Annotated in this window: 43 protein-coding genes and 1 riboswitch; of the genes, 8 read left to right on the top strand and 35 right to left on the bottom strand. The window is 64.3% G+C overall.

From position 1 onward, the window contains the following. The 5 genes from ACTHN9_RS09485 to ACTHN9_RS09465 all read right to left on the bottom strand — a co-directional run. Nucleotides 1-388, bottom strand: a 388-nt coding sequence (locus ACTHN9_RS09485; RefSeq protein ID WP_440536502.1) for an ATP-binding cassette domain-containing protein, incomplete at its 3' end; no start/stop codon positions are given. A gap of 124 nt (nt 389-512) precedes the next feature. Continuing rightward, nucleotides 513-1,613 (bottom strand): thiamine phosphate synthase, encoded by a 1,101-nt coding sequence (gene thiE, locus ACTHN9_RS09480; RefSeq protein WP_440536501.1) that lies wholly within the window; start codon nt 1,611-1,613, stop codon nt 513-515. A 67-nt stretch (nt 1,614-1,680) separates the two neighbouring features. Next, on the bottom strand, nt 1,681-2,505 hold the full coding sequence (locus tag ACTHN9_RS09475) for a thiazole synthase (RefSeq protein ID WP_440536500.1): 825 nt from the start codon (nt 2,503-2,505) through the stop codon (nt 1,681-1,683). Between the two features lie 178 nt (nt 2,506-2,683). After that, nucleotides 2,684-2,881 (bottom strand): sulfur carrier protein ThiS, encoded by a 198-nt coding sequence (gene thiS / locus ACTHN9_RS09470; RefSeq protein ID WP_440536499.1) that lies wholly within the window; start codon nt 2,879-2,881, stop codon nt 2,684-2,686. 94 nt (nt 2,882-2,975) lie between these two features. Next, nucleotides 2,976-4,148, bottom strand: coding sequence for an FAD-dependent oxidoreductase (locus tag ACTHN9_RS09465; RefSeq protein ID WP_440536498.1), 1,173 nt, complete (start codon nt 4,146-4,148; stop codon nt 2,976-2,978). 140 nt (nt 4,149-4,288) lie between these two features. Next, a riboswitch (TPP riboswitch) is annotated at nt 4,289-4,423 on the bottom strand. 333 nt (nt 4,424-4,756) lie between these two features. Here ACTHN9_RS09465 and ACTHN9_RS09460 point away from each other — a divergent pair. Continuing rightward, a complete protein-coding gene (locus tag ACTHN9_RS09460) occupies nt 4,757-6,520 on the top strand; it encodes an ABC transporter ATP-binding protein/permease (RefSeq protein ID WP_440536497.1) in 1,764 nt (587 codons plus the stop codon). Between the two features lie 35 nt (nt 6,521-6,555). Here ACTHN9_RS09460 and thpR read toward each other — a convergent pair whose 3' ends face one another. The 4 genes from thpR to ACTHN9_RS09440 all read right to left on the bottom strand — a co-directional run bounded on the left by thpR (nt 6,556) and on the right by ACTHN9_RS09440 (nt 14,627). Then, a complete protein-coding gene (gene thpR / locus ACTHN9_RS09455; protein ID WP_440536496.1) occupies nt 6,556-7,182 on the bottom strand; it encodes an RNA 2',3'-cyclic phosphodiesterase in 627 nt (208 codons plus the stop codon). A gap of 12 nt (nt 7,183-7,194) precedes the next feature. Further along, nucleotides 7,195-8,661, bottom strand: coding sequence for a glutamate synthase subunit beta (locus ACTHN9_RS09450; protein WP_440536495.1), 1,467 nt, complete (start codon nt 8,659-8,661; stop codon nt 7,195-7,197). 162 nt (nt 8,662-8,823) lie between these two features. Continuing rightward, complete coding sequence (locus tag ACTHN9_RS09445; protein WP_440536494.1) at nt 8,824-13,524, bottom strand: glutamate synthase-related protein; 4,701 nt, start codon at nt 13,522-13,524, stop codon at nt 8,824-8,826. A 377-nt stretch (nt 13,525-13,901) separates the two neighbouring features. Continuing rightward, nucleotides 13,902-14,627 carry a transposase gene (locus ACTHN9_RS09440; protein ID WP_440536493.1) on the bottom strand — a complete coding sequence of 242 codons (726 nt, stop codon included), beginning with the start codon at nt 14,625-14,627 and terminating at the stop codon, nt 13,902-13,904. Between the two features lie 187 nt (nt 14,628-14,814). Here ACTHN9_RS09440 and ACTHN9_RS09435 point away from each other — a divergent pair, with 187 nt between their 5' ends. Together ACTHN9_RS09435 and ACTHN9_RS09430 are read left to right on the top strand one after the other, a co-directional pair. Further along, the gene (locus tag ACTHN9_RS09435; protein ID WP_440536492.1) at nt 14,815-15,537 is read left to right on the top strand and encodes an OmpW/AlkL family protein; all 723 of its coding nucleotides are present in this window, start codon (nt 14,815-14,817) and stop codon (nt 15,535-15,537) included. A gap of 265 nt (nt 15,538-15,802) precedes the next feature. Beyond that, on the top strand, nt 15,803-16,180 hold the full coding sequence (locus ACTHN9_RS09430) for a DUF883 family protein (protein ID WP_440536491.1): 378 nt from the start codon (nt 15,803-15,805) through the stop codon (nt 16,178-16,180). A 113-nt stretch (nt 16,181-16,293) separates the two neighbouring features. Here the strand turns inward: ACTHN9_RS09430 and ugpQ are convergent, their stop codons facing one another. The 12 genes from ugpQ to ACTHN9_RS09370 all read right to left on the bottom strand — a co-directional run bounded on the left by ugpQ (nt 16,294) and on the right by ACTHN9_RS09370 (nt 28,544). Beyond that, nucleotides 16,294-17,076, bottom strand: coding sequence for a glycerophosphodiester phosphodiesterase (gene ugpQ / locus ACTHN9_RS09425; protein WP_440536490.1), 783 nt, complete (start codon nt 17,074-17,076; stop codon nt 16,294-16,296). Between the two features lie 67 nt (nt 17,077-17,143). Next, nucleotides 17,144-18,229, bottom strand: coding sequence for a sn-glycerol-3-phosphate import ATP-binding protein UgpC (locus ACTHN9_RS09420; protein ID WP_440536489.1), 1,086 nt, complete (start codon nt 18,227-18,229; stop codon nt 17,144-17,146). A gap of 20 nt (nt 18,230-18,249) precedes the next feature. After that, nucleotides 18,250-19,095, bottom strand: coding sequence for a sn-glycerol-3-phosphate ABC transporter permease UgpE (ugpE, locus tag ACTHN9_RS09415; RefSeq protein ID WP_440536488.1), 846 nt, complete (start codon nt 19,093-19,095; stop codon nt 18,250-18,252). Next, on the bottom strand, nt 19,092-19,976 hold the full coding sequence (gene ugpA, locus ACTHN9_RS09410) for a sn-glycerol-3-phosphate ABC transporter permease UgpA (RefSeq protein WP_440536487.1): 885 nt from the start codon (nt 19,974-19,976) through the stop codon (nt 19,092-19,094). The genes ugpE and ugpA overlap by 4 nt, the downstream gene beginning before the upstream one ends. Nucleotides 19,977-20,015: 39 nt before the next feature. Then, a complete protein-coding gene (ugpB, locus tag ACTHN9_RS09405; protein WP_440536486.1) occupies nt 20,016-21,347 on the bottom strand; it encodes a sn-glycerol-3-phosphate ABC transporter substrate-binding protein UgpB in 1,332 nt (443 codons plus the stop codon). Between the two features lie 96 nt (nt 21,348-21,443). Beyond that, the gene (locus ACTHN9_RS09400) at nt 21,444-22,661 is read right to left on the bottom strand and encodes a deoxyguanosinetriphosphate triphosphohydrolase (RefSeq protein WP_440536485.1); all 1,218 of its coding nucleotides are present in this window, start codon (nt 22,659-22,661) and stop codon (nt 21,444-21,446) included. Between the two features lie 48 nt (nt 22,662-22,709). After that, entirely contained in the window at nt 22,710-23,786 is a 1,077-nt protein-coding gene (gene aroB / locus ACTHN9_RS09395) for a 3-dehydroquinate synthase (RefSeq protein ID WP_440536484.1), read from the bottom strand. Beyond that, on the bottom strand, nt 23,783-24,289 hold the full coding sequence (locus ACTHN9_RS09390; RefSeq protein WP_440536504.1) for a shikimate kinase: 507 nt from the start codon (nt 24,287-24,289) through the stop codon (nt 23,783-23,785). Before ACTHN9_RS09390 ends, aroB begins: the two co-directional genes overlap by 4 nt. Before the next feature lie 151 nt (nt 24,290-24,440). Then, nucleotides 24,441-26,111, bottom strand: coding sequence for a type IV pilus secretin PilQ (locus ACTHN9_RS09385; protein WP_440536483.1), 1,671 nt, complete (start codon nt 26,109-26,111; stop codon nt 24,441-24,443). Then, nucleotides 26,108-27,061 (bottom strand): hypothetical protein, encoded by a 954-nt coding sequence (locus ACTHN9_RS09380; protein ID WP_440536482.1) that lies wholly within the window; start codon nt 27,059-27,061, stop codon nt 26,108-26,110. Before ACTHN9_RS09380 ends, ACTHN9_RS09385 begins: the two co-directional genes overlap by 4 nt. Continuing rightward, the gene (locus ACTHN9_RS09375; protein WP_440536481.1) at nt 27,058-27,744 is read right to left on the bottom strand and encodes a hypothetical protein; all 687 of its coding nucleotides are present in this window, start codon (nt 27,742-27,744) and stop codon (nt 27,058-27,060) included. Before ACTHN9_RS09375 ends, ACTHN9_RS09380 begins: the two co-directional genes overlap by 4 nt. Next, on the bottom strand, nt 27,741-28,544 hold the full coding sequence (locus tag ACTHN9_RS09370) for a hypothetical protein (protein WP_440536480.1): 804 nt from the start codon (nt 28,542-28,544) through the stop codon (nt 27,741-27,743). Before ACTHN9_RS09370 ends, ACTHN9_RS09375 begins: the two co-directional genes overlap by 4 nt. 215 nt (nt 28,545-28,759) lie before the next feature. Here ACTHN9_RS09370 and ACTHN9_RS09365 point away from each other — a divergent pair, with 215 nt between their 5' ends. Next, the gene (locus ACTHN9_RS09365) at nt 28,760-31,225 is read left to right on the top strand and encodes a penicillin-binding protein 1A (RefSeq protein WP_440536479.1); all 2,466 of its coding nucleotides are present in this window, start codon (nt 28,760-28,762) and stop codon (nt 31,223-31,225) included. A gap of 9 nt (nt 31,226-31,234) precedes the next feature. Here the strand turns inward: ACTHN9_RS09365 and cyaY are convergent, their stop codons facing one another. After that, nucleotides 31,235-31,552 (bottom strand): iron donor protein CyaY, encoded by a 318-nt coding sequence (cyaY, locus tag ACTHN9_RS09360; protein WP_440536478.1) that lies wholly within the window; start codon nt 31,550-31,552, stop codon nt 31,235-31,237. Nucleotides 31,553-31,595: 43 nt separating this feature from the next. Here cyaY and lptM point away from each other — a divergent pair, with 43 nt between their 5' ends. Together lptM and lysA are read left to right on the top strand one after the other, a co-directional pair. Further along, complete coding sequence (gene lptM, locus ACTHN9_RS09355; protein WP_440536477.1) at nt 31,596-31,904, top strand: LPS translocon maturation chaperone LptM; 309 nt, start codon at nt 31,596-31,598, stop codon at nt 31,902-31,904. Between the two features lie 14 nt (nt 31,905-31,918). Then, on the top strand, nt 31,919-33,181 hold the full coding sequence (gene lysA / locus ACTHN9_RS09350) for a diaminopimelate decarboxylase (RefSeq protein ID WP_440536476.1): 1,263 nt from the start codon (nt 31,919-31,921) through the stop codon (nt 33,179-33,181). 123 nt (nt 33,182-33,304) lie between these two features. On the opposite strand, the gene msrQ is transcribed toward lysA, so the two are convergent. The 5 genes from msrQ to ACTHN9_RS09325 form a co-directional block, all read right to left on the bottom strand. Further along, nucleotides 33,305-34,036, bottom strand: coding sequence for a protein-methionine-sulfoxide reductase heme-binding subunit MsrQ (gene msrQ, locus ACTHN9_RS09345; RefSeq protein ID WP_440536475.1), 732 nt, complete (start codon nt 34,034-34,036; stop codon nt 33,305-33,307). 26 nt (nt 34,037-34,062) lie between these two features. Continuing rightward, complete coding sequence (msrP, locus tag ACTHN9_RS09340) at nt 34,063-35,067, bottom strand: protein-methionine-sulfoxide reductase catalytic subunit MsrP (protein ID WP_440536474.1); 1,005 nt, start codon at nt 35,065-35,067, stop codon at nt 34,063-34,065. Nucleotides 35,068-35,280: 213 nt separating this feature from the next. Then, on the bottom strand, nt 35,281-36,450 hold the full coding sequence (ccsB, locus tag ACTHN9_RS09335) for a c-type cytochrome biogenesis protein CcsB (protein WP_440536473.1): 1,170 nt from the start codon (nt 36,448-36,450) through the stop codon (nt 35,281-35,283). A 14-nt stretch (nt 36,451-36,464) separates the two neighbouring features. Further along, nucleotides 36,465-38,699: a cytochrome c biogenesis protein ResB gene (locus ACTHN9_RS09330; RefSeq protein WP_440536472.1), complete on the bottom strand. Its 2,235-nt coding sequence runs from the start codon at nt 38,697-38,699 to the stop codon at nt 36,465-36,467. Between the two features lie 178 nt (nt 38,700-38,877). Next, a complete protein-coding gene (locus ACTHN9_RS09325) occupies nt 38,878-39,537 on the bottom strand; it encodes a c-type cytochrome (RefSeq protein ID WP_440536471.1) in 660 nt (219 codons plus the stop codon). A gap of 327 nt (nt 39,538-39,864) precedes the next feature. Here ACTHN9_RS09325 and yihA point away from each other — a divergent pair, with 327 nt between their 5' ends. After that, nucleotides 39,865-40,521, top strand: a complete 657-nt coding sequence (gene yihA, locus ACTHN9_RS09320) for a ribosome biogenesis GTP-binding protein YihA/YsxC (protein WP_440536470.1) — start codon at nt 39,865-39,867, stop codon at nt 40,519-40,521. Nucleotides 40,522-40,832: 311 nt separating this feature from the next. Next, complete coding sequence (gene hemB / locus ACTHN9_RS09315) at nt 40,833-41,831, top strand: porphobilinogen synthase (RefSeq protein ID WP_440536469.1); 999 nt, start codon at nt 40,833-40,835, stop codon at nt 41,829-41,831. A 113-nt stretch (nt 41,832-41,944) separates the two neighbouring features. Here hemB and dsbD read toward each other — a convergent pair whose 3' ends face one another. From dsbD to rpmJ, 8 genes are all read right to left on the bottom strand, one after another. After that, nucleotides 41,945-43,831, bottom strand: a complete 1,887-nt coding sequence (gene dsbD, locus ACTHN9_RS09310; RefSeq protein WP_440536468.1) for a protein-disulfide reductase DsbD — start codon at nt 43,829-43,831, stop codon at nt 41,945-41,947. Continuing rightward, complete coding sequence (gene cutA / locus ACTHN9_RS09305) at nt 43,824-44,150, bottom strand: divalent-cation tolerance protein CutA (RefSeq protein WP_440536503.1); 327 nt, start codon at nt 44,148-44,150, stop codon at nt 43,824-43,826. Before cutA ends, dsbD begins: the two co-directional genes overlap by 8 nt. Before the next feature lie 191 nt (nt 44,151-44,341). Next, nucleotides 44,342-44,737: a 50S ribosomal protein L17 gene (rplQ, locus tag ACTHN9_RS09300; protein ID WP_440536467.1), complete on the bottom strand. Its 396-nt coding sequence runs from the start codon at nt 44,735-44,737 to the stop codon at nt 44,342-44,344. A gap of 161 nt (nt 44,738-44,898) precedes the next feature. After that, nucleotides 44,899-45,876, bottom strand: a complete 978-nt coding sequence (locus ACTHN9_RS09295) for a DNA-directed RNA polymerase subunit alpha (protein ID WP_102645123.1) — start codon at nt 45,874-45,876, stop codon at nt 44,899-44,901. Nucleotides 45,877-46,000: 124 nt separating this feature from the next. Beyond that, nucleotides 46,001-46,624 carry a 30S ribosomal protein S4 gene (rpsD, locus tag ACTHN9_RS09290; protein ID WP_440536466.1) on the bottom strand — a complete coding sequence of 208 codons (624 nt, stop codon included), beginning with the start codon at nt 46,622-46,624 and terminating at the stop codon, nt 46,001-46,003. Between the two features lie 161 nt (nt 46,625-46,785). Beyond that, nucleotides 46,786-47,190 carry a 30S ribosomal protein S11 gene (gene rpsK / locus ACTHN9_RS09285; protein ID WP_017777173.1) on the bottom strand — a complete coding sequence of 135 codons (405 nt, stop codon included), beginning with the start codon at nt 47,188-47,190 and terminating at the stop codon, nt 46,786-46,788. A gap of 28 nt (nt 47,191-47,218) precedes the next feature. Continuing rightward, complete coding sequence (gene rpsM / locus ACTHN9_RS09280; RefSeq protein ID WP_115537017.1) at nt 47,219-47,584, bottom strand: 30S ribosomal protein S13; 366 nt, start codon at nt 47,582-47,584, stop codon at nt 47,219-47,221. Nucleotides 47,585-47,625: 41 nt separating this feature from the next. Further along, nucleotides 47,626-47,742 carry a 50S ribosomal protein L36 gene (rpmJ, locus tag ACTHN9_RS09275; protein WP_004199844.1) on the bottom strand — a complete coding sequence of 39 codons (117 nt, stop codon included), beginning with the start codon at nt 47,740-47,742 and terminating at the stop codon, nt 47,626-47,628. Between the last annotated feature and the right edge of the window lie 79 nt (nt 47,743-47,821).

Raw genomic sequence — 47,821 nt, 5'->3', positions numbered from 1 at the left:
TCATGAGGACGAGGTCGCGGATCAGAGGCTCGGGCAAATCGGTATGCTCGCGCAACGCGAAAGCGACGTTCTCGAACACTGACATGTCGGTGAAGAGCGCGCCGAACTGGAACAGCATGCCCATCTTGCGGCGCAACGCGTAAAGGCCCTCGCGCGTCTGGTTGCCGACGTCGCGCCCCTGAAACAGCACCTCGCCGCGGCGCGCCCGCTCGAGGCCGCCGATCAGCCGCGGCACGGTCGTCTTGCCGCCGCCGGAGCCTCCCATGACGGCCACGACCTGCCCGCGCTCGAAGCGCATGTTCAGCTTCGAGAGAACGAGACGGCTCTCGTCGTAACCGAAGTCGACGTTGCGAAGTTCGAGAATTGGCTCGGAGGATGAAGGCGGCACGAAGCGGACTTTCCTTTTACGCGGAAGCGGAATTATAGGGCCTCAGCGATTACCCTGTGTTGACACCACCGCTGCCGCGCACGCAACGATGCGTTGCCGGCCGCTCGCGCTCGCGGCGCCGCCCCTAATCGGCGAAAGCCCGTTGTAATAGTTCTACCGCCGACGCGGGGTCGGCAGCGGCGGTAATTGCGCTCACGAGCGCCGCGCTGCCTACGCCCGTCGCGAGCACGGCCGGTAGGCGAGCAAGGTCGATGCCGCCGATCGCGACGAGCGGAACGTGGCCATTCAGCAACCGCACATAGCGCTCGAGCCGCGCAAGCCCCTGTGGCGCCGTTGCGACGGTTTTCGTTCCCGTCGGGAAAATCGCGCCGAAAGCGAGGTAGCTCGGCCGGAAATGCAATGCCCGCAGCATTTCGTAATAGCCGTGCGTCGATAGGCCGAGCCGCATCCCCGACTGGGCGATCGCACCCAGATCGGCCGTTTCGAGGTCTTCCTGGCCCAGATGCACGCCGTACGCGCCGGCTTGCGCAGCCTCGCGCCAATGATCGTTGATGAAGACGCTGGCGCCATGGCGACGGCCCGCCGCCACCGCCCGTGCGATTTCGTCACGCAGCGGCGCACCCGCCAAGTCTTTTGCGCGCAATTGCGCGGTCGCCACGCCAAGCGCAAGCACGCGTTCGACCCATTGCGCACTCGGCAAGACGGGATACAACCCGAGCCGCGGCTCGCACGGCGGGAAAGGCCGCTCGGGCGCAGCCGGCAAGCCGGCGACGCGCGGAAAGCGCGACAAGTCGACGGGCCACGCGTCGTCGCCGCGGGTTTCATCGCCGTCGCGCCAAGCCAGCGCCAGCACGAGCGCATCGTGGGGCTCGAAGCCGCAGTGGAGAAATGCCGCCAGCGCGGCGAGCCAATCCTCGGCCGGCGCGCCTTCGAGGGCATAGCGCCCACCGGCCGCCGTCGTCAGCATCGCACCGTGCGCGTCGGCTTCGATCAGCGCGGCACCGGCCGCGCGCCAGGCGAGCGCCTCGGCGGGTTCGGCCTCGCGGCCGACGAGCACGACCAAATCGTCCACGCCCACGGTCTCGTGCGGCGTCAAGCAAATGCGCCAAGCGCGCGTCGCGCTCGGCCAGTCGCCGAGCTGCGCGCGAATGCGCTCGGCCGCCTCCATCAATTCGTCGGCCGGCGGCCAAAACAAATCGCGCTCGGACAGCGTCAACCTTCGCATATGCGCCTCCCCACACCGTCGAGCGCGCGCACTCGCCGACAAACCATGATCCGAACGCGGGCCGTGCTCATTGCCGATCCTGATGCCAAAACGGCATGCCGACGACGGGCGTACTTGCGTGGGCGCTCTCGCGCTCGGCCATCGGCCCGGCCACATAAGCCTCGCGGCCCGCTTCCACGGCCAGCGCGAACGCGCGCGCCATCGCCGCCGGGTGCGTCGCTTGGGAGACCGCGGTATTGAGCAACACGCCGTCGAATCCCCACTCCATGACTTGGCAGGCGTGCGACGGCACGCCCAGGCCGGCGTCGACGATCAACGGCACGTCGGGCAGCCGCTCGCGCAGCACGCGCAGGCCGTAAGGATTGACGACGCCCTTGCCGGTGCCGATCGGCGCGCCCCACGGCATCAATGCTTCGCAGCCCGCATCGAGCAGCCGACGCCCGACGACCAAATCCTCCGTGCAGTACGGCAGCACCTTGAAGCCGTCCTTGACGAGCCGCGTCGCCGCTTCGATCAACCCGATCGGATCGGGCTGCAGCGTGTAATCGTCGCCGATCAGTTCCAGCTTGATCCAATCGGTCTCGAACACCTCCCGCGCCATGTGCGCCGTCGTCACGGCTTCGGCCACGCTCTGGCATCCGGCCGTGTTCGGCAGCAGCGGCACCCGGCGCGCCTTGAGCAGATCGAAGAAACCGGCTTCGGCCGTTTGCGCGTTCATCTGCCGGCGCAGCGCGACCGTCACCATCCCGGGCCGACCGGCATCGATCGAATCGCCCAGCGATTGCAAGGAGGGGTAGCGCGACGTTCCGAGCAGCACACGGCTCGCGAAAGCGGTGCCGTACAGCGTCAGGGCGTCGGCGGGCAAGGTGGCGGGTTCTTGAGCGGAGTTCATCGAAGGTCCTGTGAAACTCGGATGCAAATAGCGTGTGGATCGGGCTATAGAGGCGCGCAAAGCGGTCGCTCCGCTTCGAACCGGTCGCGCGATCGGACGAACGATCGCTCCAACGATCGGACGAGCCAGGCGTCGGCCCGCCCCGATCATGCGCCCGGCACGCGCGGGCGGTCGGTGTTCAACCGCCCGCCACGGGGTGGACGACGTCGATCTTGTCGCCCGGCTGCAAGGTCCGCGCCGCGTGCAAAGCGCGCGAGACGAACTCGCCGTTCACCGCGACGGCGAACGGGGGACGCGCGCCGAAAAGCGACAGCGCGTCGGCGAGCGTCGCTTGCTCGGGCAGCGACAGCGGAGTTTGATTGACTTGAATGTCCATGATCGGCGATACGTTTCGCGTTTAACTAATGACTAAACGACGTCGGCTAGGCGAATGCCTCACACGTCGGGTTGCATCGACGGCTCGCCGGCGCTCACGCGCCCACGGCCGGCACCGCGCTCGCTGGCGCGCCGGCGCGATGAAGCATCGCTGGCCAAGGCGACGCGGCGCGCAGCGCGTCGAAACTTTCCGCATCCTTGAGTTGCCCCGCCAGCATCGCGCTTGCCAGATCCGCCGCCGTCTTCGATACCTCCGGCGCGATCATATATCCGTGGCGATACAGCCCGTTGACCGTCAGCGTTCGCGCGCCGTCCCAACCGATGGCGGGGCGATGATCGGGCAGCGTCGGCCGGCATTGCGTGTTCAGTTCGAGAATCCGCGCCTCGCCGAACCCGGGATGGACGGCGAATGCGGCGCTCAGCAGTTCGAGCGCCGAACGCACGCTGACAGGCGACATGTCCTCGCCTTCGATCTCGGTCGCCCCCACGACATAAACGTCGTCTTCTTTCGGTGCGAGGTAGATCGGATAGCGCGGATGGAGCATCCGCACCGGGCGCGTCAAGCCGATGCCCGGCGCCTTGATGCGCGCCACCTCGCCGCGTATTCCACGCAAGGTGGGCAACACCGGTTTCGCACCGAGCCCGCGGCAATCGATCGTCACACGGGCGGGCGGCGGGGCCGCGTCGTCGACGCACGTGTGCCAGTGCGTGCGCACGCCGCGCTCGGCCAGCCCCTGCGCAAGCGCCGACAGCACCTGGCGGTTGTCGAGCTGTCCTTCGTGCGGCAACAGCCATCCCGTCGCAAAGCGTCCTGCCAGCGCGGGCTCGGCGGCTGCGAGCGCTTGGGCGTCGACGCGCCTGAACGCGTCGTCGCCCAGCAGCGCGGCCGGCGCATTGGCGCGTACGCGACGCTCGAACAATGCCGCCTCGGCGCGGTCGGTGTGGTGCCAGACGACAAGCGTGCCGTTACGCTGGAAAAAGACCGGAGCGGGCAACTGGGCAATGAGACGCGGCCATTCGTCGAGCGACGCGGCGCCGAGTTCGACGATCAGCGGCTCGGCGACGGCGGCCTCTGCCAGCGGGGCGAGCATCGCGGCGGCGACCCAAGCGGCGGACGAAGCGCCCGACGCGTCCCCGCGTTCGTAGAGCGCCACCTGGTGGCCCGCGCCGGCGAGCCGCCAAGCGACGAGCCGGCCGCAAAGCCCGCCGCCGAGCACGGCGAAATCGGGCTGCGCGCCCGCCGAAACCACTGAAGATTGAACGGTCATCGGGTCATCCTTTTCGTACGGCGGCGAAATGCGCGCGTACACGAGGACGAAACCGGCCGGTGGGGCCGGCCGGGCAAACGGCGCCGACAAAGCGGACGCGGCCCGGCGGGGAAGGACGGCCGGCAAGCGGGCGTCCCACGCAAAGCGTTCCCGAAACTTCCCGCGCCGGTATTATCCGGATCGGGTGCGAAGGGTCTCTCTCAGCCTCGCGCTAGTACGGCAAGCCGCCGTACCCACCACCTAACAAAACGCGCAAAGCACCCCTGTTTCGTCGTGGGCCATTAGACCATAAAAGCGCGACCGCCCGCAAACGAGGCGCCGTGACGCAGGCTCGCAAACGGGCCCTTTTTTCGCGGGTTTTCGGTAGGCGAATCGGACAAAGCGGGGGCGCTCGCGCACTCTGGCACAATGTCCGATCGCGGCGCGCGGCACGCAGCCTGCGTCCGCAGCCGACACGATGGCACAGATCTGAGCGAAACGATCAGTTGCGCCGTCGATTAAGACTGTTTTAAGGGGGCTGCGCAAGAATTCGCCGGTCCTCGTCCGGCTCCCGTGCCCGGTTGCCGCGGGCTCACGCACCAGATTCGGAAACACCGTTCGGAAGACCTATGACTTCAGCGCTTATTCCCGTCCCCGAGCGTGACGACACGCCGCCCCAGCCCTATTCGACGACAGCCTGGGGCCTAATCAAGCCTTACTGGGTATCCGAAGACTGGAAAGCCGCATGGGGACTGTTGGCGACGATCGTCGTCATCAACCTGCTCATCGTCGGTTTCAACGTCTGGTTCAATTCGTGGAACGCGAAGTTTTACAACGCCCTGCAAGCGAAGGACGTTGCGCAGTATTCGCATCAGCTCTTTCTCTTTTCGGCGGCCGTGCCTTTCTTTATCGTCATGGCGGCTTACCGAACCTACTTGCGCCAGATGCTCGAGTTTCGGTGGCGCCAGTGGCTGACGACGCGATACCTTCGAGCCTGGCTGGGCGAAGCGGCGTTCTATCGGATCGAGCGCGATAGGCTCGCCGACAACCCCGATCAGCGGATCAGCGACGACCTTCAGTCATTCGCGTCGAATACGCTTCAACTGACACTCGGGCTTTTTTCGACGCTCGTTACGCTCTTTTCGTTCATTACGATCCTGTGGACGATCGGCGGCCCGCTGATCGCGCATTTCGCGGGATCGACGTGGAAGATACCCGGCTACATGGTGTGGGCAGCCGGCGTCTATGCCATCGGCGGGTCATACCTTATTCACAAGGTCGGCCGCTCGCTCATTTCGATCAATTACCAACAACAGCGCGTGGAAGCGGATTTCCGTTTCGGGCTGATTCGGGTGCGCGAAAACGCCGAACCGATCGCATTTTACGACGGCGTTCGAACGGAGCATGCCGGCGCTGAGCACATCTTCGGGCGGATCCGCGACAACTGGTGGCGCATCATGCGATACACGCGGCGCCTGAGCGTCGTAACGACCTTCTACGCACAGGCCGCGATCATCTTTCCGTTTGTCGTGGCCGCCCCCCGCTACTTTTCCGGTGCCTTCACGCTGGGCGTCTTGATGCAGATCGTCGATGCCTTCGGCACCGTCAGCGGCTCGTTCTCTTGGTTTATCGACAATTACGGCTCATTGGTTTCGTGGCGCGCCACGGTCAATCGTCTGCGTGAATTCACGCGCGTGATTCAAAGCACGCATATGCGCGAATCGGTCTCCCCCGCCACCGAGCATGGCGGCATCAATCTGCACTACGTCGACGCCGACACGCTCACGACCCGCGACCTGCGGCTCGCCCTGCCCAACGGCACACCGCTCGCCGCCATCTCGGACATCACCGTGAAACCGGGCTCGCGCTGGCTCGTGCGTGGCCCGTCCGGCGCCGGCAAGAGCACCCTGCTACGCGCCTTCGCCGGACTCTGGCCGTTCGGCGACGGCGCCATCGACGCGCCGGTCGGGGCTCGCACGATGTTCGTGCCGCAACAAACTTACCTACCGATCGGCACGCTCAAAGCCGCGCTCGCTTATCCCGCGACCGCCGAAGCCTTCTCCGACGAAGACTGCCGCGACGTCCTGCGCCTCGCGCGGCTCGACGATTACGTCGAACGTCTGAGCGAATCGGCACACTGGAGCCGCGTGCTCTCCCCGGGCGAACAACAACGCCTCGCCTGCGCGCGCATCCTGTTGCACAAGCCCGACTTCCTGTTCCTCGACGAAGCGACAAGCGCGCTCGATCCCGCCAACGAAGCGCACGTGTATCGATTGCTGACCGAACGGCTGCCGAAGACGGCCATCATGAGCGTGGCGCACCGCGAATCGCTCGTCGCGCTGCACGACCAAGTGCTCGATATCGAGCGCGCCGACGAACGCGCGGCGGCATAGGGCAGCGTTCGAACATCGATTGCTCGAGCGGCGTCTCAAGCCGCCGGCACCACCACCGACGCCAGCGCCCGGTAGCGCGCACCATGGCGTGCGAGCGTGCTCGAATACAACGTCAACGTATCGAAACGGGGAATGACCTCGAGCGTCGCCGCAGCGAGCGGCACTGCGCCGTGCGACGCCACGCGTCCGAGCCCGACGCTCGCTTCGCGCGTGGGCCGCGCCGAACGTGGCGAACGCGCAAAGCGCGCCAGCGTAATGTGAGGACGAAAGGGACGATGGTCGTCGACGGGCAGACCGAGCGAGCCGACGAGTGCGCGCACGCGCGCCTCGAGTTCGGCCAGCCCGTTGTCGGCGGCAAACGGCACGACGACGAGCCTGGGATGCGCAGCGCTCGGCCAATACTCGCTAGGCTCGGCACGCTGCGGTGCCAAGGGCCCTACCACCGATCCGAGCCGCTGCGCCAGCATCGCGCCCGTGCGAGGCTCGACGCTTCCAAGAAACGCCACCGTCATATGCAACTGATCGACGGCCACGCGCCGCGCGGCCGGGCCGACGGGCAATGCCGCCAGCGCATCGCGCGTGGCGGGGCCCGGCACCAGTGCGATGAAGCAGCGATGCCAACAACGATCCGAATCGTCTCCGATGGCCTCGCGCTCCGTCATACCGTCATACGATCAGCGGGGCAACTCCGAGCTGCCCATGAGGTACGCATCGACGGCGCGTGCGCATTGGCGGCCTTCGCGAATCGCCCACACCACCAGCGATTGCCCACGCCGCATGTCGCCCGCCGCGAACACCTTGTCGACAGACGTGTAGTAAGCACGCTCGCCCTCGGTCGACGCCCGCACGTTCCCGCGCGCATCCTTGTCGACGCGCAAGGCGTCGAGCACCGGCGCGGCCGGTTGCGTGAAGCCCATCGCGAGCAGAACGAGATCGGCCTTCATCTCGAACTCCGAGCCCGGCACTTCCTGCATCTTGCCGTCCTTCCATTCCACGCGCGCGGCGATGAGCTTTTCGACCTTGCCGTTCTTGCCTTCGAAGCGCTTGGTCGCGATCGACCAATCGCGGCTGCACCCTTCCTCATGCGACGAAGAGGTGCGCAGCTTGATCGGCCAGTACGGCCAGACGAGCGGCTTGTTTTCCGCTTCGGGCGGCTGCGGCAGCAGCTCGAATTGCGTCACGCTCTTCGCGCCATGCCGATTCGACGTGCCCACGCAGTCCGAGCCCGTATCGCCGCCGCCGATCACGATCACATGCTTGCCCTTCGCGAGCAGCTGATCGGCGAGCTTATCGCCAGCATTGACCTTGTTTTGCTGCGGCAAGAACTCCATCGCGTAATGGACGCCGGCGAGCTCGCGCCCCGGCACCGGCAAATCGCGCGGCGTCTCGGCGCCGCCCGCGATCACGACGGCATCGAACTGCTCCTTGAGCGCCGCGGGCGCGATCGTTTCCTTGGCCGTGTTGCCGATGTGCGCGGCGAGCGGCTCCTGGCCGATGAACACGTTCGTGCGGAACGTGACGCCTTCGGCCTCCATCTGGCGCATGCGCCGATCGATGAGCCACTTCTCGAGCTTGAAATCGGGGATGCCGTAGCGCAGCAGCCCGCCGATCCGATCGTTCTTCTCGAACACCGTCACTTCATGGCCAGCGCGCGCGAGTTGTTGCGCGGCCGCCAAACCGGCGGGGCCCGAACCGACGACGGCTACCTTCTTGCCCGTCTTCTTCTTGGGCGGCTGCGGCACGACCCAGCCTTGGCTCCAGGCCTTGTCGATGATCGCGTGTTCGATCGACTTGATGCCGACGGGATCGGCGTTGATGCCGAGCGTGCACGCCGCCTCGCACGGTGCCGGACAGATACGGCCCGTGAATTCGGGGAAGTTGTTCGTCGAATGGAGCACGTCGATCGCGCGCTGCCAATCTTGGTGATAAACGAGATCGTTGAAATCCGGAATGATGTTGTTGACGGGACAGCCGTTGTTGCAAAACGGAATGCCGCAATCCATGCAACGCGCGCCTTGCACCTTCGCGTCGTCGTCGGTGAGCGCCTGCACGAATTCCTTGTAGTGCTTCACGCGCGCGAGCGGGGCTTCATACGCCTCATGGCGGCGCTCAAATTCGAGAAAACCGGTTGCCTTGCCCATAGGGTGCTCTTCTTTCCAAAATCGTCGGTATCGGGGTGGGCCGGCGAAGGCTGCGCGCCGCTCGATTCGATTCAATCGGGCGCGCGACCTTCGCGGGCCGCTTGGGATTCTTGTCGAGGCGCCGCCCTATCCGGCACCGCGCCTCGTTCAAGCGTCGGTCGCTTACGCGGCCAGCGCCTCCTTGGCCGCCTTCTTCGCGGCCAATTCGCCGAGCGCGCGCTTGTACTCCGTCGGGAAGACCTTGACGAACTGCCGGCGCGACGCATCCCAGTTCTCGAGCAGCGCCTTGGCGCGCGGCGAACCGGTGAACTGGAAGTGCCGCTCCACGAGGCCCTTGAGCAGCGCTTCGTCGGTCACCCCGGCATGCCAGAGCCCGCGATCCACGGTGCGCTCTTGCTCGGCCTGTTGCAGCACCGGCTCGAGCGCGACCATGGCCTTGTTGCACTTGCTCGCGAACGTACCGTCCACGTCGTAGACGAACGCCACGCCGCCCGACATCCCCGCCGCGAAGTTGCGGCCGGTTTCGCCCAGCACGACCACCGTGCCGCCCGTCATGTACTCGCAGCCGTGATCGCCCGTGCCCTCGACCACCGCGCTCGCCCCCGAGTTACGCACGCAGAAACGTTCGCCGGCCACGCCGCGCAGATACGCTTCGCCTTCGAGCGCCCCGTACATCACCGTATTGCCGCAGATGATGTTCTCTTCCGACTTCCCGCGGAAATCGTTCGTCGGACGGATGATGATGCGGCCGCCCGAGAGCCCCTTGCCGACATAATCGTTGCCGTCGCCAACCAGGTCGAGCGTCACGCCGCGCGCGAGGAACGCGCCGAAGCTCTGGCCCGCCGTGCCCTTCAACTGAATGTGGATCGAATCGTCGGGCAGCCCATCGTGACCGTGCTTCTTCGCAATCACGCCCGACAGCATCGCGCCGACGCTGCGATTCACGTTGCGCACGGGCTGGATGAACGAGACATGCTCGCCGTGCTCGATCGCGGCGCGCGCCTTCTCGATCAGCGTGTGATCGAGCGCGCGAGCAAGACCGTGATCCTGCTCTTCGACATGCTTGCGCGCGACGTCGCTCGCCACCTTCGGCTGATAGAACACGTTCGCGAAGTCGAGCCCCTTCGCCTTCCAGTGCTCGATGCCCTTCTTCATGTCGAGCAGGTCCGAGCGGCCGATGAGGTCGTCGAACTTGCGGATGCCGAGCTGCGCCATGATCTCGCGCACTTCCTCGGCAACGAAGAAGAAGTAATTGACGACGTGCTCGGGCTGGCCTTGGAACTTGGCGCGCAGCACCGGATCTTGCGTCGCGACGCCGACAGGGCAGGTATTCAGATGGCACTTGCGCATCATGATGCAGCCTTCGACGACGAGCGGCGCCGTCGCGAAGCCGAATTCGTCCGCGCCCAGCAGCGCGCCGATCACCACGTCGCGGCCCGTCTTCATCTGGCCGTCGGCCTGCACGCGGATACGGCCGCGCAGACGGTTCAGCACCAAGGTTTGCTGGGTTTCGGCCAAGCCGAGTTCCCAAGGCGTACCCGCGTGCTTGACCGAGGAGAGCGGCGAGGCCCCCGTGCCGCCGTCGTGGCCGGCGATCACGACGTGATCGGCCTTCGCCTTGGCTACGCCCGCGGCCACCGTGCCCACGCCCACTTCGGAGACGAGCTTCACCGAAATGCTCGACACCGGATTGACGTTCTTCAGATCGTGAATGAGCTGCGCCAAATCCTCGATCGAATAGATGTCGTGGTGCGGCGGCGGGGAAATCAGGCCGACGCCGGGCACCGAGTAGCGCAGCTTGCCGATGTACTCCGACACCTTGTGGCCCGGCAGTTGACCGCCCTCGCCGGGCTTCGCGCCCTGCGCCATCTTGATCTGGATCTGATCGGCCGACGCCAGATACTCGGCCGTCACGCCGAAACGGCCCGACGCGACTTGCTTGATCTTCGAGCGCAGCGAATCGCCGTCTTTCAACGCAATGTCCCGCACGATTTCGTTGCCGATGACCGAGGCAAGCGTATCGCCGTTCTTGATCGGAATCCCGCGCAGCTCGTTGCGATAACGGTTTTCGTCTTCGCCGCCCTCGCCCGTGTTCGATTTGCCGCCGATGCGGTTCATCGCGATGGCGAGCGTGGCATGCGCCTCGGTGCTGATCGAACCGAGCGACATCGCGCCCGTGGCGAAGCGCTTGACGATATCTTTCGCCGATTCGACTTCGTCGACGGGAATCGCCTTGGTCGGCTCGACCTTGAACTCGAATAGGCCGCGGAACGTCATGTGACGGCGCGTCTGATCGTTGATCAGATGCGCGTATTCCTTGTAGGTCTGATACGAGTTGCTGCGCGTCGAGTGTTGCAGCTTCGCGATCGCGTCGGGCGTCCACATATGGTCTTCGCCGCGCACGCGATAAGCGTACTCGCCGCCCGCGTCGAGCATGTTCGCCAGCACCGGGTTGTCGCCGAAGGCTTCCTTATGCAGGCGAATCGCTTCCTCGGCCACTTCAAAGAGGCCAATGCCGCCCACCTTCGACGCCGTGCCCTTGAAATACTTCTCCACCAGATCGCCGGCCAGGCCGACCGCTTCGAAGATTTGGGCGCCCGTATACGACATGTACGTGGAGATGCCCATCTTCGACATGACCTTCTGCAGGCCCTTGCCGACCGCCTTCGTGAAGTTGTAGACCGCCTTCTCCGGCGAGAGATCGCCCTTGAGCCCGACGGCCAGTTGCGCCAGCGTCTCCATCGCCAGATACGGGTGAACCGCTTCCGCGCCGTAACCGGCCAGCAGCGCGAAGTGATGGACCTCGCGCGCCGAGCCCGTTTCGACCACAAGGCCCGTGCTCGTGCGCAGCCCGTGCGAGACGAGGTGCGTGTGGATCGCGGCCGTCGCGAGCAGCGCCGGGACGGCGACGTTATCGCGATCGGTGCGGCGATCGGAGACGATCAGCATGTTGTAGCCGGACTTGACCGCATCGACGGCTTCCGCGCACAGCGACGCGAGCCGCGCCTCGATCCCTTCCTTACCCCATGCCACCGGATAACAGATGTTCAGTTCGTAGGAGCTGAACTTGCCCCCCGTGTACTGATCGATCGCGCGGATCTTGGCGATGTCCTTGAAATCGAGCACCGGCTGCGACACTTCGAGCCGCATCGGCGGGTTGATGTTGTTGGTGTCGAGCAAGTTCGGCTTCGGGCCGACGAACGACACGAGCGACATCACCATATTTTCCCGGATCGGATCGATCGGCGGGTTCGTGACTTGCGCAAACAGCTGCTTGAAGTAGTGATAGAGCGTCTTGTTCTTGTTCGACATCACGGCGAGCGGCGAATCGTTGCCCATCGAGCCGATCGCTTCCTCGCCTTGCTGCGCCATCGGCGCCATCAAGAACTTCAGGTCTTCCTGCGTATAGCCGAACGCCTGCTGGCGGTCGAGCAGCGCCGCGGCCTCGCGGCGCTCGGTGGCGACGTCCTCGGCCTTCGGCTCGATCTCGTCGAGCTTGATACGCACGGCGTCGATCCAGCTCTTGTAGGGCTTCGCGTTAGCCAGATTGTCCTTCAGTTCCTTGTCGTCGATGATGCGGCCGTGTTCCATATCGATGAGGAACATCTTGCCCGGCTGCAGGCGCCACTTCTTCACGATCTTCGATTCGGGGATCGGCAGCACGCCCGATTCCGAGGCCATGATGACGAGATCGTCTTCCGTAATGATGTAGCGCGCGGGACGCAGCCCGTTGCGGTCGAGCGTTGCGCCGATTTGACGGCCGTCGGTGAAGGCGATTGCAGCGGGACCGTCCCACGGCTCCATCATCGCGGCGTGGTATTCGTAAAACGCGCGGCGGTTCTCGTCCATCAACGTGTGCTGCTCCCATGCTTCGGGAATCATCATCATCATCGCGTGGACGAGCGGGTAGCCGGCCATGACGAGCAGTTCGAGACAGTTATCGAACGATGCCGTATCGGACTGGCCCGGGTAGATCAGCGGCCATAGCTTGGGCAGATCGTCGCCCAGCACGGCGCTCGCGATCGCGCCGGTACGCGCGTTGAGCCAGTTGACGTTGCCCTTCACCGTGTTGATCTCCCCGTTGTGGGCGATCATCCGGTACGGGTGCGCGAGTTCCCACGCGGGGAACGTGTTCGTCGAGAAACGCTGGTGCACGAGCGCGAGCGCCGACACCACCCGTTCGTCTTGCAGGTCGCGATAGTAGACACCCACTTGCCCCGCGAGCAAAAGACCCTTGTAGACGACGGTGCGCGCGGACATCGACGGCACGAAGTATTCCTTGCCGTGCTTGAGCTTGAGCGCCTGAATGCGATGGCTCGCCGTCTTGCGGATGACGTACAGCTTCCGTTCGAGCGCATCGGTGACCATGATGTCGCGCCCGCGGCCGATGAAGATCTGGCGGATGACCGGCTCGGTCGCCTTCACGGCCGGCGAGATCGGCATTGCGTGGTCGACCGGGACGTCGCGCCAGCCAAGCACCACTTGCCCTTCCGCCTTCACGGTGCGTTCGAGTTCCTGCTCGCAAGCGAGGCGCGACGCGTGCTCCTTCGGCAAAAAGATCATGCCGACGCCATATTCCCCGGCCGGCGGCAGCGTCACGCCTTGGCGCGCCATCTCCTCGCGGTAGAACGCATCGGGAATCTGAATCAGGATGCCCGCGCCGTCCCCCATCAGCGGATCGGCGCCCACGGCGCCCCGATGGTCCAGGTTCTCCAGAATCTTCAGGCCCTGGGCAATGATGTCGTGACTCTTGTGGCCCTTGATATGAGCGACAAAACCGACGCCGCAGGCGTCGTGCTCGTTGCTTGGGTCGTACAGACCTTGGGCGGCGGGTACCGATTGGATCGGTTGATGGTCGTTCATGGGGACACCGTGTATCAGAGGCCGTAACGGCCGTTCGCATGAGGGTTCGCGCATCGATTCGCTGCCAGCGTGCGCTGGTGGCGCGAAACATCGCACTTGTCGCGGATGACCGGGGGTGGGGAGGCGCCGCGCCAGCGGGGCGCACTTATGGCGCGGGCACCCGCTGGAAATCGGAATATACGCGACGAATCAATAAAATAGCAAACAAAACCGCATGATCGGACCCCATTAAAATCGATGCATCGAATTGGTGCTGTTTTATTGGGGCCGTATCGAAATAGGGCAAACAAAAACGGCACACCTCGGTGCCGTTGCGTGCGCCGTATTCCTACGCGCCGGACGAGTCTCCCCGCCCGGCCGATTGCCTGCCGGCCGCTTTACTGATGGTGCGGCGGCTGAGGCGTTTGCGGCACTTCCCGCACTTTCTTGGGCCGGCCGCGCGGCAGCGGCGACACGCGGCGGTTCGCCGCCCGCGCCGCCCACTCCCGGAACGAATCGCCGCCGAGCACCCAGCCTTTCAGGGTGGCCTGCTGCAGTTCGTTGGCTTCGCGCTCGTCGAGCGGCTGCTCGCACAAATCCTTGTACGCGCGCTGGCGCTCGAACGGCGTATTGCCGAGCGACCAATACAGCGGGTGATCGGTGACGAGGCTGTCGACGGTCAGCCCGATGTGATGCCGATAGCTCGACCATCGGTAGTCTTCCGCCGCGCTGACGAGCTGCGCGCGCACGGGACACAACTCGATGACCCGGCTGGCGAGCAGAAAGTAGCGCTCGCCCTCGATGACCGTCGCGCGGTAGCGCCCCTCCCAGAGCGTGCCGCGCCGGGCATACCGGCGGTTGAAGTGCGCGACGTAGCGCCGGCCCACGGCCTGCATGGCCTTGGGCAAACTGGTTTCGTCACTGGGGGTGACGAGCAGTTGCACCGCGCCCGGCATGAGGACATAAGCGTGAACGTCGAGATGATGATCGCGCGAGGCGGCTTTCAAGCAATCGACGAAAAGCTCGTAATCCTGCTCGTCGACAAAGGCGGGCTGCTGATCGAGTCCGCGCAGGATGACGTGCTGCGGCTGTTTCGGGACGTAAAGACGTGCGAGCCGTGCCATGCTGGATTCCGTTTAGTACGTTGGTGATTACCCCAAGGGACGATGCGGCGTTCGCAGCGTTTGCGAAGACGCGCGCGGCTTCGAGCGACCATGCGCGCAGCTTAGGGAGAATGCTCTAGCATGCGCGCTTGGTTTGTTTCAAACCTTCTACTCATAATAGGCGGGCCTTTCATGGAGGAGCACATAGATGAAATTAAAACAGGCCATTACAGCGGCCGTGGCGGCGCTTGCTTGCGCACAAGTGGCGCATGCCCAATCGGCCGGGACCTTTTACGTGACGTCGGGGTGGTTCCACTTCGCACCTCAGAGCGGTAGCGACAACCTCGAACTGCTCAGCTTCGCTGGCCAATCGGTCAATCAGTACCAACCGAACACCGGCGCGCGTATCGACAATTCCGACACGTTCGGCCTGAGCCTCGGCTACTTCGTCACCGACCACATCTCCACCGAATTTGAACTCGGCATCCCGCCGAAGTTCGATATCAACGGTGCAGACGGATACGGACAATACGGCAAGCTCGGTAGCGCGAAGCTGTGGAGCCCAGCCCTGTTGGTCAAGTGGAACTTCATGAAACCCACGGACAAGTTCCGTCCTTACGTCGGCCTCGGCGTGACGCGCGTGTGGTTCACGAACGCCCAGATCACGAACACCGCTTTCGAAAACAACGTCTTGCACGGTCCGACCTCCGTTTCGACGGATCGTTCCTGGGCGCCGGTGTTCAATGCGGGTTTCAACTACGCGTTCAACAAACATTGGTTCGCAGGCCTATCGATTTCCTACATTCCGGTGAGCGTCACGGCCAACCTGACGACGACGAACATCGGCCCGTTCGGCTTGACAGCCCAGACTCAAGCAAAGATCAGGCTCAACCCGATCGTCACATTCGCGAAGGTCGGCTACGCCTTCTAAAGCCTAGGTCGAAATTCGCCGCATGCCTATCCGCCGCCGCCCCGATGCGGCGGCGTTGTAATTTCGACCGTCGAGAAAAACGCGTCGATCACCTTTCTACGCGTCTTTCGTCCCACATTTTCGTTTCCCGCCCGTGTCGGTTGGACACTCGCCGTGCGCTGCTCGGCGAGAAGACGCGCGGGCATCGAAGTTGCGGCGCGTGGGTTTTCCCCGCATCGGATTCGCGGGTTCGTTCATCCCGTTATTCATCTCTGACGGAGCGACCATGACCGCACTACCGAATACGCGAGACGCGCTAGAAACATCTTGGACGAATGCCGGCCGGCACGCGCGCCGAATCGCACGACATAGCCGCCACGCCGCCGAGGGTATCGGCGGCGAAATGCGCGAGCTGCTTTCGGAACTGGAGCAAACGCTGGCGGACGGCACCCAGGCCGACGCCGCCGTCTTGCGCGAGCAAATGAGAAAACGGCTCGACGCCGCGCGAGCGCGGCTGGACGGTGCCCGCGAGACGCTGCGCGACCGGGCCAGCGCAACGCTCAGCGACGCCCAAGGCTACATTCGCGAAAATCCCTGGGAAACCATGGCGGTTGTCGGCGGTATTGCTCTTCTAACGGGTTGGCTACTCGCGCGCAATCGCTAAGACGGCGGTAATACGGCGGGTAGCATGGCGCGTTGGCGGATTGGCCGGCCCGATCTCGCCGGCCATACGGCACAGCGCCTAGCCGCTCGCCGTCCGCTGCTCCGTTCGCGTCGCTACGAAAGAAAGTCCGCACCGATGAGGTCGATCCGGTCCGTGCAGACGGCATCGACGCCCCATTGGGCGAGTGTGCGCGCACGCTGCGGGTCGTTCACCGTGTAGGCGAGGATGAACAGCCCGGCCGCCTTGATCTCTTGCACGAGCCGAGCGTCGAGCGCTCGATGATCCGCATGGAGCGACACGCAAGCGAGTGCGTCCGTGCGCTTGCGCCAGTCGGACGGCACCGAGCCGAAGAGCAGCCCGCGCGGCAAGCCCGGCTGGGCGTCGCGCGCGCTCGCCAGCGCCTCGAATGAAAACGACGAGAGCAATGGCGGGACGTCGGCGCCCTGCCACAAGCGCGCCGCCTCTTGCGCGACGCGCTGCCCCGTTTCCGCCTCCCGGCCCGGGCACGGCTTGATCTCGATATTGGCGGCAAGCCCATGCGCCTCGCAGCGCTCGCGCACGTCGGCCAAAGTCGGCATCCGCTCGCCTGCGAAGCGCGGGCCGAACCAGCTTCCCGCGTCGAGTGCCGCAAGCTCGACGTAAGGCTTGCGCGCTGCCGCGCCGCGTCCGTTCGACGTCCGATCGACCGTGTCGTCGTGCAGCAAGAACACGACGCCATCGGCCGAGAGCTTCGCGTCGAACTCGATCATTTGGAGGCCTCGCCCGGCGCCGATATCGATTGCGGCCAGTGTGTTTTCCGGCGCCAAGGCGCCGCCGCCGCGATGCGCGACGATCCGCGGGTAAGGCCAGCGTGGCCGCGGGGACGTCGATGCAGCGCGATTCGTGCTTGTGGTCATAGGTTTCGTTTCCCGATTGTCGCAGCGGCCGCGGGCCCGGATCGGCGGCGAGTCGCGAACCCGGCGTTCAAAACGCACGTTTGCCCGTGGCGGGATCGAAGAAATGCAGATGCTCGCGCGGCAATGCAACCTGAACGAGTTCGCCGCTGCGCGGGCGCTCCCCATGCGCCACGCGTACCGTGACGTCATGCGCGCCCCAGCGCCCGTGGATCAGATTATCCGCGCCGAGCAGTTCGCACGTTTGCACGGCGAGCGGCGCCCGCGCGCAATCGGCCCGCGGCGTCATGTGCTCCGGGCGGATTCCGAGGATCCACTCGCGCCCGCCCGCGATCTCGCGGCCCACGCCGGCCGCGCCGGCGACGGAAAGTGCCGGCCCGCCGCCGGCCACGTCGAAGCGCGCGCCGTCCGGGCTCAGTGTGCCCGAGAACAGGTTCATTGCGGGCGAACCAATGAAGCTCGCGACGAACACCGTGGCCGGCCGTTCGTACACTTCCGTGGGCGCGCCGATCTGCTCGGCATGCCCGCGGTTCATGACAATCACGCGTTGCGCGAGCGTCATCGCCTCGATCTGGTCATGCGTCACATACAGACTGGTCGTCGCCAGCCGCGCATGCAGCCGCTGAATTTCGAGACGCATTTGCACGCGCAGCTTCGCGTCGAGATTCGAGAGCGGCTCGTCGAACAGGAATACCGACGGTTCCCGGACGATCGCCCGCCCCATCGCGACGCGTTGACGCTGCCCGCCCGATAGCTCGCGCGGCCGGCGCGTCAGCAGCGGCTCGAGTTCGAGAATCTTTGCAGCCTGTGCCACCCGCGACTCGATCGTCGCGCGTGCGATGCCCCGGATTTTGAGTCCGTACGACATGTTTTCCTTCACGCTCATATGCGGGTAGAGCGCGTAGTTTTGAAAGACCATCGCGATATCGCGGTCCTTCGGCTCGAGCCCGTTGACGACGCGCCCGCCGATCGCGATCTTCCCTTCCGACACGCTCTCGAGCCCCGCCACCATCCGCAACAGCGTCGACTTTCCGCAACCGGACGGCCCAACCAGCACGACGAACTCGCCATCGCTCACGTCGACATCGATCCCGTGCAACACGAACTGCTTGCCGTCGTACGTCTTGCGTACGCCCTTTAGAGTCAGCTCTGACATGTCCAGCGATTCCCTTTCGATTACTTTTCCGCGTCCACGAGCCCGCGCACGAACCACCGTTGCATCGCCAGCACGACGACGAGCGGCGGCAACATCGCCAAAAGCGTGGCGGCCATGACGAGGTGCCATGCGGTGGCGGTGTCGCCGCTCGCAATCATCGATTTGATGCCGACCACCGCGGTGGTCAGCGATGGCTCGCTCGTGATCAGAATCGGCCACAGATACTGATTCCAGCCGTAGATGAACGTAATGACGAACAGTGCCGCGATGTTGGTCTTGGAAAGCGGTAGGACGACATCGCGAAAGAAACGCAGCGGGCCCGCACCGTCGATGCGCGCCGCATCCATCAACTCGTCGGGCAGCGTCATGAAAAATTGCCGAAACAGGAACGTGGCCGTGGCGGAGGCAATCAACGGCAGCGTCAAGCCCGCATACGTGTTCGTGAGGTGCATCGACGACACCACTTGCACGGTCGGAAAGATCCGCACTTCCACGGGCAGCATCAGCGTGACGAAGATCAGCCAAAACGCCGTGTTGCGCAACGGGAAGCGGAAAAAGACGATGGCATAGGCCGAGACGATCGAGACCGCGATTTTGCCGATCGCGATCGCGAGCGCCATGACGAGGCTGTTGATCAGCATGCGCCCGAACGGGCTCGCCGCATCGCCACTGCCGTGCGACCAGACAGTGACCACGTTTTCGACGAGATGCGTGCTCGGGATCAGCGAGAGCGGCACGGAGAACACCTCGTGCTCGCTCATCGTCGCCGCGCAAAACGCGACATAGACGGGGAAGGCGACGAGCGCCACACCGGCGATCAGCACGGCGTGACAGAAAAGATCGAAGCCCTTGCGATTCTCGATCATGCGTATTGCACCTTGCGTTCGATGAACCGGAACTGAATGACGGTACAACCGACGACGATCGCCATCAACACGACCGACTGCGCGCCCGAACTGCCGATGTCGAGCCCTTGGAAGCCTTCGGCGAAGATCTTGTAGATGAGTGTCTTGGTGGCTTGCGCGGGGCCGCCGCCGGTTGCGGCATCGATGACCGGGAACGTATCGAAGAACGCGTAGCAGACGTTGACGACGAACAGGAAGAACGTCGTGGGCGACAGCAGCGGCAACGCAATGCCGAAAAAGCGCCGCACAGGGCCTGCGCCGTCGATGGCAGCCGCTTCGATCAGCGAGCGCGGGATGGCTTGCAAGCCCGCGTAGAAGAACAAAAAGTTGTAGCTAACCTGCTTCCAGACGGACGCGATGACGACCAGCGTCATCGCCTGCGTGCCGCTGAGCGCGTGGTTCCAGATAATGCCGTCTCGCGCGAGCGCATAGGTGACGATGCCGATACTCGGGTTGAATAGGAACGTCCAAAGCACGGCGGCGATCGCGGGCGCGACCGCATACGGCCAAATCAGCAACGTTCGGTAGACCTTCGCGCCGCGCGTCACGCGATCGGCGCACGCCGCGAGCAACAGAGACAGCACGAGACCGGAAACGGTCACGAGCGCACTGAATACGAGCGTCGTTTTGAACGAATCGAGATACAGCGGATCCTTGAACAGATGCCTAAAATTCGCGAGGCCCACGAACTCGCTCGAGGTGCCGAACGCATCTTGCGTCTGCGTCGATTGCCAGAGCGCCACGCCGGCCGGCCAAAGGAAGAACAGGCCGGTAATGACGAGTTGAGGCGCGACCAGCAGATAAGGAAGCGGGCTCGCGGCGAAACGGGAACGTTCGTGCATGGGCGATCCATCGGTCGGGGGCCTCGCGGCCGCTAGCCGTTACTGTTGCGCCGATTGCTCGAAGCGACGCAACAGCGCATCGCCGCGGTCGGCCGCGGAATCGAGCGCAGCCTTCGGCGCCTTCTTCTGCGCCCAGACCTGCTCGAGTTCTTCGTCGACGATCGTGCGAATCTGCGGCATGTTGCCCAGACGCAAACCCTTCGTGTAAGGCAGCGGCGGTTTGTTCAGCATCTGCTTGATCGCCGTGTCGGCGCCGGGATTCTTCGCATAAAAGCCCTGACTACGAGCGAGATCGTACGCGGCTGTCGTCACGGGCAGGTAGCCCGTATCCTCGTGCCACTTGGCTGCCACGGCCGGCGAAGAAAGGTAGGCGAGGAATTTGGCCACGCCCTTGTAGACGTTGGGATCCTTGCCAGCCAGCACCCACAGGCTCGCGCCGCCGATGATCGCGTTTTGCGGCGCGCCCTTTACGTTCGCGTCGTACGGCATCATGCCCGTACCGAAATCGAACTTCGCATATTTGCGAATCGTGGCCAGCGAACCCGACGAGTTCGTGAGAATGCCGCAGTCGCCGCTGTAGAACTTCGAGATCGCTTCGTCCTTGCGGCCGACGTAGGTAAACGTGCCCTCTTTCGCCATCTCCTGCAGGAACTGGATATGGGCGACCTGCTGCGGCTTGTTGAATTCGAGCTTCGCGTCGAGCCCGTCGAAGCCGTTATTCTCCGATGCGAACGGCAAGGCATGCCATGCGCTGTAGTTTTCGAGCTGAATCCACGATTGCCAGCCCGTGGTGAAGCCGCAAGACATGCCCGACGCCTTCAGCTTGCCTGCGTCGGCCCGTACTTCGTCCCAGGTCTTCGGCGGCGCGTTCGGATCGAGCCCGGCCTTCTTGAACGCTTCCTTGTTGTAGTAAAGGACCGGGGTCGAGCTGTTGAACGGCATCGCAACGAGTTCGTCCGTTTTCGCGTCGCTGTAGTAGCTCGCGATCGTCGGCACGAATGCCTTTCGGTCGAGCGGCACGCCGGCTTGCTTAAAGACGTCCGTGACGGGCACGACAGCCTTTTTCGCCGCCATCATCGTAGCGGTGCCGACTTCATAAACCTGAAGAATCGCTGGCGCATTGCCGCTGCGATAGGCCGCGATGCCGGCGGCGAGCGTTTGATCGTACGTGCCCTTGAAGACGGGGACGACCTTGTAGTCGCTCTGCGATCGGTTGAAATCGTCGACGATCACGTTCAGGCGCTCGCCGAGCGCCGCTTCCATCGCGTGCCAGAACTGGACTTCCGTCGCAGCCCATGCCGCGTGGCTTGCACCGACGAGCAACGCGCCCCCGAGCGCCAACGAGCGAACTAACGTCTTGCAACGCTTCATTATTTAGTTCTCCTAAGTTAACGCCTTGTCATGCTAGGCGCCGTACCATCCCCATTACCGAAATGGTAACGTTTTCATTGCGACTGGGCGAGGATTCTAGTTATCGTTGATGACAAATAAACGTTGGTATTCTTTCAACGCGTACCGATCGGTCATGCCGGCGATGTAGTGCGCGATGAGCCGCGGCTGCGCGGCTTCGTCTTCGGCGAGATAGGCGGGCGGCAACAGCCGCGGATCTTCGCTGAATGCCTCGAACAATCCTCTGATCACGCGCCGGGCTTTGCTCGTCATGCGCATGACGCGGTAATGCCGATAGAGGTTCTTGAACAAAAAGCGCTTCAACTCGGCCGCTTGCGCGGCGACCGTGGCGCTATGGGCAACCAGAGGGGGCGCCGAGCGCACCGCCTCGAGCGATCCGGGTGCATGCGCGGCAAGATTTCTCCCGGTCGTGTCGATCAGATCGACGATCAATGTGTTGATCATCCGGCGCACCGTCTCGTGGATCACCCGGCGGCCGTCGAGTTGGGCGTACTCGCGCTTCGCTTGCTCGTAGTGCGTCTGCCACAACTCGACTTGCGCCAGTTGCTCGATCGTGAGGAACCCCGAGCGCAAGCCGTCGTCGACATCGTGGTTGTTATAGGCGATTTCGTCGGCGATATTCGCGATCTGCGCTTCGAGCGATGGGCGCTTGCCGGACAAGAAACGTTCGCCGAGATCGCCGAGCTTGAGCGCGTTCTCGCGCGAGCAGTGCTTCAAAATGCCTTCGCGCGTTTCGAAACACAGATTGAGCCCGTTGAAGGCGCCGTAGTGCTCTTCGAGTTCGTCCACGACGGCAAGGCTTTGCAGATTGTGTTCGAAGCCGCCGTGATCGCGCATGCATTCGTTCAGCGCATCTTGCCCGGCATGGCCGAACGGCGTGTGCCCCAGATCGTGGGCGAGCGAAATCGCTTCGACGAGATCTTCGTTGACGCGCAGATTGCGCGCCACCGACCGCGCAATCTGCGCCACCTCCAAGCTATGGGTGAGGCGCGTGCGAAAAAGATCGCCTTCGTGATTGACGAAAACCTGCGTCTTGTATTCGAGGCGCCGAAACGCCGTGGAGTGAACGATGCGATCGCGGTCGCGCTGAAATTCGGTACGCGCCGAGGGTGGTGCTTCGGGAAACCGCCGGCCGCGCGATTGGGTAGAGTGCGCGGCGTACGGCGCGAGGTGCGCCTCCAGCATGTCGACCGTCGGCGGGCCGACGTGTGCGGCGCTCCGTTCGACGGCCGCCTGCGCGGCCCGCGCTGGCGATCGGTCAGCCCCTTCGCTCATCGTTTCCCTCCCGCATGGCCGCCGCACCGCGTGCCGGCGGCGGTTGACTCAAAGGCACGCGGCCAGTGTGGCACGCAATGCCGGCTCCGGCACATCGGTGATCAGCGTCTCTCCGAGTGCTTTGAGCAAGATGAACTTGATCGTCCCCGCCTCGGTTTTCTTGTCGACTTGCATGAGTTCGATATAGCGGGCGTCGCCCAGCGCCGGCGAGCGCGTCGGCAATTTCGCCGCCCCGATCAGCGCGACGAGCCGCCGACGGACCGCTTCGTCCAGATAGCCGAGCCGCACCGATAGATCGGCCGCCATGACCATGCCGCATCCGACGGCTTCGCCATGCAGCCATTGACCGTAGCCGAGCCCCGCTTCGATCGCATGTCCGAACGTATGACCGAAGTTGAGAATGGCACGCAGGCCGCCCTCGCGTTCGTCGGCCGCCACGACCGAGGCCTTCACTTCGCACGAGCGCTTCACGGCATGCACGAGGGCGGCCGGATCGCGCCGGTTCAGCGCCTCGATGTTTTGCTCCAGCCACTCGAAGAATTCGGCATCGGCGATCGCGGCCGTCTTGATGATTTCGGCGAGACCCGCCGCGAGTTCGCGCTCGGGCAGCGTCCGCAGCGTGCCGATATCGGCGATCACCGCCTGAGGCTGGTAGAAGGCGCCGATCATGTTCTTGCCGAGCGGATGATTGATGCCCGTCTTGCCCCCCACGGAGGAGTCGACCTGCGACAGCAGCGTCGTGGGCACCTGGATGAACGGCACGCCGCGCATATAACAAGCGGCGGCGAATCCGGTCATGTCGCCGACGACGCCCCCGCCGAGCGCGACGAGCGTGGTCTTGCGATCGGCGCGCGCACCCAGCAGCGCATCGAAGATACGATTGAGCGTTTCCCAGTTCTTGAATGCTTCGCCGTCGGGCAGCACGACGGTCGACACCTGCTTGCCGAGCGGCGCGAGCGCGGCGCGCATCGCGTCCCCATAGAGCGGTTCGACCGTTTCGTTCGTGACGATCGTGACCGAGGTGCCCGCGATGTGCGGCGCGAACAAATCGGTGCGTCCGATCAGGTCGGCGCCGATACGGATCGGATAGGAGCGTTCGCCGAGATCGACGTTGACGGTAATCATGACTGTGTCTGTTTGGTAATGCCGGCGAGTTCGAGTTGCATGAGCACCATGTTCACGAGCCCATTGACCGATGGCCGCCCGGTTTCGACGATGAAATGCGCGCATTCGCGATAAAGCGGATCGCGCTCGTTGTACAGCGCCTCGAGCTTGGCCTTCGGATCTTCGGTTTGCAGCAGCGGACGATTCTTGTCCTTTCGCGTGCGCAGCCAAAGATCGTGCGGATTGGCTCGAAGATAAATCACCAGACCGCGATCGCGCAGCACCGCGCGATTTTCCGGACGCAATACCGCGCCACCGCCCGTCGCAAGCACGATCGCGTCGCGCATGCCAAGTTCGGCGATGACCTGCGCCTCGCGCTCGCGAAACCCGGCTTCGCCTTCGAGTTCGAAGATGACGGGGATGCGGGCGCCCGTGCGCGCCTCGATTTCGTGGTCGCTATCGAAGAATGGGCGACCGAGCCGGCGCGCCACGGCGCGGCCCACGGTGGTCTTACCCGCCCCCATGAGCCCCACGAAAAAAATGTTGGTGTTGGCGCCCCGCTCTTGCAAGGTATCCTCTGTTCAATCGGCTATGGTTCGTGGCGCAGCTTACTGGCAAAGGCGCCGCCTTGTCGAGTACGGCGGCCGGCGTGCCAGGCCCCGCCCAGCACGCCAGTCAATCGATCGGAACGATTCTAGGCGTGATGAAAACGACGAGTTCGCTGCGCTCTTGGCGTACCGCCCGGTGGCGAAAAAGCGCCCCGAGCAGCGGTATTTTGCCCAACAGCGGCACCCGCGTCACATCGTCACGATCCTGGCTTTCGTAAATGCCGCCGATCGACACCGTCCCCCCGTCCTCCACCTCCACTCTCGTGCGCACGTGTTTCGTATCGATCGCCGGCCCACCGGCCGTCTGCTTGCCGACGCTGTCTTTCGCAATATCGAGATCGAGAATGACGCGCCCGCGCGGCGTGATGCGCGGCTCGACCTCGAGCTTCAGACTTGCACGGCGAAACTGCACGCCCGAAACGCCGTTGCGGACCTTGGCTTGGTAAGGCAGTTCGGTGCCTTGTTCCACCAGCGCCTTGGCCCGATCCGCCGTCACGACGCGCGGACTCGATACGATCTGCCCGCGCCCTTGCGCCTCCAGCGCGGAAAGCTCGGCCGTCACGAGGCGCGTCGCGCCCGCCGCGAACAGCGTCAGCCCTGCCGTGGCGGCCTCGAAGCCCGCGAGCGCCTGGGCCGAGAGATCGTGGATCCGGCCTTGCGCTCCGCTCGTGAGTCCTCTCGCCGCCGTGCCGGCGTCGGGGGCGTCCCCGCCGGCCGAGCGCATCGACAATCGCGCCCCCAGTTCGCGCGAAAAACCGCGCTCCCCCTCGACGATACGCGCCTCGATCAGCACCTGGCGATTCGGCTTGTCGATCGTCTCGACGAGTTCGGCGACTTGTTCGAGACGCGCCTTCAGGTCCGTCACGAACAGCAGATTCGTGCGCGCGTCCGCCACGGCCGCGCCACGCTTGGATAGGACCCGCTGCGTGCCCGGCGCCGTCAGCAGCCGCGCAAGCTCGTCGGAGCGTGCATAGCTGAGTGCGAAGGTTCGGCTGACCAACGGCTCGAGATCCGCCGCGCGCGCATGCATTTCGAACCGTTGCCGCTCTCGCGCCGAGAGTTCCGCCTGCGGCGCGACCCAAATGACGTTGCCCCGCCTCGACATCGCTAGGCCTTGCGCATCGAGCAGCGTGTCGAACGCCGTGCGCCAAGGCACGTCGGTCAGACTCAGGGAAACGCGCCCTCGTACGCGTTCGCTCGCGACGACGTTCAAGCCCGTGAAGCGCGAGAAGGCGTCGAGGACGTCTGCCAGATCCGCATTCTTGAAGCGCAGCGTAAGCGGCTTATTGTCCGCCGATTCGTCAGCCCAGAATGCCTCGCGATCTGCGCTCATGCGCTGAAGCGGCGCAAGCGGCACGGGCGGCCCCTCCAGCGTCGCCGCCGAACCGGGCGCGCTGTCCGCTAGCGAGCCGCGCTCGTCGCCGGATTCGGCAGATGTGGCCGCTGCGCGCTCCGCCATCGTTCTAGTTGCACCGGGCTCGTCGCTTTCATCGCTTTCGTGGACCCAATCGTGCGATTCATGCGACTCGTCCGGCGCCCAAGCGGGGTCCAGCGGCGGCTCGCCCACGCTTGGCCAGGGCGAGGGCGCACCGTGCGGCGAACGATCGGCCTGCATCGTGGGCGGTAGCGGCGGCAGCGGGACGATCTCCGCCATGGCTTGAGCCGACGCGAGGATCGCGCAGGCGAGCGCGAGCCCGCCGAACGCGCCGAAAGTAGTGCGTTTCGTGCCCCCTTTCATCGCTCGCCCTCCGCCAGCACGACCCTGCGCGTGGTTCCAGCATTCGCGAGCGTCACGCCGTCTGCATCGATAGCAACGAGCCGGTCGCGCCCCAGCGCTTGCCCAGGCACGGCGGCGACCGCTTGCAGCCCGCTTGCCGGTTCGAACAGCGCGAGTGCGCGCCGGCCGTCTCGCACGACGCCGACCAGCCTGCCCGCCGATGCGTCCGCGTCCGCGCCGCGCGTGCTCGCAGAGAAAGGGTCCGCCAAAGGCCGCCTCGCTTGCGCGACGGCAGCCGCGGCCGCGATGGGCTCGACATCGTTCGCCGATGCCGCCAGCGCGATCGGCCGATCGAAGAGATCGAGTGTCGCACCGAGCGTCAGCCCCCCTTTTTCCGACTCGATTTCGAGGACTTCGGGCACGACGAGCATCGGCAGTGTCGACAGCCCCCCTAAGAACGCATAAAGCCCCGCGAAATCGGCCTGACCGTCGACACGCAGAACGTGGTGCGCGGTGCCGCGCTTGCGGCCGCGCGCAGCTGTCGCCGCCGACGCCGGCACGAGCGCATGCAACGTCACGCCCGTACGCGCTGCGAGGTCGGCGACGGCACGTAAGTCATCGCTCGCCGAACGAACGGCCACATGCGATGGGGCCGGCGGCGCAGGCATGGACTGCCTCAATTGCGGCAACTGAGCCAGCTTCGCGCGACTTTCGCGCAATCGCTGCTCCAGCGCCTCGACGGCAGCCGCCTGCGTCGCGCGGCTAGCTGCATCGAGCACCCGCCAGACGTAGGTCACAAGCGCAAACGCGCCCGATGCCACGGCCGTGCAAACCATGAGACGCTGTCTTGCCGTCCACTTTTGGGGAGAACGCGGGGTGCGCCGGGCGCGGTCCAATTGCAGGGCGACCGGCCGGCGCAACAGCGCGCGACGCAGCCGACGCACTATTCGACGAAGCCGTACGTCGCTCATCGCATCCTCCGGCCGTCGGCCGCGTGAGGCTCGACGCCTGCGCGCGTCGACACCGATTCCGTTGGCGAAAGACGCGACGGCACCCTAACATTCGCCTCGACCACTCGTGCCCCTTCCGTTTGCCCGCGCGTTGGGCCGGCGACGAGCCGCAGATCGACGATGGCCGCGCGCTCCCATCCCGGTACGCGAGCCAGACGCGTTACCCAAGCCGCGCAGGCGGCGCTGTCGGGCGCGTGGATCTGCATCTCGTATCCTGCGCGGCTTTGCCGTAGACGCCGCACCGTCACGCCCGCGTGCGCCTGCTGGCTCAACGTCTCGAGCAGCAAATGCGACTCGAGCGCCGGCCGCTCTCGTGCCGCGGCGGCGGCGCTCGCCTGCGCGGCTTGCCCCGCTCGGACGAGCCGTGCGTACTCCGCCATCGGCGCCGCTAGGCCCGTCAACTGCCGCTCCAGCCCTTCGCGGCGTGCGCTCAGGCCGGCGTCGGCCGGACTGAGCAAGGCGTAGCCCAGCGCCATGACCGCTCCTGCGACGATCGCTGCCACGCATTCGATCGACTGGCGTAGGCGCCACGCGCGCATAAGGCCAATCTGCTGCGACCACGAATCGCGATTCGATGCCACACCGACCGCGCCCGCCGCACCGTCGTATTGCCCACCCATCTCGATAGCGGCAAACGTGCTCATTCGGACACCCCGCGCAGGGCCAAGCCGAACGCCACCGCAAACGCCGCGGCCCGTTTCCACCCGATGTGCTTACCGGCGCCGAGGCCCGGCCCGGCGAACGATGCGCAGTCGAATGGGGCAACGGTACAGCCAAGGCGTTCCCCCATGTCGGCCAACCCCAGCCCGACACGCTCGAGCAGGCGGAAATCGCCGCCGACGAGCGCGCACTCGAGCCCGTCCTGTCCAGCCAAGGTCCGGAGCGCCGAATCCAAATCGGCATCGTCGCCTCCGGGAAAGCGGATACTCGCGCGCACGTTGCCCTCGGCGATGCGCCATCCATGCACGCCGTCGTAGCCCGCCCAGAGCGCCGCGTATCGCGCATTGGAGCGCACCACGCGCTCGGCCGCATGGGCGAGCGCGCGCAACGCGGCGGGCGGTTCATCGTCGAGCGCGGCAAGCGCGATACCGGCCGCGGCGGCCACCTCGACGCGCGCCTTCAGTTGGACGCTGCACTCGGCCGTTGCGCTCGCCGCCCCGCCCCCCGGGATCGCCATCGCGCAAGGCATGCTGCGCATCGCACGCCGACGCGGCCAACGCGCGCAGAGCGACGACAGAGCCGCCGCAACGGCCGCTTTATCGACGAGGTGCGCATGGCGGACCACCCCCGCCGCCAGGGGCGCGGCCGCCATCCATTCGACGCCGACCGGCCGCCACGCCCGACGCGCGCGACTGGCGATGACGAGCCGCACTTCGTGCTCGGCGATATCGATGCCGGCGGCATAGCGGCGGGTGGGCGACGGCAGTGTGCATCTCATCGGCATGACCTCTCCTCGTCACAGCCGGGCCGTCGAGGTGAGCGGCCGCAACGGCTGAATGCGAGCCATTGTGTCGAGCGCGCCGCCACGCGACCATTCGACCGATCGGCCAACGCCGCATCGCGCGTTCGCCGCGCCGGCCGCTCCGCCTCGGCCGTTAAGCCAATCGAAAGCTGCGACGGGCGCCGCTATAATCGCCGCCATCGCACGTCGGCTTCGTTATGGATTCCCAACCGCTTTCACCCGCCCCGCAATCGCATCCAGCGCCGCAAGCGCCAAAGCCGCCCCGGCGCCGCCGCTGGGCCGCACGATTCATGCTTTGGTGTCTCGGAATCGTCGCGGCCGCCGGTGTCGGCGGCGCGCTCGTGCTGCTCTACGCGCTCGTCGTCGCCACCCCGCGTCTGCCCGCGCTCGACGCACTGACCGACTACCGCCCGAAAGTGCCGCTGCGGATTTATACGGCCGATCACGTGCTGATCGGCGAGTTCGGCGAGGAGCGGCGCGACGTGGTCCGCATCGATGCCGTGCCGCCTTACCTGAAGCAGGCGATTCTCGCGATCGAGGACGCGCGCTTCTACGATCACGGCGGGGTAGATTTGGCCGGTGTCGTGCGTGCCGGGATCGCCGCGCTGACGAACGGTCGCGCGACCCAAGGCGCGAGCACGATCACGATGCAGGTGGCGCGCAATTTCTTTCTGTCCAGCGAGAAGACCTACACGCGCAAGATTTACGAGATGCTGCTCGCCTACAAGATCGAACGCGAACTGACAAAGGATCAGATTCTCGAGGTGTACATGAATCAGATCTATCTCGGTCAACGCGCCTACGGGTTCGCATCGGCGGCGCGCATCTATTTCGGCAAGGACATCGGCCACCTCACGCTCGCCGAAGCCGCCATGCTCGCGGGGCTGCCCAAAGCGCCGTCGGCCTACAATCCAGTGGTCAACCCGGCGCGCGCCAAGCTGCGTCAGCAATACATCCTGCAGCGTATGCTGGCGTTGCACGACATCACGCGCGCGCAGTACGACGCCGCCGTGGCCGAGCCGCTCGCACTGGCCGCGGCGCCCACGCAGCAGTTCAGCGTGCATGCCGAATACGTCGCCGAAATGGTCCGGCAGGCGATGGTCGCCCAGTATCGCGACGAGGCCTACACACGTGGGCTGAGCGTCGTCACCACGATCGATTCGGGCAGCCAAGACACCGCCTATCGCGCCTTGCGCACGGGGCTTCTGAGCTACGACGCGCGGCGCGGCTATCGCGGCCCCGAAGCGCACGTCGATCTACCGCCCGATGCTGGCGGGCGCGCCGAGGCCATCGCCTCCGCGCTCGACAAATACCCCGACAACGGCGGGATCGTCGCAGGCGTCGTCACGTCGGCAGACCCAACCCAAGTGCAAGCGGTGCTCGCCGACGGCACGCAGGCGACCGTGAACGGCGACGGCCTGCGCTTCGCGGCAGCCTCGCTCGCCGCGAGCGCGAAGAGCGGCAACCGCATTCGTCCGGGTTCGATCGTACGGCTCGTCAAAAGCGACGCCGGTGCATGGTCGATCGTTCAATTGCCGCAAGTCGAAGGTGCATTCGTGTCCATCGTGCCGCAGGACGGGGCGATTCGCGCGCTGGTCGGCGGATTCGACTTCGGCAAGAACAAGTTCAATCACGTAACGCAAGCATGGCGGCAGCCGGGATCGAGCTTCAAGCCGTTCATCTACTCGGCATCGCTCGACAAAGGCCTCGGCCCCGCCACGATCATCAACGATGCCCCGCTCTATTTCAGCGCCGCCCAAACGGGCGGCCGGCCATGGGAGCCGAAGAACTACGGCGGCGGCTTCGACGGGCCGATGACGATGCGCACCGCGTTGCAAAAATCGCGCAACCTCGTCTCGATCCGCATCCTCGCCCATATCGGCACGCATTACGCGCAGTCGTACATCACGCGCTTCGGGTTCGACGCCGACAAGCATCCGCCTTATCTGCCGATGGCGCTCGGCGCGGGCCTCGTCACGCCGTTGCAGATGGCCGGCGCTTACTCCGTCTTCGCGAACGGCGGCTACCGGATCAATCCTTATCTCATTTCCGAAGTCACGGATCTGAATGGCGATGTGCTGGCGCGCGCGCAGCCGATCGTCGCCGAGCGCGATGCGCCGCGGGCCATCGATGCGCGCAACGATTACATCATGAACAGCTTGCTGCAAAGCGTCGCGCAGCACGGCACGGGCGCAAAATCGAATGCGCTCGGCCGCAAGGATTTGGCTGGCAAGACAGGGACGACGAACGATTCGCGCGACGCCTGGTTCGCCGGCTATCAGCATTCTTTGGCGGCGATCGCGTGGATCGGCTACGATGCGCCGCGCGGCCTAGGCGATCGAGAGACCGGCGGCGGCCTCGCATTGCCCGTGTGGATGGACTACATGCGCGAAGCCCTGAAAGGCGTGCCCGAATACCAGATGCCGATGCCATCCGAGGTGGTCACGGTGGGCAGCGAACTGTACTTCGACAGCTTCTTACCGGGCCAGGGCTTCGTATCGGCAGTCGGCATCGGCGAAGCGACGCCGCATGGCGGAGAAACCCAGGATGTCGAGGAGGCGGGACAGGCACGCGCCGGCGAGGACGCCGACACGATCGAATCGCCGGCCCCGGTCCACGGGAACGAGCCCCCGGCCGCAGCGCCCTCGCCGGCTATCCAATAACGCCCAGCGTCAAGCCGAAAACGTCACGCGCTCGCCGGCCTGCTGGGTGGCGTAGTCGGAGAGCGACTCGAAGAATTCGCGGCCGTTGCGCGTGTCGATCCATTGGCCGTCGACGAATTTGAAGTGAAAGCCGCCCGCTTTCGCCGCGATCCAGATTTCGTGCATCGGCGGTTGCAAGTTGACGATGATCTTCGAGCCGTTCTCGAATTCGAGCGTCAACACATTGCCGCTACGGTCGAGTTCGATGTCGGCGTCGTTGTCGTCGACGGCTTCCTCGATACTCGAGAGTACGGCTTCAGCGCGGGAAAGGTAGTCGCTGTCGGTCATGCTAAACTCCGCCGGTTAAACTCACAGCTCCTCAGAGACAGTCATGCGAGTCGTTTTCAGGATGAGCGCGATTGTAGCGGCTTTGGCCGTTGCGACAAGCGCGGCACTGACCGGATGCGGTCAACGCGGGCCGCTTTATCTGCCCACCGTCCCGCCGCTGCCTGAGAATCCCGCTCTCCAAACCGCGCCTTCGGCATCGGAGGCGCGCGCCGATTCGCAAGCCGCATCCGGGGCATCCGGCACGGATGCGCCCACTCCGCTCCAACTGGCGCCCGCCGATTCGCTGCGCGCCACGCCGAAGGCGAACGAGGCCGCGCCGCCCGCCGCTTCGAGCCCGGCACCCAATCAATAACGCAGGACTTTCGCATGTCTCACTCCGCCTTCGCCTATGTCGACGGCGTGCTGCACGCCGAAGGCGTCAGCGCCGTTACGCTCGCCGAACGTTTCGGCACGCCGCTGTTCGTGTACTCGCGCGCGGCACTCACCGCGGCCTATCAAGCCTACGCGCAAGCCTGCGCGGGTCATCGAGCGGCGGTGCACGTCTCGGTCAAAGCCAATAGCAATTTGGCCGTCCTCAATGTCCTCGCGCGCCTCGGCGCCGGGTTCGATATCGTTTCGGGCGGCGAACTGGCTCGCGTGCTCGCCGCAGGCGGTCATGCGAAAGACATCGTTTTTTCGGGGGTGGGCAAGAGCGTCGCGGAAATGCGCGAAGCGCTCGAAGCCGGCGTGAAGTGCTTCAACGTCGAATCGATCCCCGAACTCGATCGCCTGAACGCCGTGGCGGGCGAACTCGGGAAGAAGGCGCCGATCTCGCTGCGCGTCAATCCCGATGTCGACCCGAAAACGCACCCGTACATCTCGACGGGGCTCAAAGCGAACAAGTTCGGCGTCGCGTTCGACGACGCCCGCGCCACCTATCGTGCCGCGGCCGCGCTCGAGCATCTGGAGGTCGTCGGGATCGATTGCCACATCGGATCGCAGATCACCGAAATCGATCCTTACCTCGATGCGCTCGATAAGCTGCTGGAACTCGTCGCGCAGATCGAAGCCGACGGCGCGCGAATCCACCATATCGACGTCGGCGGCGGCCTCGGCATCACGTATTCGGACGAAAGCCCCCCCGAGACGGGCCTCTTCGTGCGCACGCTGCTCGAGCGCATCGAAGCGCGCGGCCACGGCCATCGCGAAGTGTTCTTCGAGCCCGGCCGCTCGATCACCGGCAACGCCGGCATCTTGCTCACGCGCGTGGAATTTCTGAAGCCGGGGGCGGAAAAGAACTTCGCGATCGTCGACGCCGCGATGAACGATCTCGCTCGCCCCGCCATGTACCACGCCTATCACGCGATCGACCCCGTCGTGCCCCGGCAAGACGCGCCGTCCGTCTACGATGTCGTCGGTCCTGTTTGCGAAAGCGGCGATTGGCTGGGCCGCGATCGCACGCTCGCCATCGAGCCCGGCGATTTGCTCGCGATCCGCTCGGCCGGTGCCTATTCGTTTTCGATGAGTTCGAACTACAACACGCGGCCGCGCGCCGCGGAGATCATGGTGGACGGCACCGATGTCCACGTCGTTCGCGCACGCGAGACGGTGCCCGAACTGTTCGCCGGCGAATCGATCCTGCCGGCGTAAGCGCTGCCACGCAAGCCGAAAGGGCGGCGCACGTCGCGCCGCCCTTTCCGGGCTACGTCAGGCGAGGCAGCCGCGTGGACAGCCTCGATCCGCTTCAATGGCGATCGCCTCGCCAACGCGAAATCAGGCGCGCTTGCGCAATGCCCATTTCGCTCGTCCCCAAGCGAGCACGCGCCAGCCCAGCAGGACGACAACGATCGCGCCGTAAAGCTTCGGCAAGACAAGATCGTGTTTGCCGGCCTTCATCCACCAAAAGTGCAGTATCGCGAGCCCGGCAATGGCATAGATGGCGCGATGCAGCGTCTGCCAGCGCCGGCCCAATTTGCGCGCCGCCGCCCGGGGGGAAGTTGCCGCGAGCGGAATCAATAAAACGAACGCCGCGAATCCGACCGTAATGAACGGGCGCTTACCGATGTCCTTCAAGATCTCGGCGACATCGAACCATTTGTCGAACCAAAGATAGGTGGTGAAGTGCAGCGTCGCGTAGAAGAAGGCATATAAGCCCAACATCCGCCGAAACCGCAGAACGGCATTGACTCCCGTGATTCGCCGCAGCGGGGTCACCGCTAGCGTGATGCAAAGGAACACGAGCGTCCAAAGGCCTGTCGAGCGCGTGATGAATTCGATCGGGTTCGCCCCGAGACGATCCATCAAGCCGAACAAAACGATCCGGGCGAGCGGATACCAGGCGGCGACGAATACGGCGACCTTGGCTGGCGCAATCCAGCGCTCGGCGCTGCTACCGCGACGGCGGGCGCCTGGGGTCGCATGCGCGGCACGAGCGACGCGCGCGGGCTGCGCGGCCCCGCCGTTGCCCGCCTCGCCGGCCGTCAGCGTTTGGGTATCGACAGACATGAAGCGCTCCATGGGATCCGTTCGAGTCAAAAGTATTTGCGCAGGTCCATGCCCTGATACATCGACGCAACGAGCGCCCCGTACCCGTTGAACATCAACGTCTTACGCTTCGGCTTGAAAAAGCCGTCCTCGCCGATCCGGCGCTCGGTGGCCTGGCTCCACCGCGGGTGGTCGACGTTCGGATTCACGTTCGAATAGAAGCCGTACTCGTTCGGCGCGTAGGTGTTCCAACTGGTCGCCGGCTGCTTTTCGACGAAGCGAATCTTCACGAGCGACTTCGCGCTCTTGAACCCGTATTTCCACGGCAACACGACGCGGATCGGCGCCCCGTTCTGATTCGGCAGCACCTGCCCGTACACCCCGACGGTCAGCAACGTCAGCGGATTCATCGCTTCGTCCATCCGCAACCCTTCCGAGTAGGGCCAATTGAGGATCGGATCGGCGATGCCCGGCATTTGCGAGGGATCGGCCAGCGTGATGAACTGCACGAACTTCGCGTTGCCAGTGGGTTCCACGCGCTTGATGAGTTCGGCAAGCGGATAGCCGACCCAAGGGATGACCATCGACCAGCCCTCGACGCAGCGATGCCGATACACGCGCTCTTCCAGCGGCGCCAGCTTCAGCAATTCGTCGATATCGTAGACCTTCGGGTGCTTGATCTCGCCCTCGACGCTGACTCGCCACGGGTGCGGCCGCAACGTACCGGCGTTCTCCGACGGGTCGCTCTTGCCGGTGCCGAACTCGTAGAAGTTGTTGTACGTCGTGATGTCCTGATACGGCGTGACCTTCTCCGGGACGACGAACTTCCCGTTGGTTGCGGCCGCGAGCTTTTGCGCGCTTGCATTGGGCGATGCGTACGCGCCGAACGCGGCGCGACCGAACCCGAGCGCGCCGCCGGCCACGGCCAACCCTGCCGCGCCCGCCGCCTGCAGCACGCGCCGCCGGTTGTCGAACACCGCGCGCGGCGTGATTTCGTCAGCGGCGATGTCTTCGCCGGTCAATAAGATTCGCTGCTCTCGCTTGATCCACACGATGGAGCTCCTGAAGAAAAATCGGGCCGCCTGCCCGCTCGTTCGTCGAGCGCCTTTTTGGGCCCGCTCGCGCTATATACCGTCGCCGGCGCCGTTTGGATGCATCGCTCGATGTAAAAATACGCGCGCCTCAAAGCAAAACCGCCGCTGGGCGACCATGCGGCGGTTTCTTCGTGACGGGGCGCGATCGAAATCGACGCGAGGCGCAGCCGGTTACAGCTTGCCGTAGCTATGCAGCCCCGACAAGAACATGTTGACCCCGAGAAACGCGAAGGTGGTGACGAGCAGACCCGTGAGCGCCCACCAGGCGGCAGCGGTGCCGCGCAAGCCTTTCATCAGACGCATATGGAGCCATGCGGCGTAGTTGAGCCAAACGATCAGCGCCCACGTTTCCTTCGGGTCCCAGCTCCAATAGCCGCCCCACGCCTGCGCGGCCCACAGGGCGCCGAGGATCGTCGCCACGGTAAAGAACGCAAAGCCGACGGCGATCGACTTGTACATGACATCGTCGAGCACGACGAGCGACGGCAGGCGATCGGTGAGGATCCCGCGCTCGCTGAGCAGGTAAGCCACGCCCACCATGGCGGACAGCGCAAATGAACCGTAGCCGATGAAGTTCGCCGGCACGTGGATCTTCATCCACCAGCTCTGGAGCGCAGGCACGAGCGGCTGGATCTGCTGGGCATCGCGCGCGACCGAATACCACATCAAAAAGCCCACGGCCGCGCTGATGATGAGCAGAACGAACGCGCCAAGCGAACGCGTGCCGTAGTGCTGCTCGTAGTAAAGGTAGAACAGTGCCGTGATGAGACAGAACAGCACGAACACTTCGTACAGGTTCGAGATCGGAATATGACCGACGTCGGCGCCGATCAGGTACGACTCGTACCAGCGCACCATCATGCCCGTGAAGCCCATCAGCACGGCGAACCAGGTCAACGACGAGCCGATGGCCCCGCCCGACGGCGAGCGCGACAAGAGGCCGATCCAGTAGAACAAGGTCGCGAGCACGAACAGTGCGCTCATCCACAGAATCGCGGATTGGCTCGACAGGAAGTACTTCAGAAAGAACGCGGAATCGGCCCGCGACAAGTCGCCGTGATAGATCTGCAACGACAGCAGCGACATCGCCGCGATACCCACGGCCAGCAGCCGGACGGGCTTCCACCGCCAGCCGAGCACGACCAGTGCGGGAACGGCGCACACCAGCACGAGCTTGTCGTAGTAATTCATGAACGCGTGGTAGCGCGCCAGTGCGAAACCGGCGCCGCCCGCTACGGCCAACGCGAACAGCCAATCGAACAAGCCTAAGCGGCGCAGGAACGATCGCTCGTCCAAGGCACCGGGGGCCGAGCTGGAACGGGAAACGTGTGTCAGATCCATGATGAGTACGAGTGTCAATCTTGCGAGCCGGGGGACGATTCGATCGCCGCGTCGAACACCGGCGCTCGAGCGCGTTCGTGCGCGCCGTGGGACGATGCCGGGGCATCGTGCGCCGCCGCACCGAGCGTGGCGCCGACGGCGTCGCGCACCGTCGCGAATTCTTTCTCGAAGTCGAGTGTCTTGCGCGCCGTCGACATCGCCATCACGACGGTCGTGCCCGAGGCGGCATCTTTGAGCCAGAACCAAAGCCGCCGTTCGCGAATGTAGAACATCGAAAAGATGCCGGCGACGAGCAGCAAGCTGCCAAGATACACCACTTTCGTGCCGGGTGCCCGCGTTAGCTGGAACACCGACGCCTGCACCTGCTTGAACGAATCAAGCTGCAAGAAGACGGGAGATCCATACAAAAAGCTATCGGATAGCGCATTGATCGAATCCTGGATAAAGCGGCTCGCGCTCGCCGTCGGCTGTGCGTCGGGCTCGCCCGCGTGCTCGCGCGCGAGCTGCCACAAGTCCCAGGTCGAGCCCTCGAGCATCCGCAGCAGCAACGAGGCCGCCTTTTGCTGTTCCGTCTTCGGCACCGAACGATCGATGAATGTCGCGATCGACTGGAAGCCCCCTGGCGCCATACCGGGCGCCGGCTTGCCGAGGCTATCGTCGGCGCCGGCAAAGAGGGTGAGGACGCGAAGCGCACTGTCCTCGAGGTGGGTGCGCAATTCCGGATTCGAATCGGCGACGGAACGCTGGGCGAAGCGACGCGCCGCTTGCGCGCGCAATTCGGGCTTCTCCAGCGCGGCACGCAACTGCATCCACTCCTTCACACTGCCTTGATCGTCCGCCGGGATTCTCAAATAGCGGAACGGATCGTTCGGCGTCGTGCGCATGCCGGCCAGGAAGAAGCGCGCGCCCTCCACCTGCACGGGCAGCATGTAATTGTTGAATTCGCGCGCCTGGCCGTCCGTGCCGCGAATCTTGTACTGCACCGACGGACCGACATTTTGCAAGTCCATCTGTTTCGACGATTTCGCGCCCGACCCGAGCCGCGCATCGAGCATCTGCTCCACCGAATGATGGACGACCACCCCGCGCGCGTCCGTCTGCCCGCTGCCGTTGGTGATGTTCTCGACATTGATCGCACGGAAATCCGCGAACTCCACCGTTTGCCCGTTCACGCCGGGCATCGATGCCGACAGCGGCGCCGAACTACCGATCGTGCCGGTGACCGGCATCGTCTTCGTCGTGTCGCCCGTCATCGGCCAGGCCGTCATCGTCATCTGCGAGCCGCCGTCCTGGAAGCTCGATTGGTAGATCGACACGCCGTCGTACTCGAACGGCTTGTTCACTTCCACGCGAGCCGGGATCCGTTGCCCGGTCCGGTGATCGACGACGACGATGTCGCTCGCGAACAGTTTGGGCATCCCCGTCGAGTAGTAGTCGACGATGAATTTCTTCAGCTCGATGGAAAACGGCAGGTCTTGAATCAGCGAACCCTTGGGCTGATTGAGGATAGCCGTCGAAACGTGCTGGCCTTCCGGCACCCATGCATAGCCGCGGAACGTCGGATTGGACGGCGAGAGCCGATGCTCGGGCGAAATATCGTTGATGACCGCACTCGTCGAAATGGGCGATTTGCCGAACAGCCACATCTGAAATTTGATCGGCAAATTGCTGTCCATCAGCCCGCCGATGCAAATGACGACGATGGCCAGGTGCGCGAAGATATAGCCGATCTTGGCCAACGCGCCGCGTTTCGCGGCAACGAGCGTCGCACCGTCCGTTTCGCGCACCACATAGCGATAACCGAGCTTGCCCGCCAGCGCGGACAGCCGCTGCGTCGTTTCCGCCCGTGCGCCCCCGGCCTCGTACTCGGCCTTGTGATGGAACGCGCGTAGGCTGCCCTCGCGTACCTTGTCCTTCCAACTCTTCATGTCGGCGATCATCTTCGGACCGTTGCGGATCACGCACAGCGAGATCGAGACGATCAAGAAGCCGAGGATGAGCATGAACCACCAAGCGCTGTAGACGGTAAACAGGCCGGCCGAGCGAAAGATGTCGGCCCAGAACGGACCGAATTGGTTGACGTAGTTGGGGTAGGGATCGTCTTGCGTCAGTACCGTCCCGACGATGCTCGCGATCGACAGCACGACCAGCAGTGCGATGGCGAAGCGCATCGAGCTGAGCAGCTCGATCGTATGCCTGAGGACCCGACGGTCCGACTTCAACTCATAACCCGAAGTGGTGACGCTCATTCAAACTCCTGTCGACCGGGGCGCCGCCTCGGCTGTCGGCCGCGGCTCCGGTCTCATACACGGACTGCAATAAAAAAGGGTGAGGGCCAGCCGCCGAAGGCGGTGGCGCACCCACCCTTTCTTGTTCTCGCCGGGTGGAACCCCGGCTCGTCGTTCGTTCCCGGAGGCGGTCAGGCGGTCAGTGCAGGCCGGCGATGTAATCGGCCACTGCCTTGATCTCGCTATCCGAGAGCCGCGAGGCGATGCCGTGCATCACGTCGCTGTTGTTACGCGCACCTGAGCCCTGCTGGAACGCATGGAGCTGCGCCACCGTGTAATCGGCCCACTGCCACGACAAGCGCGGGTACTGCACGGGAATACCCCTTCCCGTCGGCCCGTGACAGCCGGCGCAGGCCGGCACGCTCTTCTCGGCGATCCCGCCACGGTAAATCTTCTGCCCGTCCGGCACGGTGGCCGGATCGTGCGCAAAATTCGGCTTCGGCGTTTGGCTCGCGAAATACGCCGCCACGTTCACCATGTCTTGGTCGGAGAGCGCCGCTGCCATGCCAGCCATGATCGCATTCGTGCGCGCGGCCGTTTTGGCGCCCGCCTGCACTTTGAAATCTTTCAGCTGCTTGACGAGATACGCCTGCTGCTGCCCCGCCAACTTGGGAAAGGACCCGCTCGCGCTATTGCCGTCCGCCCCATGGCAAGCGGCGCACACGCTGGTCGCGATCGCTTGCCCCCGATTCACATCCGGCTTCGGTGTTTCCGCCGCTCTCGTTTGTGCCGCCAAACTCAACAAACCCGCTGCTGCAACGACTTCAAGCACCTTCAAAGACTTGCACAGTCGATTCATTCGCACACCCGGTTTCGTCTTGTGAGAATAGAGTGTCCTTCCCGCCCGATACCGGGCGCCGCCCTCGCGGACAGCGGGATCATCGCCAAGCGGCCCAGCGATTTCCCGAAAGGTCATGCAAACACTGCGGCGACCGATTACCGCCAAACGTCGCGCGGCCATCAGGACGAAGCGCTTGACAAATGCTTGACAAACACCTCGATCGGTCTCTAGTAAACCTTCGTATTGTACAATAACTCGCTAATCGCCAAGACGCCAGTCGGGCAAGTCCCCGCCTCGTCCGCGCCGTCCTCCGAGCGCTTCCCGCGCTCACCTTCCTGTCCCGCCATGGCCTTCCTGTTGCATCAAGCCCGCTTCTACACGACCGTCAATCATTTGCGCGACCTGCCCGCCACGGTCCAGCCCGAAATCGCCTTCGCGGGCCGCTCGAACGCGGGGAAATCGACGGCCATCAACGTTTTGTGCAACCAAAAGCGGCTCGCCTTCGCCAGCAAGACACCCGGCCGCACGCAGCATATCAATTACTTCGGCGTGGGGCCGGCCGACGAACCGGCCGGTTATCTCGTCGATTTGCCGGGCTATGGCTACGCGGAAGTGCCCGGCGCAGCCAAGGCCCACTGGGAAGCGCTGCTCTCCACCTACCTGCAAAGCCGCGCCCAGCTTCGCGGGATGGTCCTGATGATGGATTCGCGCCGCCCGCTCACCGAACTCGATAGACGCATGATCGAGTGGTTTGCGCCGACGGGCAAGCCCATCCATACGCTTCTGACGAAGTGCGACAAACTGACGCGGCAAGAAAGCGTCAACGCACTTCGGGCGACGGAAAAGGGATTTGCCGAGTATCGGGCAGCCGGCTACAAGGGCGAATTGTCGGCGCAACTGTTTTCGGCGCTCAAACGCGTGGGGCTAGACGACGCCCATGCGCGTCTCGAGGGCTGGCTTGCCGCCGATGCGACCGGGACGGATGGAGGCACGGCGAAATAACGGACCGTAGGCATCGCGTAAGCGAACCGCCGCGCGTTCGCCGTCGCGTGCCGGTGCGGCACAGCGTCGCGGGCGCGATCGTCGCGCGCCAAGGCAACCGCCATAAAAAAACCCGCCGAACGTCGGCGGGCTGAACAGCCTAATCGAAAAACGACAGGCACCCGCTCAGGGAGGAGAAGCGGGGAGGTCCGCGCCATGCGTTCGCTAGAAGGCAAGCGTTTCGCTCGATCGCTATCATATACCATTGTTTGCAAAAGTTTTTGTGCCGGCAGGACCGGCGATTCCTCCCATCCGATAGCGACTTTTCCCCTATGAGCTTCTATCCGCATCACCGCCCTCGCCGCATGCGGCGCGACGATTTTTCTCGTCGACTCATGCGTGAGAACACGTTGACCACGAACGATCTCATCTATCCGGTCTTCATCGTCGAGGGTACCGGCACGCGTCAAGCCGTGCCGTCGATGCCGGGTGTCGAACGCGTGTCGGTCGATTTGCTGCTGGGCGTGGCCGAGCAGTGCGTCGAACTGGGCGTGCCGGTGCTGTCGCTGTTTCCCGCCATCGAGCCGTCGCTGAAAACGCCCGACGGCCGCGAAGCGGCGAACCCCGAAGGATTGATTCCGCGCGCCGTCCGCGAGCTCAAGAAGCGCTTCCCCGAACTCGGCGTGTTGACCGACGTCGCGCTCGATCCCTACACGAGCCACGGCCAAGACGGCGTGCTGGACGAAGCCGGCTACGTACTCAACGACGAAACGGTCGAAATCCTCGTCGAGCAAGCGCGTGCGCAAGCCGAAGCCGGGGTCGATATCGTCGCGCCGTCGGACATGATGGATGGGCGCATCGGGGCGCTGCGCGAAATGCTGGAGAGCGAGGGCCACATCTACACGCGCATCATGGCGTACGCGGCCAAGTACGCTTCGGCGTTCTACGGCCCGTTCCGCGACGCCGTGGGCTCGGCGACGAATCTCGGCAAGAGCAACAAGATGACCTACCAGATGGATCCGGCCAATTCCGACGAGGCGCTACGCGAAGTGCGGCTCGATATCGACGAGGGTGCCGACATGGTCATGGTCAAGCCGGGCATGCCGTACCTCGACATCGTGCGCCGCGTGAAGGACGAATTCCGTTTCCCGACCTACGTCTATCAAGTGAGCGGCGAATACGCCATGCTCAAGGCCGCCGCGCAAAACGGCTGGCTCGATCACGACAAGGTCATGATGGAATCGCTGCTGGCGTTCAAGCGCGCGGGCGCCGATGGCGTGCTGACCTACTTCGCGCTCGACGCGGCGCGGCTGCTGCGCGCGCAGAAGTAAGCCTCGCGCCGCTTCGTCCGATCCCTTGCAGCGCCGGTTACGCACCGGTTAGGCGCCGCAAGGGGCGGACGCGCCCCGTCGCCGCGTGCCGGGCACGCCTTAGCCCGTCTCCTTTACGATGTCGGCGCCGGTGCGATACGGTCTAGACTGCGCAAGAACGTATCGGCCGACTCGTAGCCGACGACACGCAGCACTTCCTTTCCGGATCGATCGAAGAAAATAATGCCCGGCGGGCCAAACAGGTCGAAGCGCTTGAGCAGTGCCTGATCGTCTCCGTTATTCGCCGTCACGTCCGCGCGCAAAAGTTGCAGTTGCGCGAGACGCGCCTTCACGCGGTTGTCCGCGAACGTAAAGCGCTCCATCTCCTTGCAGCTCACGCACCAGTCGGCGTAAAAATCGAGCATCGCGGGCTTGCTGCTCACCTTGAGCAGCGCATCGAGGTTCGTCGAGGACTGAACCGGAGCGAACGCCGTTTGCGCAGCCGCGACGCCGCTCGGCGCCGCCGATTCGCCGCCGGTACGCGCGGCCAGCACCGCGAGCGGGCGCACCGGATCGCTGGAGCCGGCGGCCAGGCCGACAAGCAGCGTCGCCGCCCAGATCGCGAGGGCCGCACCGATCCCTCGCCCCAACCTGCGCCAAACGGACGCAGCCCCGGCGTTCGGCGTGAACAGGCCCAACGCGGCAGCGGCGATCAGTAGCCACAAGGCGGCCAGCAGCATTTGCGCCGTGGAGGGCAGCACGGGCCAGACGATCCAGACGGCCGCCGCGAGCAGCACGACACCGAAAAAGACCTTCACGCCATCCATCCATGCGCCCGCGCGAGGCAGCAGCGTACCGGCACCCAAGCCGATTACGAGCAAAGGCACACCGAGGCCGAGCCCCATCGAAAACAACGCGGTGCCGCCGAGCACGGCATTGCCCGTATGCGCGATGAAGGCTAGGACCGCGAACAGCGGTGCCGTCATGCACGCGCCGACGACGAGCGCCGACAAAGCGCCCATCGCCGCCACGGCCGCGAAGGTGCCCCCGGATCGACGGCTCGACGCTTGCGACACGCCGTCTTGCCAGCGCTGGGGCAGCACGAGGTCCACCCCCGCGATCAATGTCAGCGCGAACGCCGTCAATAGCACGGCGAATGACCCGAGCACCCATGGATTTTGCAGCCACGCGCCGAGCGACTGGCCGACGAGCGCAGCCGCGATGCCGAGCACCGTGTAGACGAGCGCCATCCCGAGCACATACGAAAGCGATAACGCGAAGCCCCGGGCGCGCGTGACTTGCGTGCCCTGGCCGATGATGATCGCCGAGACGATCGGAATCATCGGATAAGAGCAAGGCAGCAGGCTCAGGACTAGGCCAGCCAGAAAGTACAGACCGACCGTGGCCGCGAAGCTACCGCCTTGCAGGAGCGATTGCGCATAGTCTGCGCTCGTCGCCCGCTCGAACCAAGAGGCCTGCTGCGATAGCGACGTTTGCGCGGAACGATCTGCGCCGTCTGCACGACCGGCATGGTCGCCGCCCCCTGTCGCACCCGCGCTAAGGGCGGCTCCGCCCACGCGATAGACATGCTGCGCGGGCGGATAGCAAATGCCCGCATCGGCACAGCCTTGGGAGGTCACAACCAAATCGAACGGGCCAGACGCCGCCTGCACGGGCACCCGGATGGTCAAATCGCCGCGATAGGTTTCGACGTTCTTCTGAAAGGTCGGATCGAACTTGACGTGCCCCGCCGGCAATTGCGCCGCACCGAGCGTGGCGGTGCCGTCTTTGACGGCGAACTGGAAGCGCTCCCGATACAGGTAGTACCCATCGGCGATCTTGAAGTGGACGTCGATTTCATGCGGCTGCTCGTCGGCGCTGAAGCGAAACGCCACCGAGGGATCGAGAAAATCGTCCGCCCGCGCCACGCTAGCCGTGCCCGCGCTAACCGAGGCGAACGCGATGAGCAGCAGCAGGACGCGCGCGAGCACGCGCGAAAAATCGGTAAGTGGCTTAAACATGTGTGGTTCGCTGCGTTTCGGTCTCCACCCATTGGCCATAGGCGTTCGACGCCGAGGCTTGCCACGACAGTAATTCGGGCGTCTCGTAAGGGTGATTCGCAAGAATGAATCGTTCGAGTTCGAGCACGCGAGCCGCGCTCGTCTTGAAGAGCAGCTGGATCTCGTCGGCCGTCTCCACCCCGCCTTGCCAGCGATAGCGGGATCGGACCGCGCCGAGTTCGGTGACGCAAGCCGCCAGGCGCGCGTCGAGCGCTGCTTGTGCAAGCTTTTGCGCCGATTCGGCATCGGGCAGCGTCGTCATCATCAGCACGACAGGCAGGGGCACGGCGTCTCGACCTCTAGGCGTTCCATTACGCCGCTATCGTATCACCGAGCGCGAATTCGCCGCCCGCCCCGCATGCGGCCAATCGGAGGCGTGCCGCACCCTCGCGCAAACAAAAAGGGCCAAGCTCGCGCTTGACCCTTTTCGTTCGACCTCTCGATAGCAAGCCTTATGGCTTGCCGAGAGGCTTATTCCGCTTCTTGCACGTCGTCCGCTTCCACCGGTTCCGGACGGTCGAGCAACTCGACGAGCGCCATCGGTGCGTTGTCGCCCACGCGGAAACCGAATTTCAGGATGCGCAGGTAGCCGCCCGGACGGTTCGCGAAACGCGGACCGAGCACGTCGAACAGCTTCGCGACGGAATCGCGATCGCGCAGACGGTTGAACGCCAGACGGCGGTTAGCCAGCGAGGGCTTCTTGCCGAGCGTGATCAGCGGCTCGACGACTTTACGGAGTTCCTTCGCCTTCGGCAGCGTCGTCTTGATGACTTCGTGCTCGATCAGCGAGTTGGACATGTTACGGAGCATTGCCAGACGGTGGCTGCTCGTGCGGTTCAGTTTCCGCAAACCATGACGGTGACGCATTTCAGTTCCTTGATGGGAAGTTTTGGTCCAGCTCTTCTATCGTCCGCACTCAAGATGCTGCGCGGTGAGGACACGGGCCGGTAAGAAAAAAGACAAGACGCGGATTTTAAAGGAAAAGCCGCGTCTTCGCCAGACGACGGGGTGCGCGCACCCCGACGGACTTACTTGTCGAGACCGGCCGGCGGCCAGTTTTCGAGCTTCATGCCGAGCGTCAGGCCGCGCGAAGCGAGCACTTCCTTGATCTCGTTGAGCGACTTGCGACCCAAGTTCGGGGTCTTCAGCAGCTCGTTTTCCGTACGCTGGATCAGATCGCCGATGTAGTAGATGTTTTCGGCCTTCAGGCAGTTGGCCGAACGCACCGTCAACTCGAGATCGTCCACCGGACGCAGCAGGATCGGATCGATCTGCGGTGCGCGCGACGGAGCTTCGGCAGCCGCTTCCGTGCCTTCCAGCGCCGCGAACACGGCGAGCTGGTCGACGAGGATACGCGCCGATTGACGAATCGCTTCCTCGGGCGAGATCACGCCGTTGGTTTCGATGTTCATCACGAGCTTATCGAGGTCCGTGCGCTGTTCCACACGGGCGCTTTCCACGGCGTAGCTCACGCGGCGAACCGGCGAGAACGACGCGTCCAGCACGATACGGCCGATGATCTTGGCCGTTTCCTCGCCGTAACGGCGCACGTTGCCCGGCACATAGCCGCGGCCCTTTTCGACCTTGATCTGCACGTCGAGCTTACCGCCCTTCGACAGATGCGCGACCACGTGATCGGGGTTGATCACTTCGCAATCGTGCGGCAACTCGATATCGCGAGCCGTCACCACGCCTTCGCCTTCCTTGCGCAGCGTGACCGTGACTTCGTCGCGGTTGTGCAGCTTGAAGACGATGCCCTTCATATTGAGCAGCAAGTTGACGACGTCTTCTTGCACGCCGTCGATCGTCGAGTACTCGTGCACGACACCTGCGATCGTCACTTCGGTCGGCGCGTAGCCCACCATCGACGACAGCAGAACGCGCCGAAGCGCGTTGCCCAACGTGTGGCCGTAACCGCGTTCGAACGGTTCCATGACCACTTTCGCGTGGCTCTCGCCCAGCGATTCCACAGCGATGATCTTGGGCTTCAACAAACTGGTTTGCATAGGTTTTCCTTTTCAATACCCTCGGCTCGTTACACCGATAAGGCTGACCGGTAACACCCTAAAAATAAACAGCCGAGGTGCCCCCTTGCGCAACGCAATCGAGGTACCCCGGCCGTCAATCCGATTAGCGCGAATACAATTCGACGATCAGGCTTTCGTTGATGTCGCCGGCGATGTCACTACGTTCCGGCATTTGCTTGAACGTACCTTCGAACTTCTTCGCATCGACCGCAACCCAGCTCGCGATACCGCTTTGCTCGGCGAGCGACAGCGCTTCGAGAATGCGTGCTTGCTTCTTGGCTTGCTCACGGACGGCTACGACGTCGCCGGCCTTCACTTGCAGCGACGGGATGTTCGACACTACGCCATTCACCGTGATCGACTTGTGGCTCACGAGCTGGCGTGCTTCGGCGCGCGTCGAGCCGAAGCCCATGCGGTAGACGACGTTGTCGAGACGCGACTCGAGCAATTGCAGCAGGTTTTCACCCGTGTTGCCCTTGCGGCGGTCGGCTTCGGCGAAGTAGCGGCGGAACTGACGCTCGAGCACGCCGTAGATGCGCTTCACTTTTTGCTTTTCGCGAAGCTGCGTGCCGTAGTCGGACGTACGAGCGCCCGAGGTACGGCCGTGCTGGCCCGGCTTGCTGTCGAGCTTGCACTTGTCGGCGAGCGAGCGGCGCGCGCTCTTCAGGAACAGATCGGTGCCTTCACGGCGGGACAACTTGGCTTTAGGGCCGGTATAGCGTGCCACTTTGCTTTCCTTCTGGTTTAGTCACGCAAACTTTCGTCTGCGCTAGTTCGTACCCGGGACGGGCCGAACGGTGGGCTTAGATAAACGATCGATGCGCCTACAAGGCGCAAATAGCCTGTTGGCGCACATTCGCGCCAACAGGCATCTTACAGGCGCGCGTCTTAGATACGACGGCGCTTCGGCGGACGGCAGCCGTTGTGCGGAACAGGCGTCACGTCGGAGATCGCCGTGATCTTGATGCCAAGACCATGCAGAGCGCGCACCGCCGATTCGCGGCCGGGGCCGGGGCCCTTGATCCGCACTTCGAGGTTCTTCACGCCGTACTCCATCGCCACGCGACCAGCCGACTCCGCTGCCACCTGCGCCGCGAACGGCGTGGACTTACGCGAGCCCTTGAAGCCCTGGCCACCCGACGTTGCCCAAGCAAGCGCGTTGCCTTGACGGTCGGTGATCGTGATGATGGTGTTGTTGAACGACGCGTGAACGTGAACCACGCCCTCGGCGACGTTCTTCTTGACCTTCTTGCGAACGCGTTGCGCCGCGGTGTTGTTCGAAGCCTTAGCCATTACGTTTTCCTGTAACTGTCAGTCGCGCTTATTTCTTCAGCGATTGGGCAGCGCGGCGCGGACCCTTGCGCGTACGTGCGTTCGTGCGCGTACGTTGGCCACGCAGGGGCAGACCCTTGCGATGACGGACACCGCGGTAGCAGCCGAGGTCCATCAGACGCTTGATGTTCATCGTCACTTCACGGCGCAGATCGCCTTCCACGACGAACTTGCCGACTTCTTCACGCAGCTTTTCGAGATCCGCGTCCGTCAGGTCCTTGACCTTCTTGTTCACTGCGACGCCAGCCGTTTCGCAAATTTGTTGCGAACGCGTGCGGCCAATCCCAAAGATCGCCGTCAGACCGATCACGGCGTGCTGGTGGTTCGGGATGTTCACCCCTGCAATACGAGCCATTGTTTTTCCTCAAACAAAAAGCGCAAGCAAAAGCGCGGCGTTCAGCCTTGGCGCTGTTTGTGGCGCGGATCAGAGCTGCAAATCACGCGCACGACACCTTTGCGCTTGATGATCTTGCAATTGCGGCAAATGCGCTTAACCGATGCCATCACTTTCATGATATTACCCTTTTTTCAAATCACTTCGCCCGGAACACGATCCGCGCACGCGACAGATCGTAAGGCGTCAACTCAACCG

The organism is Trinickia sp. (genome assembly GCF_051953405.1).
GTDB lineage: Bacteria > Pseudomonadota > Gammaproteobacteria > Burkholderiales > Burkholderiaceae > Trinickia.
Note: the sequence above shows the minus strand (reverse complement) of the source record. Positions and strands in the feature narration are given on the sequence as shown.

Excerpts from the sequence above, each read along its gene's own strand:
- cyaY (WP_440536478.1), bottom strand. The coding sequence starts at position 31,552 with ATGACCGACAGCGACTACCTTTCCCGCGCTGAAGCCGTACTCTCGAGT.
- ACTHN9_RS09420 (WP_440536489.1), bottom strand. The coding sequence starts at position 18,229 with ATGTCAGAGCTGACTCTAAAGGGCGTACGCAAGACGTACGACGGCAAG.
- rpsM (WP_115537017.1), bottom strand. The coding sequence starts at position 47,584 with ATGGCTCGTATTGCAGGGGTGAACATCCCGAACCACCAGCACGCCGTG.
- ACTHN9_RS09325 (WP_440536471.1), bottom strand. The coding sequence starts at position 39,537 with ATGAATCGACTGTGCAAGTCTTTGAAGGTGCTTGAAGTCGTTGCAGCA.
- rpsK (WP_017777173.1), bottom strand. The coding sequence starts at position 47,190 with ATGGCTAAGGCTTCGAACAACACCGCGGCGCAACGCGTTCGCAAGAAG.
- rplQ (WP_440536467.1), bottom strand. The coding sequence starts at position 44,737 with ATGCGTCACCGTCATGGTTTGCGGAAACTGAACCGCACGAGCAGCCAC.
- ccsB (WP_440536473.1), bottom strand. The coding sequence starts at position 36,450 with ATGGATCTGACACACGTTTCCCGTTCCAGCTCGGCCCCCGGTGCCTTG.
- lysA (WP_440536476.1), top strand. The coding sequence starts at position 31,919 with ATGTCTCACTCCGCCTTCGCCTATGTCGACGGCGTGCTGCACGCCGAA.
- aroB (WP_440536484.1), bottom strand. The coding sequence starts at position 23,786 with ATGATTACCGTCAACGTCGATCTCGGCGAACGCTCCTATCCGATCCGT.
- ugpB (WP_440536486.1), bottom strand. The coding sequence starts at position 21,347 with ATGAAGCGTTGCAAGACGTTAGTTCGCTCGTTGGCGCTCGGGGGCGCG.
- ACTHN9_RS09400 (WP_440536485.1), bottom strand. The coding sequence starts at position 22,661 with ATGAGCGAAGGGGCTGACCGATCGCCAGCGCGGGCCGCGCAGGCGGCC.
- thiE (WP_440536501.1), bottom strand. The coding sequence starts at position 1,613 with ATGCGAAGGTTGACGCTGTCCGAGCGCGATTTGTTTTGGCCGCCGGCC.
- ACTHN9_RS09450 (WP_440536495.1), bottom strand. The coding sequence starts at position 8,661 with ATGGGCAAGGCAACCGGTTTTCTCGAATTTGAGCGCCGCCATGAGGCG.
- lptM (WP_440536477.1), top strand. The coding sequence starts at position 31,596 with ATGCGAGTCGTTTTCAGGATGAGCGCGATTGTAGCGGCTTTGGCCGTT.
- ACTHN9_RS09475 (WP_440536500.1), bottom strand. The coding sequence starts at position 2,505 with ATGAACTCCGCTCAAGAACCCGCCACCTTGCCCGCCGACGCCCTGACG.
- ugpE (WP_440536488.1), bottom strand. The coding sequence starts at position 19,095 with ATGATCGAGAATCGCAAGGGCTTCGATCTTTTCTGTCACGCCGTGCTG.
- ACTHN9_RS09375 (WP_440536481.1), bottom strand. The coding sequence starts at position 27,744 with ATGAGCACGTTTGCCGCTATCGAGATGGGTGGGCAATACGACGGTGCG.
- ACTHN9_RS09445 (WP_440536494.1), bottom strand. The coding sequence starts at position 13,524 with ATGAACGACCATCAACCGATCCAATCGGTACCCGCCGCCCAAGGTCTG.
- msrQ (WP_440536475.1), bottom strand. The coding sequence starts at position 34,036 with ATGTCTGTCGATACCCAAACGCTGACGGCCGGCGAGGCGGGCAACGGC.
- thiS (WP_440536499.1), bottom strand. The coding sequence starts at position 2,881 with ATGGACATTCAAGTCAATCAAACTCCGCTGTCGCTGCCCGAGCAAGCG.
- dsbD (WP_440536468.1), bottom strand. The coding sequence starts at position 43,831 with ATGTTTAAGCCACTTACCGATTTTTCGCGCGTGCTCGCGCGCGTCCTG.
- yihA (WP_440536470.1), top strand. The coding sequence starts at position 39,865 with ATGGCCTTCCTGTTGCATCAAGCCCGCTTCTACACGACCGTCAATCAT.
- ugpQ (WP_440536490.1), bottom strand. The coding sequence starts at position 17,076 with ATGACCACAAGCACGAATCGCGCTGCATCGACGTCCCCGCGGCCACGC.
- ACTHN9_RS09380 (WP_440536482.1), bottom strand. The coding sequence starts at position 27,061 with ATGAGCGACGTACGGCTTCGTCGAATAGTGCGTCGGCTGCGTCGCGCG.
- ACTHN9_RS09460 (WP_440536497.1), top strand. The coding sequence starts at position 4,757 with ATGACTTCAGCGCTTATTCCCGTCCCCGAGCGTGACGACACGCCGCCC.
- hemB (WP_440536469.1), top strand. The coding sequence starts at position 40,833 with ATGAGCTTCTATCCGCATCACCGCCCTCGCCGCATGCGGCGCGACGAT.
- ACTHN9_RS09370 (WP_440536480.1), bottom strand. The coding sequence starts at position 28,544 with ATGCCGATGAGATGCACACTGCCGTCGCCCACCCGCCGCTATGCCGCC.
- ACTHN9_RS09430 (WP_440536491.1), top strand. The coding sequence starts at position 15,803 with ATGACCGCACTACCGAATACGCGAGACGCGCTAGAAACATCTTGGACG.
- ACTHN9_RS09385 (WP_440536483.1), bottom strand. The coding sequence starts at position 26,111 with ATGAAAGGGGGCACGAAACGCACTACTTTCGGCGCGTTCGGCGGGCTC.
- ACTHN9_RS09330 (WP_440536472.1), bottom strand. The coding sequence starts at position 38,699 with ATGAGCGTCACCACTTCGGGTTATGAGTTGAAGTCGGACCGTCGGGTC.
- ACTHN9_RS09295 (WP_102645123.1), bottom strand. The coding sequence starts at position 45,876 with ATGCAAACCAGTTTGTTGAAGCCCAAGATCATCGCTGTGGAATCGCTG.
- ACTHN9_RS09465 (WP_440536498.1), bottom strand. The coding sequence starts at position 4,148 with ATGACCGTTCAATCTTCAGTGGTTTCGGCGGGCGCGCAGCCCGATTTC.
- thpR (WP_440536496.1), bottom strand. The coding sequence starts at position 7,182 with ATGACGGAGCGCGAGGCCATCGGAGACGATTCGGATCGTTGTTGGCAT.
- ACTHN9_RS09365 (WP_440536479.1), top strand. The coding sequence starts at position 28,760 with ATGGATTCCCAACCGCTTTCACCCGCCCCGCAATCGCATCCAGCGCCG.
- ugpA (WP_440536487.1), bottom strand. The coding sequence starts at position 19,976 with ATGCACGAACGTTCCCGTTTCGCCGCGAGCCCGCTTCCTTATCTGCTG.
- ACTHN9_RS09435 (WP_440536492.1), top strand. The coding sequence starts at position 14,815 with ATGAAATTAAAACAGGCCATTACAGCGGCCGTGGCGGCGCTTGCTTGC.
- ACTHN9_RS09390 (WP_440536504.1), bottom strand. The coding sequence starts at position 24,289 with ATGGGGGCGGGTAAGACCACCGTGGGCCGCGCCGTGGCGCGCCGGCTC.
- ACTHN9_RS09440 (WP_440536493.1), bottom strand. The coding sequence starts at position 14,627 with ATGGCACGGCTCGCACGTCTTTACGTCCCGAAACAGCCGCAGCACGTC.
- rpmJ (WP_004199844.1), bottom strand. The coding sequence starts at position 47,742 with ATGAAAGTGATGGCATCGGTTAAGCGCATTTGCCGCAATTGCAAGATC.